Origin of the sequence: Pseudomonas sp. IT-P395 (assembly GCF_949767675.1) — a bacterium.
Taxonomy (GTDB): Bacteria; Pseudomonadota; Gammaproteobacteria; order Pseudomonadales; family Pseudomonadaceae; genus Aquipseudomonas.
Genome location: NZ_CATKPW010000015.1, coordinates 57,672 through 100,185, shown reverse-complemented (window position 1 = coordinate 100,185; position 42,514 = coordinate 57,672). Strand labels below are relative to the sequence as shown.

At 58.2% G+C, this 42,514-nt stretch carries 44 protein-coding genes and 4 tRNA genes (1 of these 48 running past the window's edge); 16 read left to right on the top strand and 32 right to left on the bottom strand.

Annotated elements, in window-relative coordinates; genetic code table 11:
• Positions 1-463 precede the first annotated feature (463 nt).
• From ACM6IN_RS13960 to ACM6IN_RS13915, 10 genes are all read right to left on the bottom strand, one after another.
• Positions 464-2,335: a SurA N-terminal domain-containing protein gene (locus ACM6IN_RS13960; RefSeq protein WP_007917317.1), complete on the bottom strand. Its 1,872-nt coding sequence runs from the start codon at positions 2,333-2,335 to the stop codon at positions 464-466.
• Positions 2,336-2,563: 228 nt separating this feature from the next.
• The gene (locus ACM6IN_RS13955) at positions 2,564-2,836 is read right to left on the bottom strand and encodes an HU family DNA-binding protein (RefSeq protein ID WP_003183171.1); all 273 of its coding nucleotides are present in this window, start codon (positions 2,834-2,836) and stop codon (positions 2,564-2,566) included.
• A 148-nt stretch (positions 2,837-2,984) separates the two neighbouring features.
• A complete protein-coding gene (gene lon, locus ACM6IN_RS13950; protein ID WP_007917325.1) occupies positions 2,985-5,381 on the bottom strand; it encodes an endopeptidase La in 2,397 nt (798 codons plus the stop codon).
• Positions 5,382-5,544: 163 nt separating this feature from the next.
• The gene (gene clpX, locus ACM6IN_RS13945) at positions 5,545-6,828 is read right to left on the bottom strand and encodes an ATP-dependent Clp protease ATP-binding subunit ClpX (RefSeq protein ID WP_003223632.1); all 1,284 of its coding nucleotides are present in this window, start codon (positions 6,826-6,828) and stop codon (positions 5,545-5,547) included.
• 112 nt (positions 6,829-6,940) lie between these two features.
• Positions 6,941-7,576: an ATP-dependent Clp endopeptidase proteolytic subunit ClpP gene (clpP, locus tag ACM6IN_RS13940; protein WP_007951559.1), complete on the bottom strand. Its 636-nt coding sequence runs from the start codon at positions 7,574-7,576 to the stop codon at positions 6,941-6,943.
• Between the two features lie 93 nt (positions 7,577-7,669).
• Positions 7,670-8,980: a trigger factor gene (gene tig, locus ACM6IN_RS13935; protein ID WP_007917329.1), complete on the bottom strand. Its 1,311-nt coding sequence runs from the start codon at positions 8,978-8,980 to the stop codon at positions 7,670-7,672.
• A gap of 402 nt (positions 8,981-9,382) precedes the next feature.
• A tRNA-His gene (locus ACM6IN_RS13930) sits at positions 9,383-9,458 on the bottom strand.
• Between the two features lie 77 nt (positions 9,459-9,535).
• A tRNA-Leu gene (locus tag ACM6IN_RS13925) sits at positions 9,536-9,620 on the bottom strand.
• Between the two features lie 57 nt (positions 9,621-9,677).
• Positions 9,678-9,753, bottom strand: a tRNA-His gene (locus ACM6IN_RS13920).
• A 32-nt stretch (positions 9,754-9,785) separates the two neighbouring features.
• Positions 9,786-9,862, bottom strand: a tRNA-Arg gene (locus ACM6IN_RS13915).
• A gap of 275 nt (positions 9,863-10,137) precedes the next feature.
• Between ACM6IN_RS13915 and folD the strand changes: the two genes are divergently transcribed.
• Both folD and pbpG read left to right on the top strand, forming a co-directional pair.
• Positions 10,138-10,992 (top strand): bifunctional methylenetetrahydrofolate dehydrogenase/methenyltetrahydrofolate cyclohydrolase FolD, encoded by an 855-nt coding sequence (gene folD, locus ACM6IN_RS13910; protein ID WP_007917331.1) that lies wholly within the window; start codon positions 10,138-10,140, stop codon positions 10,990-10,992.
• 230 nt (positions 10,993-11,222) lie between these two features.
• Positions 11,223-12,161, top strand: a complete 939-nt coding sequence (gene pbpG / locus ACM6IN_RS13905) for a D-alanyl-D-alanine endopeptidase (RefSeq protein ID WP_007917333.1) — start codon at positions 11,223-11,225, stop codon at positions 12,159-12,161.
• A 53-nt stretch (positions 12,162-12,214) separates the two neighbouring features.
• Here the strand turns inward: pbpG and ACM6IN_RS13900 are convergent, their stop codons facing one another.
• The 3 genes from ACM6IN_RS13900 to ACM6IN_RS13890 all read right to left on the bottom strand — a co-directional run bounded on the left by ACM6IN_RS13900 (position 12,215) and on the right by ACM6IN_RS13890 (position 13,401).
• Positions 12,215-12,421, bottom strand: coding sequence for a hypothetical protein (locus ACM6IN_RS13900; protein WP_007917335.1), 207 nt, complete (start codon positions 12,419-12,421; stop codon positions 12,215-12,217).
• A 12-nt stretch (positions 12,422-12,433) separates the two neighbouring features.
• Positions 12,434-12,640 (bottom strand): DUF6021 family protein, encoded by a 207-nt coding sequence (locus ACM6IN_RS13895; protein ID WP_007917337.1) that lies wholly within the window; start codon positions 12,638-12,640, stop codon positions 12,434-12,436.
• Between the two features lie 89 nt (positions 12,641-12,729).
• Positions 12,730-13,401: a peptidase C39 family protein gene (locus tag ACM6IN_RS13890; RefSeq protein ID WP_414916216.1), complete on the bottom strand. Its 672-nt coding sequence runs from the start codon at positions 13,399-13,401 to the stop codon at positions 12,730-12,732.
• 234 nt (positions 13,402-13,635) lie between these two features.
• On the opposite strand from ACM6IN_RS13890, the gene ACM6IN_RS13885 reads away from it, so the two are divergent.
• Positions 13,636-13,803 carry a hypothetical protein gene (locus ACM6IN_RS13885; RefSeq protein ID WP_176472385.1) on the top strand — a complete coding sequence of 56 codons (168 nt, stop codon included), beginning with the start codon at positions 13,636-13,638 and terminating at the stop codon, positions 13,801-13,803.
• Positions 13,804-14,059: 256 nt separating this feature from the next.
• On the opposite strand, the gene ACM6IN_RS13880 is transcribed toward ACM6IN_RS13885, so the two are convergent.
• Together ACM6IN_RS13880 and ACM6IN_RS13875 are read right to left on the bottom strand one after the other, a co-directional pair.
• Positions 14,060-14,809 (bottom strand): TerC family protein, encoded by a 750-nt coding sequence (locus ACM6IN_RS13880; protein ID WP_007917342.1) that lies wholly within the window; start codon positions 14,807-14,809, stop codon positions 14,060-14,062.
• Positions 14,810-14,838: 29 nt separating this feature from the next.
• Positions 14,839-15,081 carry a hypothetical protein gene (locus tag ACM6IN_RS13875; RefSeq protein WP_007917343.1) on the bottom strand — a complete coding sequence of 81 codons (243 nt, stop codon included), beginning with the start codon at positions 15,079-15,081 and terminating at the stop codon, positions 14,839-14,841.
• A gap of 133 nt (positions 15,082-15,214) precedes the next feature.
• Between ACM6IN_RS13875 and nhaR the strand changes: the two genes are divergently transcribed.
• Positions 15,215-16,114 (top strand): transcriptional activator NhaR, encoded by a 900-nt coding sequence (gene nhaR, locus ACM6IN_RS13870; protein WP_007917345.1) that lies wholly within the window; start codon positions 15,215-15,217, stop codon positions 16,112-16,114.
• On the opposite strand, the gene ACM6IN_RS13865 is transcribed toward nhaR, so the two are convergent.
• Positions 16,109-17,272, bottom strand: a complete 1,164-nt coding sequence (locus ACM6IN_RS13865; protein WP_007917347.1) for an MFS transporter — start codon at positions 17,270-17,272, stop codon at positions 16,109-16,111. The two genes, nhaR and ACM6IN_RS13865, sit on opposite strands and share 6 nt — an antisense overlap.
• Positions 17,273-17,608: 336 nt before the next feature.
• On the opposite strand from ACM6IN_RS13865, the gene sstT reads away from it, so the two are divergent.
• Positions 17,609-18,841: a serine/threonine transporter SstT gene (sstT, locus tag ACM6IN_RS13860; protein WP_007917349.1), complete on the top strand. Its 1,233-nt coding sequence runs from the start codon at positions 17,609-17,611 to the stop codon at positions 18,839-18,841.
• A 255-nt stretch (positions 18,842-19,096) separates the two neighbouring features.
• On the opposite strand, the gene ACM6IN_RS13855 is transcribed toward sstT, so the two are convergent.
• A complete protein-coding gene (locus tag ACM6IN_RS13855; RefSeq protein ID WP_414916215.1) occupies positions 19,097-19,606 on the bottom strand; it encodes a DUF1993 domain-containing protein in 510 nt (169 codons plus the stop codon).
• 125 nt (positions 19,607-19,731) lie between these two features.
• On the opposite strand from ACM6IN_RS13855, the gene ACM6IN_RS13850 reads away from it, so the two are divergent.
• The gene (locus ACM6IN_RS13850; protein ID WP_007917353.1) at positions 19,732-20,379 is read left to right on the top strand and encodes a YceH family protein; all 648 of its coding nucleotides are present in this window, start codon (positions 19,732-19,734) and stop codon (positions 20,377-20,379) included.
• Between the two features lie 114 nt (positions 20,380-20,493).
• On the opposite strand, the gene ACM6IN_RS13845 is transcribed toward ACM6IN_RS13850, so the two are convergent.
• Both ACM6IN_RS13845 and ACM6IN_RS13840 read right to left on the bottom strand, forming a co-directional pair.
• Entirely contained in the window at positions 20,494-21,012 is a 519-nt protein-coding gene (locus tag ACM6IN_RS13845; protein ID WP_007917355.1) for a cupin domain-containing protein, read from the bottom strand.
• A gap of 211 nt (positions 21,013-21,223) precedes the next feature.
• Positions 21,224-22,042 carry a shikimate 5-dehydrogenase gene (locus tag ACM6IN_RS13840; RefSeq protein ID WP_414916214.1) on the bottom strand — a complete coding sequence of 273 codons (819 nt, stop codon included), beginning with the start codon at positions 22,040-22,042 and terminating at the stop codon, positions 21,224-21,226.
• A 256-nt stretch (positions 22,043-22,298) separates the two neighbouring features.
• Here ACM6IN_RS13840 and ACM6IN_RS13835 point away from each other — a divergent pair, with 256 nt between their 5' ends.
• The 3 genes from ACM6IN_RS13835 to ACM6IN_RS13825 all read left to right on the top strand — a co-directional run bounded on the left by ACM6IN_RS13835 (position 22,299) and on the right by ACM6IN_RS13825 (position 23,368).
• Entirely contained in the window at positions 22,299-22,658 is a 360-nt protein-coding gene (locus ACM6IN_RS13835; protein ID WP_007917357.1) for a hypothetical protein, read from the top strand.
• A gap of 230 nt (positions 22,659-22,888) precedes the next feature.
• On the top strand, positions 22,889-23,083 hold the full coding sequence (locus ACM6IN_RS13830; protein ID WP_007917358.1) for a hypothetical protein: 195 nt from the start codon (positions 22,889-22,891) through the stop codon (positions 23,081-23,083).
• 102 nt (positions 23,084-23,185) lie between these two features.
• Positions 23,186-23,368, top strand: coding sequence for a hypothetical protein (locus tag ACM6IN_RS13825; protein ID WP_007917359.1), 183 nt, complete (start codon positions 23,186-23,188; stop codon positions 23,366-23,368).
• Here ACM6IN_RS13825 and ACM6IN_RS13820 read toward each other — a convergent pair.
• On the bottom strand, positions 23,365-24,426 hold the full coding sequence (locus tag ACM6IN_RS13820) for an AI-2E family transporter (RefSeq protein WP_007917361.1): 1,062 nt from the start codon (positions 24,424-24,426) through the stop codon (positions 23,365-23,367). The two genes, ACM6IN_RS13825 and ACM6IN_RS13820, sit on opposite strands and share 4 nt — an antisense overlap.
• Positions 24,427-24,537: 111 nt before the next feature.
• Positions 24,538-25,224, bottom strand: a complete 687-nt coding sequence (locus ACM6IN_RS13815) for a cysteine hydrolase family protein (protein WP_414893862.1) — start codon at positions 25,222-25,224, stop codon at positions 24,538-24,540.
• A 188-nt stretch (positions 25,225-25,412) separates the two neighbouring features.
• Between ACM6IN_RS13815 and yegQ the strand changes: the two genes are divergently transcribed.
• The gene (gene yegQ / locus ACM6IN_RS13810) at positions 25,413-26,744 is read left to right on the top strand and encodes a tRNA 5-hydroxyuridine modification protein YegQ (protein ID WP_414916213.1); all 1,332 of its coding nucleotides are present in this window, start codon (positions 25,413-25,415) and stop codon (positions 26,742-26,744) included.
• Positions 26,745-26,980: 236 nt separating this feature from the next.
• Here the strand turns inward: yegQ and ACM6IN_RS13805 are convergent, their stop codons facing one another.
• The gene (locus ACM6IN_RS13805; RefSeq protein WP_007917367.1) at positions 26,981-27,847 is read right to left on the bottom strand and encodes a LysR family transcriptional regulator; all 867 of its coding nucleotides are present in this window, start codon (positions 27,845-27,847) and stop codon (positions 26,981-26,983) included.
• A 101-nt stretch (positions 27,848-27,948) separates the two neighbouring features.
• Here ACM6IN_RS13805 and ACM6IN_RS13800 point away from each other — a divergent pair, with 101 nt between their 5' ends.
• On the top strand, positions 27,949-28,842 hold the full coding sequence (locus ACM6IN_RS13800) for a DMT family transporter (RefSeq protein ID WP_414916212.1): 894 nt from the start codon (positions 27,949-27,951) through the stop codon (positions 28,840-28,842).
• A 162-nt stretch (positions 28,843-29,004) separates the two neighbouring features.
• Here ACM6IN_RS13800 and ACM6IN_RS13795 read toward each other — a convergent pair whose 3' ends face one another.
• The gene (locus ACM6IN_RS13795) at positions 29,005-29,235 is read right to left on the bottom strand and encodes a hypothetical protein (RefSeq protein ID WP_123376943.1); all 231 of its coding nucleotides are present in this window, start codon (positions 29,233-29,235) and stop codon (positions 29,005-29,007) included.
• A gap of 92 nt (positions 29,236-29,327) precedes the next feature.
• Positions 29,328-30,041 (bottom strand): FadR/GntR family transcriptional regulator, encoded by a 714-nt coding sequence (locus ACM6IN_RS13790; RefSeq protein ID WP_007917373.1) that lies wholly within the window; start codon positions 30,039-30,041, stop codon positions 29,328-29,330.
• A gap of 346 nt (positions 30,042-30,387) precedes the next feature.
• On the opposite strand from ACM6IN_RS13790, the gene ACM6IN_RS13785 reads away from it, so the two are divergent.
• Entirely contained in the window at positions 30,388-31,734 is a 1,347-nt protein-coding gene (locus ACM6IN_RS13785) for an MFS transporter (protein WP_007917375.1), read from the top strand.
• A 36-nt stretch (positions 31,735-31,770) separates the two neighbouring features.
• Positions 31,771-33,114: a glucarate dehydratase gene (gene gudD / locus ACM6IN_RS13780; protein WP_273915838.1), complete on the top strand. Its 1,344-nt coding sequence runs from the start codon at positions 31,771-31,773 to the stop codon at positions 33,112-33,114.
• A 189-nt stretch (positions 33,115-33,303) separates the two neighbouring features.
• Here the strand turns inward: gudD and ACM6IN_RS13775 are convergent, their stop codons facing one another.
• Positions 33,304-34,176, bottom strand: a complete 873-nt coding sequence (locus ACM6IN_RS13775) for a LysR family transcriptional regulator (RefSeq protein WP_414916211.1) — start codon at positions 34,174-34,176, stop codon at positions 33,304-33,306.
• Between the two features lie 169 nt (positions 34,177-34,345).
• Here ACM6IN_RS13775 and ampC point away from each other — a divergent pair, with 169 nt between their 5' ends.
• Positions 34,346-35,503: a class C beta-lactamase gene (gene ampC / locus ACM6IN_RS13770; RefSeq protein ID WP_414916217.1), complete on the top strand. Its 1,158-nt coding sequence runs from the start codon at positions 34,346-34,348 to the stop codon at positions 35,501-35,503.
• Between the two features lie 92 nt (positions 35,504-35,595).
• Here ampC and ACM6IN_RS13765 read toward each other — a convergent pair whose 3' ends face one another.
• The 3 genes from ACM6IN_RS13765 to ACM6IN_RS13755 all read right to left on the bottom strand — a co-directional run bounded on the left by ACM6IN_RS13765 (position 35,596) and on the right by ACM6IN_RS13755 (position 37,190).
• Entirely contained in the window at positions 35,596-35,862 is a 267-nt protein-coding gene (locus ACM6IN_RS13765; RefSeq protein WP_007918666.1) for a hypothetical protein, read from the bottom strand.
• A gap of 15 nt (positions 35,863-35,877) precedes the next feature.
• Positions 35,878-36,204, bottom strand: a complete 327-nt coding sequence (locus ACM6IN_RS13760) for a DUF6124 family protein (protein WP_007918668.1) — start codon at positions 36,202-36,204, stop codon at positions 35,878-35,880.
• 422 nt (positions 36,205-36,626) lie between these two features.
• A complete protein-coding gene (locus ACM6IN_RS13755) occupies positions 36,627-37,190 on the bottom strand; it encodes a DUF4174 domain-containing protein (RefSeq protein ID WP_095114544.1) in 564 nt (187 codons plus the stop codon).
• Between the two features lie 208 nt (positions 37,191-37,398).
• On the opposite strand from ACM6IN_RS13755, the gene ACM6IN_RS13750 reads away from it, so the two are divergent.
• On the top strand, positions 37,399-37,863 hold the full coding sequence (locus ACM6IN_RS13750) for a GNAT family N-acetyltransferase (RefSeq protein WP_414916210.1): 465 nt from the start codon (positions 37,399-37,401) through the stop codon (positions 37,861-37,863).
• A 36-nt stretch (positions 37,864-37,899) separates the two neighbouring features.
• On the opposite strand, the gene ACM6IN_RS13745 is transcribed toward ACM6IN_RS13750, so the two are convergent.
• From ACM6IN_RS13745 to ACM6IN_RS13730, 4 genes are all read right to left on the bottom strand, one after another.
• Entirely contained in the window at positions 37,900-38,226 is a 327-nt protein-coding gene (locus tag ACM6IN_RS13745) for a hypothetical protein (RefSeq protein WP_095114545.1), read from the bottom strand.
• 7 nt (positions 38,227-38,233) lie between these two features.
• A complete protein-coding gene (locus ACM6IN_RS13740) occupies positions 38,234-39,019 on the bottom strand; it encodes a sulfite exporter TauE/SafE family protein (protein WP_414916209.1) in 786 nt (261 codons plus the stop codon).
• A gap of 228 nt (positions 39,020-39,247) precedes the next feature.
• Positions 39,248-40,462 (bottom strand): MFS transporter, encoded by a 1,215-nt coding sequence (locus ACM6IN_RS13735; RefSeq protein WP_414916208.1) that lies wholly within the window; start codon positions 40,460-40,462, stop codon positions 39,248-39,250.
• Positions 40,463-40,779: 317 nt separating this feature from the next.
• Complete coding sequence (locus ACM6IN_RS13730) at positions 40,780-41,529, bottom strand: hypothetical protein (protein ID WP_093433963.1); 750 nt, start codon at positions 41,527-41,529, stop codon at positions 40,780-40,782.
• A 344-nt stretch (positions 41,530-41,873) separates the two neighbouring features.
• On the opposite strand from ACM6IN_RS13730, the gene ACM6IN_RS13725 reads away from it, so the two are divergent.
• Positions 41,874-42,514, top strand: partial view of an aldose epimerase family protein gene (locus tag ACM6IN_RS13725; RefSeq protein ID WP_414916207.1) — the 5' portion only. Its footprint extends 508 nt past the window's final position; the window shows 641 of its 1,149 coding nt (coding positions 1-641); the start codon lies at positions 41,874-41,876; the stop codon falls past the right edge of the window.

The following is a 42,514-nucleotide window of genomic DNA, read 5'->3' as shown; positions in this document are numbered from 1 at the left end:
GTTAATTTGTATACCGCCCACGCGGCAAAGCCGCCCCACTCAACAGGATGAGCGTTAGCTCGGCTGCAGCTCTTGATCTTAAGGCCCGTCGGCAGGCTGAGTGGAGGGATTGATCCGGGGGTGGGAGCGCAGCGACCGTTCGACGAAGTCGAACACATCGAAAGGAGGTGCAGCGAAGCAAACCGTAGGCGATGCCCCCGGATCGATCCCGGAGCGAAGGAACCCCGAGCCCCAGCGAGCGGGCCGAACGTCAGGGCACAGACCTTTGGTTACTTTGGGGCGTTTGCCAAAGTGACCCGCCGTAAGGGCGGAACCGCCAGCGGCAACACCCGCAGAAACGGATATTCATAAAAAACACCCGCAGCATGGCCGGCCCAAAGGCCGCCACGCCCAGCCACCCAGCGCAAAAAAAAAGCCCCGACCTATTCAGGCCGGGGCTTTCACATTACATCTCAGTCAACCATCAAAACCGCTTGATCTCAGCCTGAGCTTCCAACTGCTTGCGATACGCCGCAAAGTCCTGCTGCCCCTCACGCGAAGCAAGGAAACGACGGTACTGAACCTTCTCTTCATCCGTCGGCGCAGCCGCTTCGTTAACGCCATTCAGACGCACGATCATCAGACTGCCATCGGGCAACGTCACGCTGGTGAACGTCGGCTTGTCCTTGGCAGCCGGCTTCGGCATACGGAACAACGCCTGCAGCACCGCCGGATCAACACCTTCCTGACCACGAGTGGCCGCTTCGGTGGCTTTCCAGTTCTGACCCTCAACTGCCTTGTCCAACGGCGCCTTGCCATCACGCAGATCAGCAATCAGCTTCTCGGCCTTGGTCTTGGCAGCCGCACTGGCGTGCTCTTTGGTCAACTGAGTGCGGATAGCCACATTCACGCTTTCCAGCGGCAGTTGCGCAGGCTTCAGGTGCTCCTTGGAACGCAGCACGATCACGGTTTCCGGATCCAGCTCAATGGCGGTGCTGTTGGCACCTTCGTCGATCACTTCAGTGCTGAACGCTGCGGTGACCACGGCACGGTTGGCCGCAACACCTTCGCCACCCTCACGGCCGAACGGCTTGGAGGTGTGCACGGTCAGCTTCAGATCCGCCGCTGGCTGAGCCAGGTCAGACGCTTCGAACGCCGAGTCTTCCAGTTGCTTGGTCGCCTCGACAAAACGCTGCTCGACCTGTGCGGCTTTCAGCTCGCGGGTCAGCTTGTCTTTCAGGCTGGCCAGAGTCGGCACTTCAGGCGCTTCCACACCCAGCAGCTTGATCAAGTGGTAACCGAAGTCAGTACGAATCGGCTCGGACACCTGGTCTTTCGACAAGGAGTACAAGGCTTTTTCGAACGCCGGGTCGTAAACACCCGGACCTGCATAACCGAGGTCACCACCGTTGTTGGCCGAACCCGGGTCCTGCGAGAACTCCTTGGCCAGCGCTTCGAACTTCTCGCCCTTGGCCAGACGCGCCTGGACTTCGTCGATCTTCGCCTTGGCCTGAGCTTCGGTGGTCTTGTCGTTCACTTCGATCAGAATGTGCGCGGCACGACGCTGTTCCGACAGGTTGGCGATCTCTTTCTGATACGCCGCCTGCAGGTCTTCGTCCTTGACCGCAACCTGATCGAAGAACGAAGACTTCTTCAGTTCTACGTAATCGATGATCACTTGATCCGGAGTCATGAACTCCTTGGCGTGCTCGTCGTAGTACGCCTTGACTTCGTCGTCGGTCAGTTTGACCGCTGCCGGGTCAGCCTTGACGTTCAGGGTGGCGAAATCGCGGGTCTGTTTTTCCAGACGGGCAAATGCCAACACTTCAGCGTCGGTGACGAAACCGCTGCCAGCCACACCGGCACGCAGTTGGCCGATCAGCATTTCCTGAGCCAGCATCTGGCGGAATTGCATACGGCTGTAACCCAGTTGACGGATCACCTGGTCAAAGCGCTCGGAGCTGAACTTGCCGTCCACCTGAAATTCAGGTGTTTGCAGGATCACTTGGTCCAGTGCGCCTTCGGAGAAAGCGAATTTCGCTTGTTCGGCGCCTTGCAGCAGCAGCTTGCGATCGATCAGACCCTTGAGGGCCGATTCGCGCAGCATTTTCTCATCAAGCAAGGAAGCATCGAAGTCTTTGCCCAACTGTTGCATCAACTGACGGCGTTGCATATCAACGGCCTGACTCAGTTCGTTCTGGCTGATTTCTTCACCGTTGACCTTGGCCGCCTCATTCTTGTGAGTCGTGGCCTGGAAAATGGCGTCGAAACCGGTCAGAGCCATCAGTGCAACGATGACCCCGATAATGGTCTTGGCAATCCAGCCTTGTGAATTGTCCCTGATATTCTGCAGCATGCGTCCCCCAGAAACGGTTGAACTTCAAAATTAGGCAACCGTGGAGCGTGGGTAGAATCCGGATAGAAGAAAGGCGCATCCGAGGATGCGCCTTCTCGTAACTGGCGGAGCGGACAGGGCTCGAACCCTCGATCCCGGCGTTACAGGCCACTGTTTCAGCGACCTGCTCTACCGCTCCGCTGCCAAGTCAGGCATGACCCCGACCCGGATGGGTAAAAACCTGAAAACTTAGTTAACAGCTTCTTTCAGTGCTTTACCGGCTTTGAAACCTGGCTTCTTGGCAGCCGGGATTTCCAGAGTCTTGCCGGTCTGAGGGTTACGACCGGTTCGAGCCGGACGGTCCGTCACGGAGAAAGTACCGAAACCAACCAGAACAACGGAGTCGCCAGCCTTCAGAGCGCCAGTGACGGATTCGATTACAGCGTCCAGCGCACGGCCAGCAGCAGCTTTCGGGATATCAGCGGATGCAGCGATAGCATCAATCAGTTCCGACTTGTTCACTCTAAGTCCCCTTATATCTATTTTGAGATGATTCTAAGTTTTTTGGTGAAAGCAAAAACGAGTGCTGAATGGCCTACAGACACTTAAGAGCCGCTTTATAACAAGGGCTCTAAAAAACTGTCAAGGAAGCCCCCCAGTCAAAAGCGTATTAATGCGTGCTAATTCTTTCCTTAGAGTCAGACTCACGTTTTTCGTCCTTGGCAACTATCTCCGGAGCCACATCCGGCAAGGGCTCCGGCGCGTATTGCAGCGCAATTTGCAGGACCTCGTCAATCCATTTAACCGGTTTAATCTGCAGATCCTGCTTGATATTGTCAGGAATCTCCTTCAGATCACGCACGTTCTCTTCCGGAATAATCACAATCTTGATTCCGCCGCGGTGAGCCGCCAGCAATTTTTCCTTCAGACCACCAATTGCCAGCACCTGACCACGCAGGGTAATTTCACCGGTCATGGCGACATCGGCGCGCACCGGAATGCCGGTCAATGCCGACACCAGCGCCGTGCACATGCCTACACCAGCGCTAGGGCCGTCCTTCGGGGTCGCCCCTTCCGGCATGTGGATGTGCGTGTCGCGCTTCTCGTGGAAGTCCAGAGGAATGCCCAGGCTCTTGGCGCGGCTGCGCACTACAGTGAGCGCAGCAGTGATCGATTCGACCATTACATCGCCCAGCGAACCGGTCTTGATCAACTGACCTTTACCCGGCACAACCGCGGCTTCGATGGTCAGCAATTCGCCGCCCACCTGTGTCCAGGCAAGGCCGGTCACCTGACCGATCTGATCCTGCTGTTCGGCCAGACCGTAGCGGAATTTGCGCACACCCAGGAAGTGCTCCAGCAGATCAGCTGTCACTTTCACCGAGAAGCGTTTTTCCAGTGCGTGCTCTTTAACAGCCTTGCGGCAGACCTTGGCGATCTGACGTTCGAGGCCACGCACACCGGCTTCACGGGTGTAGTAACGGATGATGTCGCGAATCGCTTCTGCGTCGAATTCCAGCTCGCCCTTCTTCAGACCGTTAGCGGCGATCTGTTTAGGCGAGAGGTATTTGACCGCGATGTTGATCTTCTCGTCTTCGGTGTAGCCCGGCAGACGGATCACTTCCATCCGGTCGAGCAGCGCCGGCGGGATGTTCATCGAGTTCGAGGTGCACAGGAACATCACATCGGAAAGGTCGTAATCGACTTCCAGATAGTGGTCGTTGAAGTTGTGGTTCTGCTCTGGATCGAGCACTTCCAGCAATGCCGATGCCGGGTCGCCACGCATGTCACTGCCCATTTTGTCGATTTCATCGAGCAGGAACAGCGGGTTGCGCACACCCACTTTTGTCATCTTTTGAATCAATCTTCCCGGCATCGAACCGATGTAAGTCCGACGGTGACCGCGAATTTCCGCTTCATCACGCACGCCACCGAGGGCCATGCGCACGAATTTGCGGTTGGTGGCGTGAGCGATCGACTCTGCCAGCGAGGTTTTACCCACGCCCGGAGGACCGACCAGGCACAACACCGGGCCACGGATTTTCTTCACGCGTTTTTGCACGGCGAGGTATTCAAGGATACGTTCCTTGACCTCTTCGAGGCCGTAGTGATCGGCATCGAGAATGTCTTCTGCACGCGCCAGGTCCAAGCGAACCTTGCTTTGCGCCTTCCACGGCACTTGCACCAGCCAGTCGATGTACGAGCGCACCACCGTGGCCTCAGCGGACATCGGCGACATCTGCTTGAGCTTGTTCAGCTCGGCCGTGGCCTTGGCCAACGCGTCTTTCGGCAGACCGGCAGCGTCGATACGCTTTTTCAGGTCTTCGATTTCGTTGTGGCCTTCGTCGCTGTCGCCGAGTTCTTTCTGAATGGCCTTCATCTGCTCATTCAAGTAGTACTCGCGCTGACTGCGCTCCATTTGCTTTTTGACGCGGCCACGAATGCGTTTTTCGACTTGCAGCAGATCGATCTCGGCATCCAGCAACGCCAGAACGTGCTCGACCCGGGCCGACAAATCGATGATTTCGAGGATTTCCTGCTTCTGCTCGATTTTCAGCGCCATGTGCGCCGCCATGGTGTCGACCAGGCGACCCGGCTCATCGATGCTGTTGAGCGACGACAGGACTTCAGCCGGGACTTTCTTGCCCAGCTGCACATATTGTTCGAACTGCGACAGCAGCGTGCGCACGAACACTTCGGATTCGCGCTCGGCAGCGTCGACTTCTTCAATCAGCGAAACTTCAGCACGGCAGTGGCCGTCGACTTCGCTGAAGCGTTCGACGGTGCCACGCTGCTCACCCTCGACGAGAACCTTTACGGTGCCGTCAGGCAGCTTCAGAAGCTGTAGAACAGTGGCGATGGTACCTACGCGATAGAGAGCGTCTTCACCGGGATCGTCGTCAGCCGGGTTTCTCTGGGCCAGCAGGAGGATCTGCTTGTCGCCCGTCATCGCGGCCTCGAGGGCTTCGATGGATTTCTCGCGCCCCACGAACAGCGGGATAACCATGTGCGGATAAACCACGACATCACGCAATGGCAGGAGAGGCAATTCGATGGTTGTCTTCATGATTTCGCCTCTACGGCGGCCATATGGCCGTAATCAGATGGAATTGAGCTTGAAACCAAGATGGGGGCTGCCTTGAAAAAAAACAAGCGCTAAGCGGATGTAAAAAATGACATAAAAAAAAAGAGGCCCGAAGGCCCCTTCTTTATTCCAGCAGACTGGACGCTTACGCGTCCGGCGCTGCCTTGGCTGTCGGCTCACTGTTCTCGTAAATATACAGTGGCTTGGACTTGCCTTCGATCACGCTTTCATCGATCACGACTTTGCTCACCTCGGACTGCGAGGGGATTTCATACATCGTGTCGAGCAGTACACCTTCGAGAATCGAACGCAGACCACGGGCACCGGTTTTACGTTCCAGGGCACGCTTGGCGACCGATTTCAGCGCGTCTGTGCGGAATTCCAGATCCACGCCTTCCATCTCGAACAGCTTGGCATACTGTTTGGTCAGAGCATTTTTCGGCTCGGTGAGGATCTGCATCAGCGCAGCCTCATCCAGCTCGTCCAGCGTCGCGAGGACCGGCAGACGACCGACGAACTCCGGGATCAGACCGAACTTGACCAGATCGTCAGGCTCGACTTCACGCAGGGATTCACCGACTTTCTTGCCTTCTTCCTTGCTGCGCACTTCCGCGTTGAAGCCGATGCCGCCCTTGGTGGAACGGTTTTGAATAACCTTTTCCAGACCAGAGAACGCACCACCGCAGATGAACAGGATGTTACGGGTGTCGACCTGCAGGAATTCCTGCTGCGGGTGCTTGCGACCACCTTGCGGCGGTACGGAAGCGACCGTGCCTTCGATCAACTTCAGCAAGGCCTGTTGCACGCCTTCACCGGAAACGTCCCGGGTGATCGACGGGTTGTCGGACTTGCGGGAAATCTTGTCGATTTCGTCGATGTAGACAATACCCATCTGGGCCTTCTCTACGTCGTAATCGCACTTCTGCAGCAGCTTCTGAATGATGTTCTCGACATCTTCACCCACGTAACCCGCCTCGGTGAGGGTGGTTGCGTCGGCAATGGTGAACGGAACGTTCAGCAAGCGGGCCAGTGTTTCGGCCAGCAGGGTTTTACCGGAGCCTGTCGGGCCGATCAGCAGGATGTTGCTCTTGCCGAGTTCGACGTCGTCAGCCTTTTTGTCACGCTGGTTCAGGCGCTTGTAGTGGTTGTACACCGCTACGGCCAAAACCTTTTTGGCACGCTCCTGACCAATGACGTACTGGTCAAGGATGCCGCTGATTTCTTTAGGCGAAGGCAATTTATGCGCGCTGCTTTCGGCCTGGGCTTCCTGCACCTCCTCACGGATGATGTCATTGCACAGGTCGACGCACTCGTCGCAGATAAAGACCGAGGGGCCGGCAATCAATTTGCGCACTTCATGCTGGCTTTTGCCACAGAAGGAGCAATAGAGCAGCTTGCCGTTGTCCTCGCCGTTGCGGGTGTCAGTCATTCGTTCGATCCAAATCCGATAGGCTTGCAACACAAGATGAAGGCTATTGCGGGCTTTTTCAAGCCCGCCGCTGATCAGACAAGCCGACCAAGCCTATTTTGAGCTGCTTATTTTAAGCTGGGCGCTGGTTGATCACTTCGTCGATCAGGCCATATTCCTTCGCAGCTTCTGCACTCATGAAGTTGTCGCGATTGGTATCGCGCTCGATTTCTTCCAGAGTACGCCCGCTGTGCTTGGCCATCAGCGTGTTCAGACGCTCGCGAATGAAGAGGATTTCCTTGGCATGGATCTCGATGTCCGACGCCTGGCCCTGGAAACCGCCCAGTGGCTGGTGAATCATCACGCGCGAGTTCGGCAGGCAGAAACGCTTGCCCGGGGCACCTGCGGTCAGCAGGAATGCACCCATGCTGCAGGCCTGGCCGATGCAGGTGGTCGACACGTTCGGTTTGATGAACTGCATGGTGTCGTAGATCGACATGCCTGCAGTCACCGAACCGCCCGGGGAGTTGATGTAAAGATGGATGTCCTTGTCCGGGTTTTCCGCTTCAAGGAACAGCAGTTGCGCGCAGATCAGGTTGGCCATGTAGTCCTCTACCGGACCAACCAGAAAGATCACTCGCTCCTTGAGCAGGCGCGAATAGATGTCATAGGCGCGTTCGCCACGAGCAGATTGCTCGACAACCATCGGGACCAGGCCGCCGGCGGCCTGGATATCAGAGTTCTGCTGAATATAAGAATTACGGAACATGCTCTGCAGTCGCTCCCAAATAGTTATGTCTTGAATACGCATAAGCCAGCTCGAGAGCTGGCTTATGGTGTGTACTTCTTAACGCAAATTCAATCAGTCGGCTGTTGGAGCTTCTACCGGCTTGACTGCTTCTTCGTAAGAGACCGCTTTGTCGGTCACACTAGCTTTCTGCAGAACAGTATCCACAACTTGTTCTTCCAGCACAACCGAACGCACTTCGTTCAGCTGCTGCTCGTTTTTGTAGTACCACGACACAACCTGCTCAGGCTCTTGGTAAGCCGAAGCCATTTCCTGAATCATTTCGCGAACGCGAGCTTCGTCAGGCTTCAGGTCGAACTGCTTGACCACTTCAGCGACGATCAGGCCCAGCACGACGCGGCGCTTGGCTTGCTCTTCGAACAGCTCGGCCGGCAATTGATCAGGCTTGATGTTGCCACCGAACTGCTGAACAGCCTGCACGCGCAGACGGTCAACTTCGTTGGACAGCAGCGCCTTAGGCACTTCGATCGGGTTGGTGGCCAGCAGACCGTCCATTACCTGATTCTTGACCTTGGATTTGATCGCCTGACGCAGTTCGCGCTCCATGTTCTTGCGAACTTCGGTGCGGAAACCATCGATGCCGCTTTCCTTGATGCCGAATTGAGCGAAGAACTCTTCGTTCAGCTCTGGCAGCTTAGGCTCGGACACAGTGTTGACGGTCACGGTGAACTCGGCGGTTTTGCCGGCCAGGTCCAGGTTCTGATAGTCCTCAGGGAAGGTCAGGTTCAGAACGCGCTCTTCGCCGGCTTTAGCACCAACCAGGCCTTCTTCGAAGCCCGGGATCATGCGACCGGACCCCAGCACCAGTTGAGTGCCCTTGGCGGAGCCGCCAGCGAATACTTCGCCGTCAACCTTGCCAACGAAATCGATGTTCAGTTGGTCTTCGTTCTGGGCAGCGCGATCGGCCACTTCAAAACGAGTGTTCTGCTTGCGCAGGATGTCGAGCATTTTGTCCAGGTCAGCGTCAGCCACGTCAGCGCTCAGGCGCTCAACGGTGATGCCGTCGAAACCGGCAACGGTGAACTCAGGGAACACTTCGAATACAGCAACGTATTCCAGGTCTTTGCCAGCTTCGAGCGACTTAGGCTCGATCGATGGCGAACCTGCCGGGTTCAGCTTCTGCTCGACCACAGCTTCGTAGAAGGAGGACTGGATCACGTCGCCTACCGCTTCCTGACGAGCATCAGCACCGAAACGGCGCTTGATTTCGCTCATTGGCACTTTGCCTGGACGGAAGCCAGCAATCTTGGCCTTTTGGGCAGTCTGCTGCAGACGCTTGTTGACCTGAGTCTCGATGCGCTCTGCCGGCACGGTGACGCTCATGCGGCGCTCGAGAGCAGTAGTATTTTCAACAGAAACTTGCATGGATATTCCTCGTTGCACAGACGTTAGCCGGCCGTTTCCGACCCCAGAATCAAGGGCATGCATTCTAGTGGGTCAAACTCAAGAAGTCACCCTACTGAAAACGGGTAAAAAAACAGCAGGCATATTATCGGGACCGCCACACCAATGCAGCGCGTCCCACAGGCGAATACAACCAATCACGCCAGGGCTCTGCGCCAACCGCTTCTATATATAGAAGAGACTGCCAATCACTCCCTGACGGCCGCTCTTGCAAGCAAGCCCGGCGAGCAGCGCAGCATCATCGAGCAACATAAATACGACGAAGCGCCCTGCCCCTGCACCCCGAAACCGGCAATCACCGGTTTTCAGAAGCGCTAAAACAAAAAAGGCGCCAGACTGTTAAATCTGGCGCCTTTCGAAATATGGGGTGGACGATGGGGATCGAACCCACGACAACGGGAGTCACAATCCCGTGCTCTACCAACTGAGCTACGCCCACCATATTGCGTAACAAAAAAGCCAAACAACTTCTTTGTTGAAACCTCACCAGCCCGAAGACATGAATGAAGCTTTAATTGGTGCGGATGAAGAGACTCGAACTCTTACGCCTCGCGGCGCTGGAACCTAAATCCAGTGTGTCTACCAATTCCACCACATCCGCGGATGAAGCTTTTAAAGCAAAGGCGCCAGACTGTTACATCTGGCGCCTTTCGAAATATGGGGTGGACGATGGGGATCGAACCCACGACAACGGGAGTCACAATCCCGTGCTCTACCAACTGAGCTACGCCCACCATATCGCGTTACTTGTGCCAAAGCTGCCTAATGGCGCACCCGGCAGGACTCGAACCTGCGACCATCCGCTTAGAAGGCGGATGCTCTATCCAGCTGAGCTACGGGCGCCTTATTAATCTGTACTCTTAAAGGACTACAAACTAAGTGCTTTCCAGTGTCGCAGAACCTTGATTCCGCTTCACCTTCTTAACCAGTGCTAGGCTGTGCCCGACAAGTGCGACGAATAGTATAGAGCGCTCCGAAGGTCGTCAAATCCTTTTTGAAAAAAATTCATTTAATTAAAGGAGTTAGAGGAATTTGCTGACCAAGCGCCTTTGCCCTCACCGCTCGACATGCGAGAATGCGTTCTCATTTTTTCCCCTCTCGATGGTTAATCACGCGCAATGACTGCACAACTAATCGACGGCAAATCGATCGCCGCCAGCCTGCGCCAGCAGATCGCCCAACGAGTTGCCGAGCGTCGCCAGCAAGGCCTGCGCACTCCCGGCCTCGCGGTGATCCTGGTCGGCAGCGATCCTGCCTCTCAGGTTTATGTCTCGCACAAGCGTAAAGACTGTGAAGAGGTTGGCTTCCTCTCTCAAGCCTACGACCTGCCCTCTGACACCACGCAAGACGCGTTGACCGATCTGATCGATCGCCTCAACGACGACCCTGCAATCGACGGCATCCTGCTTCAGTTGCCGCTGCCCGAGCACCTGGATGCCTCCAGACTTCTGGAGCGTATCCGCCCGGACAAAGACGTCGACGGTTTCCATCCTTATAACGTCGGTCGTCTGGCCCAGCGCATTCCGCTGCTGCGTCCATGCACGCCTAAAGGCATCATGACGCTGCTGGAAAGCACTGGCGCTGACCTTTATGGCATGGACGCAGTGGTCGTCGGCGCCTCCAACATCGTCGGGCGCCCGATGGCGATGGAACTGTTGCTGGCCGGTTGCACCGTGACCGTGACTCACCGCTTCACCAAGGATCTGGCCGGCCACGTTGGCCGTGCCGATCTGGTGGTGGTGGCCGCCGGCAAGCCGGGCCTGGTCAAAGGCGAGTGGATCAAGGAAGGCGCGATCGTGATCGACGTCGGCATCAACCGCCAGGACGACGGCAAACTGGTCGGCGACGTAGTCTACGAAACCGCCCTGCCCCGCGCTGGCTGGATCACTCCGGTGCCGGGTGGCGTCGGTCCGATGACCCGCGCCTGCCTGCTGGAAAACACCCTTTATGCGGCAGAAACCCTGCACGCCTGATCGGTACTTTCAGCAATAAGAAAAACCCGCCTTGTGCGGGTTTTTTCATGCCTGAGAAAAAACTGTAACCGTTCGCCGGAAACCCCTCTTTTTACAGGCCTTTTCACGAGTTTTTCAGGTCGTTCAAACAACCATCGACAGATCTTCAGCCATACTCCTAGAATGCGACGCTTTGAAGAAATAACCCGTTACAAACTAACGGAATATCCAACCTTTATGAGTTCGCCCGCGTGAAAATTCGTCTTTCGATTCTGAGCCTGTTTTTTGCTTTTACAGGCACATTCATCACGCCAACGATCAACGCTGCGGAAACCACCGCTGCCCCCCGTGACGCTTCGACCCTGAAGATCGCCTCCGGCAGCGCCCTGCTCATGGATATGCAGACCAACAAAGTCATCTACTCCAGCAACCCTGACGTGATCGTACCGATTGCCTCCGTCAGTAAGTTGATGACCGGTTTGGTAGTGGTTGAAGCCCGGCAGAACATGGACGAATGGATCAATGTCGATATCAGCAACACACCGGAAATGCGCGGTGTGTTTTCCCGAGTCAAACTCAAGAGTGAACTGCCGCGCCGCGAGATGCTGCTGATCGCCTTGATGTCTTCGGAGAACCGCGCGGCCGCCAGCCTCGCGCACCACTATCCGGGAGGCTACGCCGCCTTTATCGCGGCGATGAACGCCAAAGCCAAGGCACTGGGCATGACCAGCACGCATTTCGTCGAACCGACAGGCCTGTCGGAGCGTAACGTTTCCACCGCCCGCGACCTGAGTAAGTTGCTGGTGGCCGCGCATAAGTATCCGCTCCTCAGCGAACTGACCACCACCAAGGAAAAAACCGTGTCGTTCCGTAAACCCAATTACACCCTGGGTTTCCGTAATACCGATCACTTGGTCAATAAAGCCGACTGGGACATCAAGATCACTAAAACCGGCTTCACCAACCCCGCCGGTCATTGCCTGGTGCTGGTGACGAAAATGGGCAATCGCCCGGTCGCTTTGGTGATTCTCGACGCGTTCGGCAAGTACACCCACTTTGCCGATGCCAGCCGCATCCGCAGTTGGGTGGAAACCGGCAGGAGCGCCAACGTCCCAGCCGTGGCCCAGCAATACAAAGCCGTGAAAAATCTCAAGTCGCGCCAGAGCGGCGTGGTCGAAGCGTCCAAGTAACCTGCCGCACAAGAAAAAGCCCCGAATCCTCGGGGCTTTTTTTCATCTGCGAATCAGTCATTGGGCAGCGGCATCTTGTCGTCATCAGGGATGCCATCGCCCGCGCTCGGATCCCGCGCAGGTTCCGGCGTCAACACGTTGGGCCGGGCCATCGGGTCGCGCAGCGGGCTGTCCGGGTCCAGCACCGGATCAATCTCCGGCTCTGGCGTGGTGGGCACACTGTCGGGTTTATGGTCGTCGAAGCTTGAATCAGTACTCATACGCACCTCGCATCAAGGTTTCAGATCAGCCAGGGGATCGTAGGGTTTGGCTGGTTTCCTGGGGTCTTCGCCTGGCTCAACGTCGAGAGGCGCCTTGGCGGGGCCGACAGGATCGACTTGCGGATCATCGAGGTCGGGCGAGTCCGGATCAAACCCCAGATCATCTCCCGAAGAATGCTCGGACGAATGCGGGCCTTTCGGTGCTTGGGAATCTGTCATATCGCCTCCTGATTCACCCGCGGAAAGCGGGTTCTATTCGTAGGAGGCTTGCCGGGCGCAGTCGTGCCCGGCAAATGACGAACGGAGACTCAGTGGGCTGCCAGCGCCTTGCGCGCCTGCGCCGCTTCGTTTTCCTGACCGGCCTGAGCCAGATCATCCGCCGCTTTGAGCCAGCGCTGTCGGTCGACGGCTGCGGGGATCTGCGACGGTTTCTGAATCAGCACGGCCCAGCCACCGGACTTTTCCAGTGCCGACTCAAAGGAACTGAAACTCATCAGCTCGCGACGGTTCATGCCGGCGCGCAGCAACACTTTCTGCTTATTGCGGTCGTAGCCGGACAGGATCGCGTAACGCGGTTCGGCCCAGAATGCCGAACCCTCGCTGAAACGCACCATCACCGGATAACCCGCTGCCACTTGCTTCAACAGCGCTGGCAGCTTGCTGTCCAGCGGGTACACCACCATGCCGTACTCACGGGCAAGGTTTTGCAGATTCTGCTGCAATTGGTCTTCGGCACCCGGCAGGTGCAATGGTTTCTCGAGCAGCCCCGGGGTAATCACGATGCCCTGCTGCGACAACAGGCTAGCCAGCACTTGCGGCCCGCTTTGATTGGCTTCACCGCGATAGAACGTGCCGCTGAGTTCGACCCGCTCCGGCAGACGCTTGACCTCGGGCGCGACACTGCCTGCACATCCGGCCAACACGGCCGCGCAACCCGCCACCAGCAGCGCCGCACGAATTCGAGAAAATACCTGCACCATCATCACTCTCTGTTCAGACGCCGGTCATCGTGTTCCGGCAACGCCTGCGATCATAGGGCCGCGCCAGGCTGCGGTATAGCCTTAAGCGGCAGACCCATCGATTGCATAGAGCAAACTGATTGGTCGCAATCGACCTTTGGTCAATAGTCTGAAACACCCCATTGTCTAGACTGTCACTGAAACAGAGCGAATTGAAAAAGCGTGCGCCCGATGCAGGGCGAAGAGGAGGCACTGATGAGCCTGACCATGACCATTGTGATGTTGATTGCCGGCTGGCTGGCCGTGGCGGCTGCCATGTTGTGGGGCGTGCTGCGAATTTCGCGGCGCCACCATCATCCGGTTCAGCCTGCTGCGGTTGAGAAAACCGAGAAGCACAGCCCGCGTCACGCAACTGCGCACTGAGGCCAAACTTTAAAAGCAAAAGCCCCTCACCCTAGCCCTCTCCCGGAGGGAGAGGGGACTGATCGAGTCGCTATTGAGAAATACATCGACGTGAAATATCGAGCCGAACTCAGGTTTAAAAACCACGCAGATCGGCTCCCTCTCCCTTGGGAGAGGGCTGGGGTGAGGGGCTGGATCTATTCCACACTGCAAATCTTGAATCAAAAAAAACCGCCTGTTCTCTAAGAGTTCAGGCGGTTTTTTGTACTTTCAGCAGTTACGCCTGCTCAGCCAGTTTCTTCTGCCTCGCCCGACGCGACATCATGTTCAGCACTTCAATCGCTGCCGAGAACGCCATCGCCGCATACACATAACCTTTCGGTACGTGGGCACCGAAGCCTTCAGCGATCAAGGTCATACCGATCATGATCAGGAAGCCCAGAGCCAGCATCACCACCGTCGGGTTGTCGTTGATGAACTTGGCCAGCGGCTCAGCAGCAAACAGCATCACCAGTACCGACACCACCACCGCGATGATCATGATCGGCAAGTGTTCGGTCATGCCGACCGCAGTAATGATGCTGTCGATCGAGAACACCATGTCGAGCATCAGGATCTGACCGATAGCGGCGGCAAAACCCAGGGTAACCGTCGAGGTCGCCGACTTCGGATCTTCCGGCGCCGGGTCCATGCTGTGATGGATTTCAGTCGTGGCCTTCCAGACCAGGAACAGACCACCGGCAATCAGGATCATGTCCTTCCAGGAGAACGCCTGGCCCAGAATCTCGATCACCGGCGCAGTCAGCTGCACGATGAAGGCGATGGTGCTCAACAGTGCCAGACGCAGAATCAACGCCATACCGATACCGATGCGGCGCGCTTTCTGCTGGTACTGCTTGGGCAGCTTGTTGGTCAGGATCGAGATAAAGATCAGGTTATCGATGCCGAGCACGATTTCCATCACCACCAAGGTGGCCAAAGCAACCCAGGCGGTGGGGCTGGCGGCGAGCTGTAACAGATATTCCATGGGTCAGTCCTGACTCTGTGTAAGACGAATTAGATGGTCTTGGAGGAAGATTCGGATTTTTCCGCATCTTTTTCCGGTGTTTCTTTCTTCTCGATCAGCCCGCCGGTGGCATCGCTGAGTGCTTGCTCGGCGGCTTTGTGGGTGTCGTCAATCGCTTGCTTGGCGCTTTCGGCAGCCTTGCCCATCAGTTGCTGAGCGCTTTTCTCGGCCTGATCGCAACCGGCCAGAAGCAGTAAAGACGTAAACATCAATGCTGGGATGGTGTATTTCATGAGGCTTCCTTCGAATGAACAGACAGGGTCACAGACCAGCCGTCGATGGCTGGGCATTCTAGGGAGATGAACACTTCAGGAAAATTCGTATTTTTAGCGGCTATACTTCGGTTTTCACGAACTGTAGAACGTCATGCTCAATTATCGACAACTGCATTACTTCTGGGTCGTAGCCAAGACCGGCAGCATCGTGCGCGCCTGCGAGCAACTGAACCTGACGCCACAAACCATCAGCGGGCAAATTTCACTGCTCGAACAGACGTATGGCATCGAGTTATTCAGACGGGTCGGCCGGCAACTCGAATTGACCGAAGCCGGACGCCAAGCCCTGCCCTACGCCGAGCAAATGTTTCAGCTGGGTGGCGAGCTGGAACTGATGCTGCGCGCGCAACCCAACGAACAACAGATCCTGTTCCGCGTCGGCGTGGCTGACGTGGTGCCGAAATCCATCGTCTATCGCCTGATCGCACCGACCATGGAGCTGAACGAACCACTGCGCATCACCTGCCGCGAAGATAAGCTCGAACGTTTGCTCGCCGATCTGGCCATCCAGCGTCTGGACCTGGTGATTTCCGACAGCCCGATGCCCTCGCACCTCGACATCAAGGGCTACAGCCAAAAGCTCGGTGAGTGCGGGATCAGTTTTTTCGCCACCCCGGAACTGGCAGCCAAATACGGCCAGGATTTCCCGCGCAGTCTGCACGGTGCACCACTGTTGATTCCCGGGCCGGAAACCGTGGTGCGCAGCCGCTTGCAGCGCTGGTTTGCCGAACAGCAGATCCAGCCGCAAATCGTTGGGGAGTTTGATGACAGTGCCTTGATGCAGGCCTTCGGCCAATCCGGCAGCGGGATTTTTATCGGCCCGAGCGTGATTGCCGATGAGGTGAAGCGCCAGTATGGCGTCGAGCTGATTGGCCAGACTGACGCGGTGACCGAGTCGTTCTACGCCATTTCGGTGGAACGCAAGGTCAAGCACCCCGGCATCGTTGCGATTACCGAAGGTGCCCGACGCGAGCTGTTTACCGCGCTATGAGGCCTCGGCACACATTTCGCGCGGCTTGAGCGTCATCAGCACCATGGCGAGGAACACCGACAGCAAAATGAACCCGGCGGCGGCAAAGCCAAGGAAGCCGAGACCCGCGCTGTCGATGACCCGACCACCGACGATGGCGCCCAGGCCGATCCCCAGATTGGCCCCGGCGATGTTCAACGAGGCGGCAAAGGCCGGCGCTTCTGGCGCCGCTTTCATCAGGCGCACGTGGCTGACCAGGAACAACGCAGCCTGGGTTACGCCCCAGATCCCCATCGCCACCGCCAAGCCCAGCGGCGAATGAATGTTCGGCACCAGCGAGACCATGCCGGCAATCATGAACGCACAGAACAACACCGACGCTCCCAGCGGATGCTTATCCACCGCACGACCGCCCAGCGAGTTACCAATCAACCCGACTGCACCGAAGGCCATCAGGCACCAACCGACCACAGTGCCGTTGAACCCGGCGAGGCGCTCAAGAATGTCGGCCAGATACGTGTAAGCGGTAAACATGCCGCTGAACACCAGAATCGACAGCAGGATATGGCCGATCATCAGCGGACTGCGCAGGATTTTGAATTGCGAGCGGAAGCTGACCTGGTGCTGGTGCAGACTGGTTTTCGGCAGATAAACAAACAGCAACAAGGCTTTGGCAAAAGCGATCACCGCCAAAATCCCAAAGGCACTGCGCCAGCCGAACGCATCGGAAATCAGCGTGCCGACTGGAATGCCGAACACCGTGGCGCAGACAATGCCAAAGCCGATCTTGGCAATCGCGCGACCGGCGAAATCCGGACCGACGATGTCCACGGCAGTCTCACTGGCCAAGGCCCAGAACACCGGCAGACCGAGCGCCGGGATCAACCGGGCAATCGCCATCACCCAGATATTCGGCGCCAGCGCCGCCACGGTATTGGCCAGACCAAACATGATCAGGATGCTGATAAACAGCTTGCGCCGCTCGAAGCGGGCGAAATACGCGGTCAGGAAAGGCCCGAACATCGCCACCGTGAAGGCGAACAAAGTCACCAGCAACCCGGCCTGCGGGATGGTGACTGCGAGGTCTCGGGCAATCGCCGGCAACAGGCCGACGATGACGAATTCCGTGGTCAGCACCGTGAAGCCGGCGGCGGACAACAGAAGAATGGGCAACAGCATGCGCAACTCCAGCAAAACGACGACACCAGCGTTGACCCGGAGGCCCGCTGGCAGAGTTTGAAAATAAGGATGCGCAATCTTAACAGAGTGTGTCCGGGCTGACTTGCACAAACCTGCCGACTTTGTTGCCTGATCCGGTGGCAGATCGTCACATGCCTGAAGGATAAGGCCTACGCTGTGATAAAGTCCGCGCCCTGAAAAACGTACAGCCTGTTCAACGACCGGTTTATTGGCGTTGATGTCGCGTCAACACTTTCGGTTCGTGGCGGTGGTCTGCTCCTGTTTTGCCATCGCTTTACGCAACCTTGCACCCTATAAAAAATCAGAGATGCCGCTATGACCGCTTCATCCCCTTCTCTATTGCAACGCCTCAAGAACCTCAGCTTGGTCACGCAGATCCTCATTGGCCTGATCGCCGGTATCGCCCTGGCGCTGTTCGCCCCGGAAGCGGCGAAAGGCACGGCGTTCATCGGTAAAGTGTTCGTATCGGCGTTGAAAGCCGTCGCACCGATTCTGGTGTTCGTGCTGGTAATGGCCTCGATTGCCAACCACAAGCACGGCCAGGAAACCCACATCCGCCCGATTCTGTTCCTCTATCTGCTGGGCACCTTCGCTGCGGCGGTCGTGGCCGTGGTCGCGAGCATGGCGTTCCCGTCGCATCTGGTACTGTCGACCGACAACGTTTCGGTGACGGCGCCGGGCGGTATCGGCGAAGTGCTGCAAAGCCTGCTGTTGAGCGTGGTCGACAACCCGGTCAGCGCACTGATGAACGCCAACTTCATCGGCATTCTGGCCTGGGCGATCGGCATGGGCATCGCGATTCGCCATGCCGGCGACACCACCCGCGAAGTGCTGGGGGATCTGTCCAACGGCGTGACCTTGATCGTGCGTGTGGTGATTCGCTTCGCGCCGCTGGGCATTTTCGGTCTGGTGGCTTCGACGCTGGCTACGTCCGGCTTCGGCGCGCTGATCGGTTACGCGCACCTGCTGGCCGTGCTGCTCGGCTGCATGCTGTTCGTGGCGCTGGTGATGAACCCGCTGATCGTGTTCTGGAAACTGCGTCGCAACCCGTATCCGCTGACCCTCAAGTGCCTGCGTGAGAGCGGTATCACTGCATTTTTCACCCGCAGCTCGGCGGCCAATATTCCGGTCAATCTGGAATTGAGCAAGCGTCTGGGCCTGCATGAAGACACCTATTCGGTGTCGATCCCGCTGGGCGCGACCATCAATATGGCCGGTGCGGCGATTACCATTACCGTGTTGACGCTGGCGGCCGTGCACACATTGGGTATTGCCGTGGACATTCCGACGGCGATTCTGCTCAGCGTTGTCGCCGCGATTTGCGCGTGTGGCGCGTCGGGTGTGGCGGGTGGTTCGTTGCTGTTGATTCCGTTGGCGTGCAGCCTGTTTGGCATTCCGAGTGAGATCGCCATGCAGGTGGTGGCTGTCGGTTTCATTATTGGCGTGTTGCAGGACTCGGCGGAGACGGCGCTGAACTCGTCGACTGACGTGCTGTTTACCGCAGCGGCGTGCCTGGGTGAAGAAGAAAAGGCCCAGCGTACGGCTTGATATTCGCTGTAATGAAAAGCCCGCCATGGTGTGAACCTTGGCGGGCTTTTTTGTGGCTGAGATCTTTTCCCCCTCACCCCAACCCTCTCCCCCCAAGGGGGCGAGGGGGAAAGGGGGCAGACCGATTGTTGTTCAAGATCTGAGTTCGACTTGATAGTTCAGGTCGGTGTAACTCGAACAAACAACACCGTCAGTCCCCTCTCCCTCTGGGAGAGGGCTAGGCGGGCGGCGTTCCGATGAGGGGCTTTTGACTTTTTAGAACGCGCCCATGTAATCACGCTTGCCCACTTCAACGCCGTTATGACGCAGCAGCGCATAAGTGGTGGTGACGTGGAAGAAGAATTGCGGCAGACCGTAAGTCAGCAAATAAGCCTGACCGCTGAAGCGCTTTTCTTTCGGCGTGCCCGGACGAGTGACGATTTCAATGCCTTCCTTGCCATCAATCTGCTCTGGCTTGATCTCGCCGATGTAGGCCAGCACCTTGGCAATCAGAGCTTGCAGCTCGGCGAAGGTGGTTTCGGTATCGTCGTACTTCGGCATTTCAACTTCAGCCAGACGCGAGGAAACGCCTTTGGCGAAGTCCACGGCGATCTGTACCTGGCGGGTCAACGGGAACATGTCCGGGAACAGACGGGCCTGCAGGAACGCGTTCGGGTCGATGTTTTTCTCGGTGGCGTGGGCTTCAGCCTTTTTCAGGACATCGCTCAAAGCGTTGAGCATTTGTTGAAAAACCGGGACAGATGCGGCGTACAGGGAAATGGTCATGGCAGTCTCGTGTGGTGGCTGGGTGGAACAAGGAGGCGATTATAGCCATGCTTGATGACCACACGGCTTGCCTTTTGTTCGGCAAGGATTAGGCTAGGCGCCTTCGACTGCAGAGGGAACGCGCGATGACCACAGAACCAGAATCCACCTTCGACGAGCCACGGCTCAATGCCACGGAGATTCGCATCCTCGGCTCGTTGATCGAGAAACAAGCCACCAGTCCGGAAACCTATCCGCTGACCCTGAATGCACTGGTCACGGCGTGTAATCAGAAAACCAGCCGCGAACCGGTGATGAACCTGACTCCGGGCCAGGTCGGCCAGAGCCTGCGCGCACTGGAAGGTCGTGGTTTCGCCAAACTGGTAATGGGCAGTCGTGCCGACCGCTGGGAGCACAAGGTCGACAAGGCGCTGGAGCTGGTGCCGGCGCAAGTGATTCTGAGCGGTTTGATGTTTCTGCGCGGCCCGCAAACCGTCAATGAACTGCTGACCCGCAGTGGGCGCATGCATGAATTTGAAGACACCGAGCAGGTGGTGCATCAACTTGAGCGTTTGATTGCGCGGGGGCTGGCGGTACTGATTCCACGTCAGGCCGGGCAGCGCGAAGATCGCTACACCCATGCTCTGGGTGATCCGGCGGATAGCGAGGCGATCATGGCGGCACGGCAGAACCCGTCGGATCGCGGTACCAGCAGTGGCGTTTCGGTTGAGCGTATTGAAGAGCTGGAAGCGCGGATTGCCGCGCTGGAAGAGCGTCTGGCCCGCCTCGAATAGCCACACAAAACCAATGCAGGAGTGAGCCTGCTCGCGATAGCGGTGTGTCAGTCAAATTACCGTTAATGACACACCGCTATCGCGAGCAGGCTCACTCCTACAGGGATCTGCGCATTACTCGCCATCCCAGTAATCCACACCGTCCGCCTGCCGTGCCACAGCCACAAAACCTGAGGCATTGCCCTCGGCATCGACGTTGAAGTTATCCATCACCGCATACTTGTTCGAATCCGGGTACTCGCAGATTTCCGGCTGTTGCTGGGTACTCACCGCCAGATAACGCAGTTCGGCCTGACTGGTATTGATGATCTGATGGGCCTTCTCCGGGCCGCCCGGCGGGCAAGCGATCACATCGCCTTCGCGGATCGGAAAACGCTCGGTACCAAGACGCACCTCGCCCTCCCCGGCCACCACGTAGAACATCTCTTCGTTGACCCGATGACTGTGAAACGGACTGCCGCGCATGCCCGGAGGCAAGGCGTACAGGCGATAACCGAGTTTCTGCGAACCCAGTTGCTGGCCAATCCGCGCCATGCGCTGCTGATAGCGCCCGGCGGTTTCGCCTTCCGGGGCCAGGGCTTCGGGCAGGGGTTCGAGTTCGACCTGATGCAGGTTGAGGATGGGCGGATGCATGGGAGCCTCGGTCACGGTTTTTGTGGTGGGCAAGTCTGGGCTTGCTGGGGAGGCAGTATAGGCAGCAGGATAAACCGAGGTGAATTCATCGTTGGCAAGCCAGCTCCCACAGGTTTCGGGTTGGAACACAAATCTGTGAGCAGCTCCCATACCTTGTGGGAGCTGGCTTGCCAGCGATGAGGCCAGTTAACTCACTGCATAATTATGAGAATCAGCTCCGGGCAAACGCCACCGCCGCCGCAAACTGCTCTTCAGTCGGGCGCACGCCGGTGTACAGCACAAACTGCTCCAGCGCCTGAATCGCAATCACCTCAAGCCCGGTAATTACCCGCTTGCCCTCAGCCCGACCACGTACGATCAACGGTGTCTCCGACGGAATCGCCACCACATCAAACACCGTATCTGCAGCCTTGATCGCCTCAGGCTCAAACGCCAGTTGCCCCGCCTCCGGCCCGCCGTCCATACCCACCGGCGTCACATTGATCAGCATCTGCGGACGCTCCTCGCCCAGTTCCGCCTGCCAGCGATAACCCAGCGAATCCGCCAAGGCACGCCCGGCACGCTCATTGCGGGCGACGATCAAACCGTTTTTATAACCGCCATCACGCAAGGCGCTGGCCACCGCTTTGGCCATGCCGCCGCTGCCTCGCAGGGCGAAGGTCGAATCCTCGGGTACCGCGTGGGTTTCCAGCAACTGCGCGACAGCAATGTAATCGGTGTTGTAAGCCTTCAGATGGCCGTCGGTATTGACGATGGTGTTGATCGACTGGATCGCTGCCGCCGACGCATCCAACTCATCGACCAGCGCAATGCACGCTTCCTTGAACGGCATCGACACGCCGCAACCGCGAATGCCCAAAGCGCGAATGCCGCCCACGGCACCCGTCAAATCCTGGCTGCTGAACGCCTTGTAATAGAAATTCAGGCCCAACTGCTCATACAAATGGTTATGAAAACGCAGACCGAAATTGCCTGGGCGTCCGGACAGGGACATGCACAGCTGGGTGTCTTTGTTCGGGTTCATCTGCATGAAACTTCTCCTTCAAACGCACTTTCGGATAAACGGGATTAGCCAGCCCATCGGCTTCTGAACGATCATTGAGGCCTGTTTTAAACGGGTTCTGTGCCCCTCGCACGGCCCGGTAAAGAAGCCGGTACAGACCTTACACAAAATTTACCCAGCGGCTGTGCTGATTTTCAGAATTTCGCTGTCTTAGAAGTATCCCCGCGACAACTGTGGGCCTGGTGCAGGCCCTGCCGCCGGGTCGAAGAACCGAGGACTTATCATGATTCGTAAACTCCCCATTCTGGCCTTGCTGATTGGCGCACTCGCTGTCACAGGTCAGGCAGAAGCCGGTGGTGGCCACGGCTGGCAAGGCCCTGCGGTGTTTGGCGCGATCGTCGGCTCGGCCATCATCGGCTCGGCACTGATCAACCAGGATCGGCCGGTATACGTGCAACAACAGCCGGTTTATGTTCAGCCACAACCGGTCTACGTGCAGCAGCCGCCACCACCGGTTTACTACCAGCCGGCGCCGGTGTACGTGCAACAACCGGTGTACATCCAACAGGCCCCCGTCTACTACGGCCCGCCTCGCGGTTATTACGGCCGGCCACATGGCTACTACGGTGGCCCACGCTGGTAATCGCAACACTGAGCCCTGCTTTTATAGCGGGGCTTTTTTATGACCGTTGGTCGGCCAGCGTCTGAAAAAATCTCGCCAAGGTCGCTGTGAGGACAGTTTCACCGGCTAAAGTCGGCATGATTGAGTGACCGTTATGTACATTTACGCAAAACGGTCACTCGTTTGTCATGACGGAACCGCAATCTGAATCCGTCCGTAAACAACAAGTTGATAACAACAAGGACGACTGTATGCCAACACAAAACCCGCACCGCATCGTCGGCCTGTGCACCTCAAGCAAGGTGTACGGCGCGCTGACCGAACTCAAGCACCTGGAAGGCCATCGCTGCGCCAAGTTTCTTTCGCTGCTGGCGGAGAATCTGGTGCACAAAGGTTTGCTCAACGAACGCGAAGTCATGCACATGCTCGATCAAGTGGTCGATTGAGCCAGCCCTCAACGGTATCAATGACCACTATCGAAAGCGTTGATTGTCCGTAGAAGCGACGACTCATTAAGGTAGCTCCATTGATAGATGGAGGTACCCGTCATGGCTCAGGTTCAAATCATGTCCGTTATCGGCAGCGCCGTTCCCGCCTCGCTCAGAGCATCGGGCCTGCTCGCCTGCTGGTATCTGATGCGCGACGGTGAAGCGATCAGCGGCCCGCTCACTTCGCTGCCCGCTGCGCAGGCACTGTCGCAGAAGATCGTCAGCGAGCCGTTTCACGCTTAAGGCAGTTGCACCTTAGGCTTGGTTTCGGCGAACAGCGCCCAGCTCGACATGAACAACGCCGCGATCAGCGGGCCGATCACAAAACCATTCAGGCCGAATACCGCAAGGCCACCCAGAGTCGAGATCAGAATCATGTAATCGGGCATTTTGGTGTCCTTGCCCACCAGAATCGGTCGCATCACGTTGTCCACCAACCCGATCACAAACACCCCAAACAAGCCCAGCACCACGCCCTGCCAGATCATCCCGCTGAGCAGGAAATACACCGCGACCGGCGCCCAGACAATCCCCGCACCCACTGCTGGCAGCAACGACAAAAACCCCATCAAGACCGCCCACAGCAAGGCGCTGGGGATGTCGAGAAACCAGAAAATCGCCCCGCCCAGCGCGCCCTGAGTCACCGCGACTACGAGATTGCCCTTCACCGTCGCGCGTACCACGCGGTTGAACTTCAACTGCAAGCGCCGCTTGTGGCCTTCCTCCAGTGGCACGGCAGTGCGCACCTTGCGCGCCAGTTCGGCGCCGTCACGCAGAAAGAAAAACAGCAGATACAGCATGATGAAGAAACTCACCACGAACTCGAACGTACCTTGGCCAAAACTGAACGCTTGAGTGGCCAGCACCTGGCTGCCCTGCATCGCCGATTTGACGATTTTCTCGCGCAGGCCATTGAGTTCGCCCATGCCGAAGCGGTCGAGCAAGTGCTGAAAGTACGGCGGCAGACTGTGCTTGAATTGCGCCAGATACGCGGCGATGTCCAGCTCGCCGCTTTCGATGCTCTTGTAGACCGCTGCGCCTTCCTGCACCAGCAGCACACTGAGGATGATCACCGGAAGAATCGCGATCACCAGGCAGACCGCCAAGGTACACAGGGACGTCAGGTTGCGCTGCCAGCCGAATTTCGCCTGCAGCCGGCGCTGCATCGGCGCAAACACAATGCCGAGAATCACCGCCCAGAACACCGCGCCGTAGAACGGCAGGAGGATCCAGATAAACGCCACCGTGACCAGCAACAGCAGCACGGTGAGCGATTTGAATTGAAGGCTTTTTTCGTTCATGTCCGATCCATGTCAGTCAGGCGTCATGCACGCCCCGATGCTTAGTCAACCGAGGCCTGCACGAGTGCCATCTTTATTCATGGAGCATAGTTGCGGATCAGCGCAAGCCGATTAACGAACCGGCAACTTGACGATTTCAGCCGTGCTCAGCACATCGCCGAAGGTGTCCTCGACTTCCGCCAGTGCGGCTTTGTGCAAGGCATCCTTGTCGATGGATGTGCCATTGACGCGGGTGATCGCACGGGTCGCCGAGGCGTCGGAGGCGACGATCACGCTGTAACCGAGTGGCGCCGCGTCCCGCGCGGCACCGGCGACGCAAGCGTGGGTCATCAGGCCCGCGACGATGACCGTGTTGATGCCGGATTGCTTCAGCCGTTCGTTCAGATCGGTGCTGCCGAACACGCTGACCGTGGTCTTTTGCAGCACCGCATCCTTCGCGCGTGGCTGCATGTCCGGGTGAAATTTCACGGTTTCGCCATCGATGGCAAACACCGCCGAGCCTGCCGGGGCGATATGTTGAACGTGGTACACGGGGATCTTGTGGCTGTCGGCAAACGTGATCAACTCACGGGTTTTCGCCAACGCAGCGGCACCGTCCGGAATCGGCATCCTGCCGGTGAAGTATTCGTTTTGAAAATCGATCACCAACAAGGCGGACTTGCCGGCCGGTAACTGGCTGACCGGTGTGGCCCCGGACATTGCGCGAATGGTCGGATGGTTGTCTGCCAGTGCACCGGTGCTGGCCAACACACCGGAAAATGCACAGGCGCTGAGGAAACGACGGGTAAAACGTTGCATGGCGAGTGCCTCTGTTCAGTTAAGTGATGAACAAAGCTTAAGCAGCCGCCAGACCGTCGAACACAGTGAAACCGGCACATGATCTGTGCTGTTTCTGCACAAACAGAAACTGCCAAAACCTAGATCCAGATCAATGCTCGCCATTGGTACCCGTTCTACCCTGCCGCGCTTTTACGACCGACACCGCCATGACGCCGACCCTCGCCACCCCCGAACTGCTCGCCCCCGCCGGCACCCTGAAAAACATGCGCTACGCCTTCGCCTATGGTGCCGATGCGGTCTACGCCGGCCAACCGCGATACAGCCTGCGGGTGCGCAACAATGAATTCGATCACGCCAATCTGGCACTGGGCATTCGCGAAGCCCAGGCGCAGGGCAAGCGCTTCTATGTCGTCGTCAACATCGCGCCGCACAACGCCAAGTTGAAGACCTTCCTCAAGGATCTGGCGCCGGTGATCGAGATGGCGCCGGATGCGCTGATCATGTCTGACCCGGGCCTGATCATGCTGGTGCGCCGGCATTTCCCGCAGATGCCGATCCACCTGTCGGTGCAGGCCAATACGGTGAACTGGGCGAGCGTCGAGTTTTGGCAACAACAGGGTTTGAGCCGGATCATCCTGTCGCGGGAATTGTCGCTGGAAGAAATCGGCGAAATTCGCGAACAAGTGCCGGGCATGGAACTGGAAGTGTTCGTTCATGGCGCACTGTGCATGGCCTACTCCGGGCGCTGCCTGCTGTCGGGTTACCTGAACAAACGCGATGCCAATCAGGGCACCTGCACCAACGCCTGTCGCTGGAAATACTCGGCGCAAGCGGCCACGGAAAATCAACTCGGCGACATCGTCCAGACCTTCCAGCCCGAGCCGACCCTGGGCCTCGGCGCTCCTACCGATCAGGTGTTCCTGCTACAGGAAGCCAACCGCCCCGATGAATTGATGCCGGCATTCGAAGACGAGCACGGCACCTACATCATGAACGCCAAGGACCTGCGCGCGGTGCAGCACGTCGAGCGCCTGACGCGCATGGGCGTGCATTCCTTGAAGATCGAGGGCCGGACCAAATCGCACTTCTATTGCGCGCGCACCACCCAGGTGTATCGCCGAGCAATTGATGATGCGGTGGCCGGGCGTGAGTTTGATCGCAGCCTGATGACGGACTTGGAGTCGCTGGCGCAGCGTGGCTACACCGAAGGTTTTCTGCGTCGGCATGTGCATGACGAGTACCAGAATTATCAAAATGGCAGCTCGGTGTCGGAGCGTCAGCAGTTTGTGGGTGAGCTGACTGGGGAGCGGCGTGAGGGGCTGGCCGAGGTCAAGGTGAAGAACCGTTTTGGTCTTGGTGATCATCTGGAATTGATGACACCCGCGGGCAATTTTCATTTTGATCTGCGTGAGTTGCAGAGTGTTGAGGGTGAGGCGATCGAGGTAGCGCCGGGGGATGGGCACACGGTTTTTGTGCCGATTCCGGAGGGGGTGGATTTGCGGTTTGGGTTGTTGATGCGGGATATCGGTGTTGCCTGAAAAGGCCCCTCACCCTAGCCCTCTCCCAGAGGGAGAGGGGACTGATTGGGGGATGTTGGAGAGGTTCATCGACCTGAACGTGCTGCGCCGAATCCATAATCGACTTTTCTGATCAAGCACACTGGACTCGGTTGAATCTATATTCAACACGGTGTTTCAGGTCGGCGTATAGCGCATGACAACTCGGTCGGCCCCCTCTCCCTTTGGGAGAGGGCTGGGGTGAGGGTCGGCGTTTCCTACACACTAAACTCCTCCCGCAACATCGCTACAAACGCCTCCCGCGCCGGATGCACCCCGGCGTTTTCATGCCAGTAAAACAGGTTGTCGACGGCCGTCAACTCAGCAAACTCATACCCCACACACCCGGCCCCTTTCGCGTACTGCTCAAACACGCCCTTGGGCACCAGCGCCACGCCCGCCCCGGCACTCACACAACCGACAATCGCGCCATAACTGGCGAGACTGACGATCGGCAGCGACAACCCCTGACGCAACAACCAATGCTCCAGCGCCGCTCGATACGGACAACCTTGCGGCCACATGAACACGGTTTTGTCCTGCAGGTCTTCGATGCCGCGCACTGGCCCGAACGAGGTCGACGCGATCAACAGCAATTCTTCGCGATACATCGGCGTGCGCCTGAGCTGCGAACGTTCGACATCCACCGCGACAATCGCCCCGTCGAGACGATGGCTGACGGTGTCATCGAGCAACTGCCCCCACGTGCCGGTGGTGAGTTCCAGCGCCACCTGCGGATAGCGCTGGTGAAACTTCGCCAACAAGCGCGGCAAGCGCCCGGTCGCCGAGGACTCGATCGCACCGATGCGCAACGGCCCGGACGGCTCGGCCGAGGGGTCCACTGCACGTTTCGCTTCAACGGTCAGCGCCAGAATCTTTTCCGCATAGGCGAGAAACGTCTGCCCCGCCGGGCTGATGCGCAACCCGCGCCCCTCACGCAGAAACAACGCAACGCCCAACTCGGCCTCGAGTGCCTTGATCCGCGCGGTGATGTTCGAGGGCACGCAAAACAGCTTTTCCGCTGCCCGCGCGATGCTGCCGACCTCGGCCACGGTCTTGAACATACGGATTTGCGCCAGCTCCATATTCATCACTCTGAGTGAACATTTGACGCAGTATAAGTCAGTTGTGGCGAATGATTGGCGGCCCGGATACTCGGCGCATCGACACCACCGAGCGCCCGATCATGCCGCACCCTTCCCCGTGGAAAATCCTCTTGGCGATGGCCTTTGTCGTTGGCTGCTGGGCGTATTCGCCGACCGGCATTCACATCGGTCTGCAAGCCTACGACCCCGGGCATCTGGCATTGCTGCGCTTTCTGTTGGCGTCGTTGTTCATGGCGTTGATCGCCATTTTCAAAGGCATGCGCCTGCCGCACTGGCGCGATGTGCCGCTGTTGTTTGCCTTGGGTTTCTTCGCCGTCAGCCTGCATCACGTCGCGCTAAACATCGGCCAACAAAGCGTCAGTGCCGGCGCTTCCAGCGTGTTGGCGCAATCGAGCCCGTTGTTCAGCACGTTGCTGGCGCGATTCGTGTTCAAAGATCAGGTCAGCGCCTGGCGCTGGGGTTGTGTGTTGCTCGGCTTTGTCGGTGTGGTGATTGTGGTCAGCGGCGATAAGGGTCTGGGCGATATCGATGCGCATGCCCTGCTGATCCTGCTGGCAGCCGTTTCATGGAGCGTTTACTTCGCCCTGCAAAAGCATCATGCGCGGCGTTACGACGGCTTCAGTCTGGCGTGTTACGCGGTGTGGTCGGGGACGTTGATGCTGCTGATTTATCTGCCTGGACTGGGTCAAGCCTTGCTGAATGCGCCGCTGCGGGTGCAGTGGGCGGTGTTGGCATTGGGCGTGTTTCCCAGTGCGCTGGCCTATCTGGCGTGGGGGTTTGTGCTCCAGCATGTGGATTTGAGCCGGGCGACGATGACGTTGTATCTGATTCCGCCAACGGCGATGGGGATTGCGTCGGTCGGGTTGGCGGAGCGGCCGACGTTGCTGATGCTGGTGGGGTCGGTGGTGGTGTTGATCAGTGTGTTGGCTTTGAATCTGGAGCGACGGGTTGGGGGTGTTCGGGCAGCGATCTGATCAATGATTGTTGTTGAGGCAAATGCCGACATCGCTGGCAAGCCAGCTCCCACAGGGTTCTATGGTGAACATAGTTTTCAGGTACATCCGCATAACCTGTGGGAGCTGGCTTGCCAGCGATGAGGCCAGCCCAGACAACACATTAATCAAGGCAATCGCCGATCAGCGCCGATCATCCGACAACGGCGTCGGCTCATCCGCCGGCGGTACATCGTCATCCGCCGCCGGATCCTTCCAGTCTTCGGGCCGATCAGCATCGCTCAACGGATCACGCCCTGGGGGCATGCCCATCGGTGAATCGTGATCGGCCAGGGTCGGTTCATCGGTACCCGGCATCGGCCGGGTTGGATCGGTTGGCAGCACACCACCCTGAAACAGCAAATCATTAGCCATGACACACCTCACCAAGGAGGTCCGGAATACCCGGGCCGTACAACTTGGAATCAGGCCTGTGGACGGCGTGCTATCGAACAGACCGACGGCGTTCAACCTTGCGCGGAAAAACGGTCGCGGCTGTTGGTCAGGTGCAACCACATGGCTGCCCGCGCGGCATCCGCATCCTGACGTTTGATCGCATTCAGAATCGCCTCATGCTCCAGATGGGCCAGTTGCCCGAGTTTGCTCAAATCCGCCGCGCCACGTTCAGCAGCATTGAGCCGGTTACGCGGAATCATCGCACTGCCCAGGTGTTGCATGATCTCGCTGAAGCAGACGTTGCCGGTGGCCTCCGCGATCAGCAGATGAAAGCGCCGATCGGCCTCGACACAGCTGTCGTTGTTGTCGAGCAGCCGTTGATAGTCATCCAGCGCCTGACGCATTTGCAGCAATTGCTGCTCGGTACGGCGTTGCGCCGCGAGCGCCGCCGCTTGTGTTTCCAGGCCCAGACGCAATTCAAGAATGCTGCGCACGCCGAGCGCCGTGTCGACGTTAAGGCGCAAGCCCTGCTCCGCCGCGCGCTCGATGACAAACGTGCCGATGCCGTGGCGCGTCTCGACCAGTCCCGAAGCCTGCAATTTGGAAATCGCCTCGCGCACCACCGTGCGGCTGACGCCATGTTCCTGAACGATGGCGTTCTCCGAGGGCAGCTTGTCGCCGGGTGATAACTGGCCGAGCAGGATGCTCTGGGTGAGTTTCTCCACCAGATCATGGGCGAGGTTGTGCGCACGTTTGCGAGCGGGAGCGTCGAGGTCTTCTTGCATGGTTGGTTCCGGTGATCGGGGCTTGCCGATCGTAGCATCGCGCGCGGGGCTTACAAGATTGATTTTAGCGGACCAACTTGTATGACAACACTCAAATTAATCGAAATGATTTGATACTTCCCAGACGAACAGAGCCGCACAACCGTAGGAAGCCTTCACTTCTCAAAAGCCATAACACCCAGAAATCATTGAGCATCCGTGTAAAAAAGCATAAAAAACCGGCTTTCCAGAGAAAATTAATCGGCCTTCCCCACTTGTAGGACAAAAATTCTCAGTTGTATGATGTCTAGCAACAACGCAGTAACTGCCCTACCCCGCATAAAAATAATCAGTGGGAGAAAACCAAGTGAAAACCTCCGTCTCCGGGATGAACGAGGGCGTCGATTCGACACTCGCGTCGGCCATCTCGAAAGTGAAACGCCACGTCCTGCCGCTCTTCGTGATCATGTTCATCGTCAATTACATTGATCGGGTGAACATCGGTTTCGTCCGCACCCACATGGAACACGACCTCGGTATTGGTGCCGCCGCTTACGGCTTCGGCGCCGGGTTGTTCTTCATCGGTTACGCGCTGTTCGAAGTCCCGTCGAACATGCTGCTGCAGAAAGTCGGCGCACGCATCTGGCTGACCCGCATCATGTTCACCTGGGGCCTGGTCGCCGCCGGCATGGCGTTCATCCAGAACGAAACCCACTTCTACGTATTGCGCTTTTTGCTCGGCGTGGCCGAGGCCGGGTTCTTTCCCGGGGTGATCTACTACTTTACCCGCTGGCTGCCCGGCGCCGAGCGCGGCAAGGCAATTGCGATCTTCCTCAGCGGCTCGGCCGTGGCCTCGCTGATCTCCGGCCCGTTGTCCGGCCTGCTCCTGCAGATCAACGGGCTGGGCATGCACGGCTGGCAATGGATGTACTTCATTGAAGGGATGTTCTCTGTGTGCCTGTGCGTCTTCGTCTGGTTCTGGCTCGACGCCAAACCTCACGATGCGAAATGGCTGAGCCGCGCCGAACAGGACGCATTGGTCAACGCCATCGACGCTGAACAAAAAGCCCGCGAAGCCGCGACGCCGATCCGGCCATCGATGGGCAAACTGCTCAAGGATCGCCAGATCATCCTGTTCTGCCTGATCTACTTCTTCATTCAGTTGACCATCTACGCGGCAACCTTCTGGCTGCCGAGCATCATCAAGAAAATGGGCGAGATGAGCGACTTCCAGGTCGGCCTGTTCAACTCGATTCCGTGGTTGTTGTCGATCATCGGCATGTACGCCTTCGCTTCGTTCTCGGCCAAGTGGAAACACCAGCAGGCGTGGGTCGCCACCGCCCTGTTGATCGCCGCAGCGGGGATGTTCATGTCCACCACCGGCGGGCCGATCTTCGCCTTCGTTGCGATCTGCTTTGCCGCACTGGGCTTCAAATCCGCGTCGTCGCTGTTCTGGCCGATTCCGCAGGCCTATCTGGATGCACGCATCGCCGCAGCGGTGATCGCGTTGATCAACTCGGTGGGCAACCTTGGCGGCTTCGTCGCGCCGACCACGTTCGGCCTGCTCGAAGAACACACCGGCTCGATTCAGGGCGGCCTCTATGGCCTGGCCGCGACCTCGATCATTGCCGCGATCATTGTCTTCTTCGCCCGCACCACACCGAAACCTGCTGCCGACATCGCCGTGGTCGAGACCGCGCCGAAACACGCCTGACGTCCATTTTTAAGATTGCGTATTAAGGATAAGAACATGACCGCACACGACACCGCCAAAGCCCCGATCATCACCGAAATGCAAGTCATCCCCGTGGCCGGCCACGACGGCATGCTGCTCAATCTGAGCGGCGCCCACGGGCCGTTTTTCACCCGCAATATCGTCATTCTCAAAGACAACGCCGGCCACACCGGCGTCGGTGAAGTGCCCGGTGGCGAGCGTATTCGCCAGACCCTGGAAGATGCGCGCAGCCTGGTGATCGGCAGCCCGATCGGCACCTGGCAGAAGATTCTCAATCAAGTGCGCCAGACCTTCGCCGACCGCGATGCCGGCGGCCGTGGCCTGCAGACTTTTGACCTGCGCATCACCATTCACGCGGTCACCGGTCTCGAAGCCGCGCTGCTCGATTTGCTCGGTCAGCATCTCGACGTACCGGTGGCGGCATTGCTCGGCGAAGGTCAGCAACGCGATGAAGTGAAGATGCTCGGTTATCTGTTCTACGTTGGTGATCAGCGCGAAACCGATCTCGCCTATCGCAGCGAACCGGACGCCGACAACGACTGGTTCCGCGTGCGTCACGAGAAGGCCATGACTGCCGAGGCCGTGGTGCGCCTCGCCGAAGCGGCCCATGCCAAGTACGGTTTCAAGGACTTCAAACTCAAGGGCGGCGTGCTCAGCGGCGATGCCGAAATCGAAGCGGTGACAGCGCTGGCCGAACGCTTTCCCGAGGCGCGCATCACCCTTGATCCGAACGGTGCGTGGTCACTCAAAGAAGCTATTCGTTTGTGCCGCGATCAGCATCATGTGCTCGCCTACGCCGAAGACCCGTGCGGTGCGGAAAACGGTTATTCGGGCCGTGAAGTGATGGCCGAATTTCGCCGCGCTACAGGGCTGAAAACCGCCACTAACATGATCGCCACTGACTGGCGTGAAATGGGTCATGCGATCCAGTTGCAGTCGGTGGACATCCCGCTGGCCGACCCGCACTTCTGGACCATGCAGGGTTCGGTGCGCGTGGCGCAGATGTGTCATGAATGGGGGCTGACCTGGGGTTCGCATTCCAACAACCACTTCGACATTTCGCTGGCGATGTTCACCCATGTCGCCGCTGCTGCGCCGGGCGAGATCACCGCGATCGACACCCACTGGATCTGGCAGGACGGCCAGCGTTTGACCAAGGCGCCGCTGCAAATTGTCGACGGTCTGGTGCAAGTGCCGAAGAAACCGGGGCTGGGTGTCGAACTGGACATGGACCAGGTGGCCAAGGCTCATGAACTCTATAAAGGCATGGGCCTCGGCGCGCGGGATGACAGCGTGGCGATGCAGTTTTTGATTCCGGGGTGGAAGTTCGATAACAAGCGGCCGTGTCTGGTGCGCTGATCATCAACCCAAACCGATATCCCCACAGGCTCACTTCTACTGGGAATAGGGGTTGAATCCGAGTAGCTGGTTCAACAAATGAACCTGTGGGAGCTGGCTTGCCAGCGATAGCGGTGGGTCAGCCAACATCGATGTTGGCCGTGCCGGCCCTATCGCTGGCAAGCCAGCTCCCACAGGGGATGATGTGAGTCATGTAGAGATTTGCAGCAGCCAGGTTTTGAACGCACTCATCGCCGCCGTTTCCGGCCGCGACTGCAGCCGCGTCAACCAGTAACTCCCCGTCGTAATCTCAATCGCAAACGGCTGACAAATCGCCTCCGCCGCCAGTTGCCGGGCGAACATCAGCGGCGGCGCCAACGCCACCCCGCTGCCCTGCAAAGCCGCTTCCATCATCGCCAGCGACGAATCAAACACAATGCTCTGCGGCGGTGCCGCCTGCGTCGCCAACCCTGCCGCCTGAAACCATTCCGGCCATTCATCGGTGCGATAGGAACGCAGCAGCGTCTGCTGCAACAAATCCCCCGGCGAATGCAATTGCCGGGCAATCTCCGGCACGCACAACACCGACAGCGGCGCCTCGAGCAAACGCGTCGCCTCGATACCATGCCACGCCCCGGCGCCAAAACGGATCGCGTAATCCAACCCTTCTGCCGCGACATCCACGCGGTTGTTGTTGGTCGACAGCCGCAAATCTATGAGCGGATGTTTCGCCCGGAAGTCCGCCAGCCTCGGCAACAGCCAACCGACAGCGAAGGTGCCGACCGCGCCGACGGTCAGCACTTCGCGATATTGTCCACCGGCCAAGCGTTCGAGAATCTGCGCGATGTGATCGAACGAAGTGCTCAGCACCGGCAACAAAGTTTCGCCCTCACTGGTCAGCATCAGCCCACGGGGCAGGCGTTTGAACAGCGTGACGTTGAGTTGCGCCTCAAGGCTTTTGACCTGATGGCTGACGGCAGCCTGGGTGACGCACAGCTCCACGGCCGCGCGGGTGAAACTCAAATGACGTGCGGAGGCTTCAAAGGCGCGCAGTGCGTTGAGCGGCAATTGCGGTCGAATCATGCCCAGTCCCAAATTTTTCTAATGGCTCGTGCGAGTTTTCATCGTTTGTCGATTAGCGTCGCGCTGACTAAATTGGCGGCGCTGATCAGTCGCCCAACGAAGAAATCGCCCGCAGTGTAGCGGGATAACGTCATCAACACTCATGGAGAGTGGTTCACCCATGTCATCCATTCAATCGAGAAAAGTCATTTCCTGCGCCGCTTTCGGCCTGTTATTCGGCGCCACATCCTGTTTCGCCGCTGCGCCCGATGCTGCGCAGCTGCAAGCATTGGTCAACGACGCGGTAACGCCCGTGATGCAGCAGCAGAACATTCCCGGCCTGAGCGTGGCACTGACCATCAACGGTCAGCCGCATTACTTTAACTACGGCGTCGCCAACAAAGACACCGGGCAAACAGTCAGCAAAAACACCCTGTTCGAAATCGGCTCCGTGAGCAAAACCTTCACCGCCACCCTCGCCGGTTACGCGCAAGCCACCGGTAAGCTGGACCTGTCGACCAAGGCCGGTCAGCTCTGGCCTGAATTGAAAGGCAGTGCCTTCGACAACATCAGCGTGGTGCAACTGGGCACCTACAGTGCCGGCGGTTTGCCGCTGCAATTCCCGGCGCAATGGGATTCGTCTGACAAGATGCTCGGCTATTTCCAACAGTGGAAACCGGTTTATCCGGCAGGCAGCCATCGCCAGTACTCCAACCCGAGTTTGGGTTTGTTCGGTTATCTGGCGGCGAAAAGCCTCGGCCAGCCGTTTGATCAGGCAATGACGCAAACCCTGCTGCCGAAACTCGGTTTGCAGCACACCTACCTCAGCGTGCCTGCCGCGCAAATGGAGCTGTATGCACAAGGTTATGACAAGAACGGCAAACCTGTGCGCGTCACGCCCGGTGCGCTTGACTCGCAGGCCTATGGCGTGAAAACCAGCGCGGTGGACATGCTGCGTTACGTTCAGGCCAACCTGAAACCTGAAACGCTGGAAGCGGTACTGCAAAAAACCATCGCCAATACCCACACTGGTTACTACACCGTTGGCGACATGACCCAAGGCCTGGGTTGGGAAATGTACCGCTACCCGATCAGCCTTGACCGCTTGCTGGCGGGCAACTCGACCGAAATGGCCATGCAGGCGCACAAGGTGCAGTGGCTGAACCCTCCGCAACCGCAGCCGCATGACGTGCTGATCAACAAGACCGGCTCGACGGGGGGCTTCGGGACTTACGTGGCGTTTGTGCCGAGCAAAGACGTTGGCATCGTGATCATGGCCAACAAGAACTTTCCGATTCCTGAGCGGGTGAAGATCGCCCACAAAATCCTCAGCGCTGTCACTGACTGAAAATCAAAAGATCGCAGCCTGCGGCAGCTCCTACAGGATCGGGTTTTCACTCGGTCAATGTAGGAGCTGCCGCAGGCTGCGATCTTTTGTCTTTAAAGCTGAGCCTGCAACTTCCAGCCGATGACATCCATCAAGTCGCAACTGTCCCGCAACGGGATCGCCATCACCCGGGCGAAATCCTGCAGCAGCAAGGCGTCATGTCCCTTGCCGTCACCCAGCGCCAGGGTTTCCATCAACTGCGTCACACAACGCAAACGGTAAGCCGCCGTGCCATGCAGCACATCCACGGGCGCCTCGCGGTCGATCAGCAGAGCGGGAATCTTGCAGTCAATCCCGGTCAGCGGAATGTATCGCGTCATGCTGCACCTCCCTGTTCAATGTTGCGTCGCCGCTGGTGGATCGAGATTGTCCAGCGCACGGTTGACCAGCAACTCGCCGAGCACCGCCAACTGCTGAATCGACAGGGCGAGACTGCGCGCTGAACCTTGCAGTTCAGCGGCAAGGTCTGTGGTCAGGACATTGAGTGAGGCGAGGGTTTCGCAAGCGTGGCAGAGCAGCGTCGGGGTATCGATATCGGGGACGATGGTGAAGAGATGGCTGATGGGATCGGGGTGACGGGGGTTGCGTAATCGGGGGTTGTTGGCGTCGAAGGATCCTGAATCCATGGGGGATTCGGGAGGGTTTGGCGTGTGTTTTTTCATAAGTAAATGACCTCTAAACATGGGAGAAAAAACTGCCAAACTCACTTCCACGAGAGGGTGGCAGCTTTGCGCAGGGGTGGAAGTCCGGGGAGGTCGAGAGACCCGGTGCACTCGAGAGTGCTCCTGCGCATAGCTGCCATAAGCAAACAATGTTGGCATAAAAACCGCCAACATGTGTTCACAGGCGCACATGCGCTCACGACCAACACCGGACTTCCACACCCGACCACTGTGTTTTGCAGCGGCCAAAGAAGACTATCCCTCCTCACCCAAGCCCACCAGTTCACCACCGCCGCCGCGACTTGCAGGAAAAATCCGACGAGGTTGAAGGGCTTTGCGTCGCAGCATGCAGAAACAGAAAAGGGGCGAGAAGATTGAATCCTCTCGCCCCTTTGACGTGAAATCGTCTCTACAACAACCGATCAATCATCCGGCATTTCCGGCGGCTTGGCTGGTTTCGCAGGCTTGGTCGGTTTGGCGTTCTTCGCGCCTTTGGCTGGTTCCGGCGTAGCAGCAACCGGCGCCTGAGCCGCAGCGGCCGCCTCCTTCTCAGCCATTGGCATGGCATCGATGGTGTCGAAGATCTTCTTCAAATCCACCGCTTTCGCTTCATCCCCGGAGGCCGAGAGTTTGGTCTCGCCGTCCTTGCCCACCAGAAACACTTTCGGATACGCCCCGGCTCCCAGTTTCAGCGAGCGCAGCAGCGCCATGGTGTCTTGCTGGCCCATGTCCTTGCCGTCGAGTTGACCGGACATGTTGAGGATGGTGTAGACCTTGATGTTGCGGTCGGTGACGCCCTTTTTGTTGGCGGGATCCTCCAGCGACTTTTTCAGGGCTACCCACACGGGGTCGACCGTGCTTTGTGCGATCACGATCAGCGGTCGGGCGCGGCCCATGTCCCCGGCGATGGGCGAATCGTTGTCAGCGGCGAACAAGGGGCCGGCAATCGCCAGCAAGAGTGTCAGGGTCAATGACCTGATGAGCATGCGCATCTCCTTTTGATATCCACGCTCTAATGATTGCGCATCGTGGCGATTGTTCCGGGACAACCCGGCAAATATCTTCCGCCTAGTCAGAAGCTTAGGACAGGCGCGACATTGCGCAACATATCCGAGGTGATCGCAACGCGGATTTGATTACCTTTTATGACCGCATTAGGGTGGTGGTTCTGCCCATGAAATGGAGTTCACCCGCATGCACATCGATTACCTGTGCGATCACCCCGAATTGATTGAAGAACTGGCCACGCTCAACTTCAAGGAGTGGGGCGAGTTTCGTCCCGGACAAACCGTCGAGGACCGTATCGAACACATGCGCGAGTCCTGCGGCAAACGTGCCGTGCCGAGTGTCGTGGTAGCGCTAGAGGGTTCGCGACTGCTGGGCGGGGCGCTGCTGATCGAAAGTGATCTGAAGCTGCGCCCGAACCTGACGCCGTGGCTGGCAGGCGTTTATGTGAAGGCTGAGGAGCGCGGTCGCGGGATTGCTTCGCAACTGGTCAATCGAGTGGTTGCAGAAGCGGCGGCGCTGGGCGTGCCCGAGTTGTATCTGTATACCGACACGTCGCAGTCGCTGTATGCGCGACTGGGTTGGGAAGTGGTTGAAGAGCTGGTCTACGACGATTTGCCGGTGACGGTGATGAAATACGTCATTGAGCGTTAACCCGTGGTGAGGCGGCGCGCCGCAAGCTGTGCCGCCTCACTCCAGCGCTGAATCGAGCACGGAGAGCAATTCTGAAGGATCGACAGGTTGTCCACCGAGCTTGAGCTCACCGCTGTCGAGTTCAACACTCAACCTCACCGACGACCGATCGCCCGGGTATTTGCGCAACACCAACTCGATGCCATTGCCCGTCTCGTCAGCGGTACCGAGCAAATCCCACAGGCTCTCGCTCAGATCCAGCAGCACTCGCTGGTGCTGCAAATCGACCACCCGCGGCGCGTACAGCCAATGGCTCATGCGCATCTCACGCGGTGAGACGGTGATCGCGAGACGGCCTTCGCAGTGGACAGTGGTTTCACTCATGGCCGGATCAGAACGCCAGTTTGTAACCGATCAGCACCAGCATCGTCGCCAGGCACGGGCGCAGCACTTCATCGGAAATGCGTCCGGTCAGGTGGCTGCCGAGCCAGATGCCTGGCAGCGAGCCGACCAGCAAGAAGCCCAGCACACCCCAATCCATATTGCCCATGCTCGCGTGGCCAAGGCCTGCAACGAGGGTCAGCGGCACGGCGTGAGCGATTTCAGTGCCGACCAGACGGCGGGTCGGCAGCAGCGGATAGAGGATGAACAGCGCGACAGTGCCGAGGGCGCCCGCACCGATCGAGGTCAGGGCAACCATGGTGCCGAGGATCAGACCGGTGATCACGGTCATCACGTTCAGCCGTGAACCACTCGGGTTGTAGTTGCCGCCAGCGCGTTTGTGGGCGAAGTCGAGCAAGCGCTTCTTGAAGAAGATCGCCAGCGCCGTGGCGAACAGGACGAAGCCCAGCGCCTGTTTGATGATGGCGTTCATCACGTCCGGCGCGGTGTGCAGGGTGCTGAGGAACCACAAGGTCATCGCTACCGCCGGCACGCTGCCGAGGGTCAGCCAACCGGTGATGGCCCAGTCGATGTTCTTGTTCTTGCGGTGAACGAGGACGCCACTGGATTTGGTAATGGCGGCGTACAGCAGGTCAGTGCCCACCGCCGTTGCCGGGTTGATGCCGAACCACAGCAGGATCGGCGTCATCAACGAACCACCGCCAACACCGGTCATGCCGACGATAAACCCCACTACCAGCCCGGCAATCACCAGGCCGAAATTTGCCAATTCCATTAAACCGTCCAGAAAAACGACAGGAAAAATCTGGCCCGCAGCATAGCGATTTTTCTTATAACCACATATATCGATGCGGTCTATCGTTATGCCATATCGAATTCACCATCGCTTTACTGTAGGAGTGAGCCTGCTCGCGATAGCGGTCTATCTGTGACGGATTCAGTGACTGACCCTCCGCTATCGCGAGCAGGCTCACTCCTACAGGGTTAGGTGGTGGATGCAGATTCAGTGCACCCTTCGGCCCGGTTTGAAGCTGTGGTTTTTGTTGACCCACACCGTGGCCAGCGCGATCAGCGACAAAATCAGCAACGCCCACGGAAACGACATCGCTCCGGCCCGATCCAGCAACAACCCACCAAACAACCCGCCCCCGGCGATCGCCACGTTCCACGAAGTGGTGAGCATCGCCTGCACCACATCGACGTGATCACCAGCCGAATCCGCCGCCGAGGTCAACAGCAAAGTGGCCGAACCGCCAAACGACAATCCCCACACCGCCATGCAGGCGTAAATGACCAACGGCGAAGGCGCCGCCAATGCCAGTACCAGCGCCGTCAGCGCAAACACCGCGAGGCTGATCAGCGTCAGCCAGCGCAGCCAGCGATCAACCAGCATGCCAATAATCCAGATCCCCACCAGCGAACACAGGCCAAACACCAGCAGCACCAGATCGACCCGGTCAGCCAGCCCGGCCTGCATCAGAAACGGCGCAATGTAGGTGTAGAGAATGTTGTGCCCGAGCATCCACGTCAGCACCACGAACAACACCGGCCGCACACCCGGCAGGCGCAGCGATTCGAGCAACGGCAGACGCTCCTCGCTGGTTTGCCCCGGACGATCCGGCACGGCGATAACAATCCACGCGGCCAAAAACAGCGCCAGCGCCGACATGATCCCGAACGACGCGCGCCAGCCGATCAGATTGCCCAGCCACGTCCCTGCCGGCGTGCCCAGTGACAACGCCACCGGCGTGCCGAGCATGGCAATCGCCAGCGCCCGCCCTTGTTGATGCACCGGCACGATGCCGCGCGCATAACCGGCCATGATCCCCCACGACAACCCCGCCGCCATCCCGGCGAGAAAACGCGAAGCCAGGGTCAAACCGTAATGGCTGGAAAACGTGGTGACCGTGTTGAATAGCAGAAACCCGCCGACCGTCATCAATAAAACACGGCGTCGAGGCCAGCCGCGCGTGGCGACGGTCAGCGGAATCGCCGCGACAATCGAACCCAGCGCGTAGAGCGTCACCAGTTGCCCGGCGAGCACTTCACTGACGTTGAGCCCGGCGCCGATTTGCGGCAGCAGCCCGGCGGGCAGGGTTTCGGTGAGGATGGCAATGAACCCGGTCATGGCGAACGCCAGCAACGCGGCGTAGGGCAGTTTGTCCGCACGGGCGGTGCGGTCGACGCGGCTGAAATCGGCGCTGGCGGGGTCGGTCATGACGGGGGCGGCTCCATTTTGATCAATAGCGGTGACGGATTGTATACAAAAACAACCTTCACTATTCGATCAATGTGGGAGCGAGCCTGGTCGCGAATGAGGTGGACCAGTCAACTCTTCAGCGCCTGAAGGAACGCTTTCGCGAGCAGGCTCGCTCCTACATTGGATCTCTGCACACCACAAAAACTTGTGGGAGCTGGCTTGCCAGCGATGAGGCCAGGTCAGGCAACACTGCTTTGCTTGACCCACCGCTATCGCTGGCAAGCCAGCTCCCACAGGGTTTTGTGGTGAATTGATCATCACCGCCCAAACAGAACTCACTGCACCGGCAAGAAATTCAGGAACAGCAAACTCTGCGCGTAGTTAAGGCCGATCCGCCGGTAACGCTCATCAAGCATCTGCGTGATCAGGTCCAGCCGCGCAACGATTTTGCCGAACTCGGTGGCGAAGCTCAGGTTACTGCCCTCCTCCGAGATCTCATTGGAAAACAGCAGCGGCTGACCTTCCTTGTTCTGTCGCTGGGACAAGATCCACGTGGCTTTTTCGATATTGCGTGCGGCGTTGTGAACGAACGTCGGGTTGATCGCGTCCGTCATATAGAACTCGGTGCGATTGCCATGGGCGGTGACCAGCATGCTGCCGATGGCATAGATGAACGCGCCGACGCGGTCACCGAGAAACTCCGGGCTCATCGCATAGCTCAGCGCCGCCAGATCCTTTCGACCACCCAACACCGGCAGCGGCTGTTGCTGCTCTACGGCCATCCGCACCTGCTTCACAGCGGCATGGATGTTGAGAAAGCCTGACTTGCGCAGCTCGTCCGGGTTGCGCAGGTACAGCTTGGCTTGCAAGCGATAGAGGCTGCTGAGGTTGTCGCGCATCGCCAGCGTGGCCATGCGGTCGACGCTGGTCTGCAGGAACTCCTGCGGCTTCCCTTCACGCATCTGATTGAAGAAGCCGTTGCCGTCCTGATGACTGCAACCGCTGAACAGCAGCGACGACAAACACGCCAGCAACAGGCACGGGCGGCGGAAAAAAGCAGCGATCAGGGCAAAAACTCTCGGCATGAAATCTCGAACAGGCACATTCCTGTGCGGCGGGAGTCACCGCATCCTGGCCATGGATAGAGCCGCTGATTGCGAAAAAGTGCAGTGGTGCGCACGACCAGCCGACCTTCGGTGCTTACCCCAAAAGCAATTAGTCTGTCTTTATTGTTGAAATAAACGATTAATCAACTATAAATCTTGATTGCAAACAAAAATAGCATGACTAGTTACGCTGTAGGAGCTGCCGCAGGCTGCGATTTTTTGACCTTGCCTTTGAAAACCAAAATCAAAAGATCGCAGCCTGCGGCAGCTCCTACACGGCATCGGCGCCATTTTGAAAACAACAACAAAAAGGAAGGTCAACCATGCTTCAATCCCGTCACCTGCTCTCCGGCCTCGGACTGTCCCTGATGATCGCCACCCTCTCCGCCAACGCAGCCGGCCTCAGCGCCGAACACAAAGCCTTCGGCAAAACCAATGACGGCACGCCCGTCGAGCAATACATCCTGCGCAACAGCCACGGCATGCAAGCCACCGTCATCACCTACGGCGCGACCCTGCAATCGCTGAAAGTGGCGGACAAGCACGGCAAGTTCGACGACGTCGTACTCGGCTTCGATGATGTGCAGGGCTACCAGAAAGGTACCGCCTATTTCGGCGCGACCATCGGCCGTTTCGGCAATCGCCTCGCCGAAGGCGCGTTCGAACTCGACGGCAAGCGCTATCAAGTGCCGCAGAACGACAAGACCAACGCGCTGCACGGCGGCACATCGGGCTTCGACAAGAAAGTCTGGAAAGCGCAGGAAACCAAGGACAAGGACTCAGTCGGCGTGACCCTGACCTATCTGTCGGCGGACGGTGAAATGGGCTTCCCCGGCAACCTCACCACCGAAGTGACCTATCGCCTCACCGACAACAACGAACTGCGCATCGACTACAAGGCCAGCACCGACAAACCGACCGTGCTCAATCTGACCAACCACAGCTACTTCAACCTCGCCGGCGC

Bases quoted from the DNA above. Each gene is read 5' to 3' on its own strand.
- ACM6IN_RS13960 (WP_007917317.1), bottom strand. From the start codon at position 2,335: ATGCTGCAGAATATCAGGGACAATTCACAAGGCTGGATTGCCAAGACC.
- lon (WP_007917325.1), bottom strand. From the start codon at position 5,381: ATGAAGACAACCATCGAATTGCCTCTCCTGCCATTGCGTGATGTCGTG.
- clpX (WP_003223632.1), bottom strand. From the start codon at position 6,828: ATGACTGACACCCGCAACGGCGAGGACAACGGCAAGCTGCTCTATTGC.
- clpP (WP_007951559.1), bottom strand. From the start codon at position 7,576: ATGTTCCGTAATTCTTATATTCAGCAGAACTCTGATATCCAGGCCGCC.
- tig (WP_007917329.1), bottom strand. From the start codon at position 8,980: ATGCAAGTTTCTGTTGAAAATACTACTGCTCTCGAGCGCCGCATGAGC.
- folD (WP_007917331.1), top strand. From the start codon at position 10,138: ATGACTGCACAACTAATCGACGGCAAATCGATCGCCGCCAGCCTGCGC.
- ACM6IN_RS13900 (WP_007917335.1), bottom strand. From the start codon at position 12,421: ATGAGTACTGATTCAAGCTTCGACGACCATAAACCCGACAGTGTGCCC.
- ACM6IN_RS13895 (WP_007917337.1), bottom strand. From the start codon at position 12,640: ATGACAGATTCCCAAGCACCGAAAGGCCCGCATTCGTCCGAGCATTCT.
- ACM6IN_RS13890 (WP_414916216.1), bottom strand. From the start codon at position 13,401: ATGGTGCAGGTATTTTCTCGAATTCGTGCGGCGCTGCTGGTGGCGGGT.
- ACM6IN_RS13885 (WP_176472385.1), top strand. From the start codon at position 13,636: ATGAGCCTGACCATGACCATTGTGATGTTGATTGCCGGCTGGCTGGCC.
- ACM6IN_RS13880 (WP_007917342.1), bottom strand. From the start codon at position 14,809: ATGGAATATCTGTTACAGCTCGCCGCCAGCCCCACCGCCTGGGTTGCT.
- ACM6IN_RS13875 (WP_007917343.1), bottom strand. From the start codon at position 15,081: ATGAAATACACCATCCCAGCATTGATGTTTACGTCTTTACTGCTTCTG.
- nhaR (WP_007917345.1), top strand. From the start codon at position 15,215: ATGCTCAATTATCGACAACTGCATTACTTCTGGGTCGTAGCCAAGACC.
- ACM6IN_RS13865 (WP_007917347.1), bottom strand. From the start codon at position 17,272: ATGCTGTTGCCCATTCTTCTGTTGTCCGCCGCCGGCTTCACGGTGCTG.
- sstT (WP_007917349.1), top strand. From the start codon at position 17,609: ATGACCGCTTCATCCCCTTCTCTATTGCAACGCCTCAAGAACCTCAGC.
- ACM6IN_RS13855 (WP_414916215.1), bottom strand. From the start codon at position 19,606: ATGACCATTTCCCTGTACGCCGCATCTGTCCCGGTTTTTCAACAAATG.
- ACM6IN_RS13850 (WP_007917353.1), top strand. From the start codon at position 19,732: ATGACCACAGAACCAGAATCCACCTTCGACGAGCCACGGCTCAATGCC.
- ACM6IN_RS13845 (WP_007917355.1), bottom strand. From the start codon at position 21,012: ATGCATCCGCCCATCCTCAACCTGCATCAGGTCGAACTCGAACCCCTG.
- ACM6IN_RS13840 (WP_414916214.1), bottom strand. From the start codon at position 22,042: ATGCAGATGAACCCGAACAAAGACACCCAGCTGTGCATGTCCCTGTCC.
- ACM6IN_RS13835 (WP_007917357.1), top strand. From the start codon at position 22,299: ATGATTCGTAAACTCCCCATTCTGGCCTTGCTGATTGGCGCACTCGCT.
- ACM6IN_RS13830 (WP_007917358.1), top strand. From the start codon at position 22,889: ATGCCAACACAAAACCCGCACCGCATCGTCGGCCTGTGCACCTCAAGC.
- ACM6IN_RS13825 (WP_007917359.1), top strand. From the start codon at position 23,186: ATGGCTCAGGTTCAAATCATGTCCGTTATCGGCAGCGCCGTTCCCGCC.
- ACM6IN_RS13820 (WP_007917361.1), bottom strand. From the start codon at position 24,426: ATGAACGAAAAAAGCCTTCAATTCAAATCGCTCACCGTGCTGCTGTTG.
- ACM6IN_RS13815 (WP_414893862.1), bottom strand. From the start codon at position 25,224: ATGCAACGTTTTACCCGTCGTTTCCTCAGCGCCTGTGCATTTTCCGGT.
- yegQ (WP_414916213.1), top strand. From the start codon at position 25,413: ATGACGCCGACCCTCGCCACCCCCGAACTGCTCGCCCCCGCCGGCACC.
- ACM6IN_RS13805 (WP_007917367.1), bottom strand. From the start codon at position 27,847: ATGGAGCTGGCGCAAATCCGTATGTTCAAGACCGTGGCCGAGGTCGGC.
- ACM6IN_RS13800 (WP_414916212.1), top strand. From the start codon at position 27,949: ATGCCGCACCCTTCCCCGTGGAAAATCCTCTTGGCGATGGCCTTTGTC.
- ACM6IN_RS13795 (WP_123376943.1), bottom strand. From the start codon at position 29,235: ATGGCTAATGATTTGCTGTTTCAGGGTGGTGTGCTGCCAACCGATCCA.
- ACM6IN_RS13790 (WP_007917373.1), bottom strand. From the start codon at position 30,041: ATGCAAGAAGACCTCGACGCTCCCGCTCGCAAACGTGCGCACAACCTC.
- gudD (WP_273915838.1), top strand. From the start codon at position 31,771: ATGACCGCACACGACACCGCCAAAGCCCCGATCATCACCGAAATGCAA.
- ACM6IN_RS13775 (WP_414916211.1), bottom strand. From the start codon at position 34,176: ATGATTCGACCGCAATTGCCGCTCAACGCACTGCGCGCCTTTGAAGCC.
- ACM6IN_RS13765 (WP_007918666.1), bottom strand. From the start codon at position 35,862: ATGACGCGATACATTCCGCTGACCGGGATTGACTGCAAGATTCCCGCT.
- ACM6IN_RS13760 (WP_007918668.1), bottom strand. From the start codon at position 36,204: ATGAAAAAACACACGCCAAACCCTCCCGAATCCCCCATGGATTCAGGA.
- ACM6IN_RS13755 (WP_095114544.1), bottom strand. From the start codon at position 37,190: ATGCTCATCAGGTCATTGACCCTGACACTCTTGCTGGCGATTGCCGGC.
- ACM6IN_RS13750 (WP_414916210.1), top strand. From the start codon at position 37,399: ATGCACATCGATTACCTGTGCGATCACCCCGAATTGATTGAAGAACTG.
- ACM6IN_RS13745 (WP_095114545.1), bottom strand. From the start codon at position 38,226: ATGAGTGAAACCACTGTCCACTGCGAAGGCCGTCTCGCGATCACCGTC.
- ACM6IN_RS13740 (WP_414916209.1), bottom strand. From the start codon at position 39,019: ATGGAATTGGCAAATTTCGGCCTGGTGATTGCCGGGCTGGTAGTGGGG.
- ACM6IN_RS13735 (WP_414916208.1), bottom strand. From the start codon at position 40,462: ATGACCGACCCCGCCAGCGCCGATTTCAGCCGCGTCGACCGCACCGCC.
- ACM6IN_RS13730 (WP_093433963.1), bottom strand. From the start codon at position 41,529: ATGCCGAGAGTTTTTGCCCTGATCGCTGCTTTTTTCCGCCGCCCGTGC.